Here is a 57,671-nt window from a genome sequence, read left to right on the forward strand (position 1 = left end):
CGCCTATGACCGAAGAACGTAAATAAGCTATCTGTTCATTGACGTCTGTTACAATCCGGCAAACTTCTTCAATGCGTTTTCTTCTTTTCTCATCAAAGAACTGCATATACAGTCCTTTGGTTTCATCATGTGTCAGCAGTTTTAATTTATGTGCGTCTTCTATGTCCATCATCTGATAACAAATATCATCTGCGGCTTCTACCAGGTAGACCAACGGATGGCGTGCGTAGCGTAAAGGCTCATCCGGTTTGCTGAGCCGGATAATCCCTAATTCTCCGGCTATTTTCTGATAATCAGCCTCTTCGCTTAAGAAGAAGCCGAATTTTGATTTCTTTCCTGCCAATTGTGAGGAAAAAGGGTATTTTACGATGGATGCCAGTGTGGAGTAGGTCATCACGAACCCTCCTTTCCGTCTTCCTTCAAACTGGTGGGTGAGGATGCGGAATGCATTGGCATTTCCTTCGAAGTGGGTTAAATCATCCCATTCCATCGGTGAAAGTTCTTTTTTCAATGCCATTCCTTGTCCTTCCGAGAAGTAAGTTGAAATGGCTTTTTCTCCCGAATGACCGAAAGGAGGATTTCCCAGATCGTGTGCCAGACATGCGGCTGAAACGATGGAACCTATTTCCGATATATGGGAGTCGGCCAAGGCTGGGTGCTTCTTCAGAAGCTGGCTGGCGACATCGTTTCCTAAAGAACGCCCCACACAAGAGACCTCAAGGCTGTGAGTCAACCGGTTGTGTACAAATACGCTACCCGGTAAAGGAAATACTTGAGTTTTGTTTTGCAAACGACGGAAAGGTGCTGAGAAGATGAGACGGTCATAATCGCGTTGGAATTCGGTACGGTCATCTTTACGGGCCTCGTGTAGTTCTTCCATGCCGAAGCGTTTATTTGATATTAATTGTTTCCAGTTCATAATTCAGGCTTTATCTGTTTGCAAAAGTAAGAAACTTCCGTTTAAAAAACTGTAAACGCTTAGATAAATCCATCTAAATGTGTAAATTCGCACCTTATTAATCATGTGGCAATGTGTTGATTCGTCAATATGCCAATGGGCTGTATCATGTCTGGACTGTGTTTGTTGTCTGCAAATTATTAGCACATTGCCATATAAGCATATTGATAAATTATTAAAATTATGAAAATACAGGTAATCAATAAATCAAAACATGCTTTACCCGAGTATGCTACCGGGCAATCGGCAGGGATGGATATCCGTGCTAATCTTGACGAACCGATTGTGCTGAAACCCTTGCAACGTTGTTTGGTTCCTACGGGACTTTATATCGCATTGCCTGAAGGTTTTGAAGCGCAAATCCGTCCACGTAGCGGGCTGGCTATTAAGAAAGGCATCGGAGTCCTGAATTCTCCGGGCACAATTGATGCCGATTATCGTGGTGAAATTTGTATTATCCTGGTCAATTTGTCATCTGAGGATTTTATGATAGAAGATGGGGAGCGCATTGCGCAAATGGTTGTAGCCCGTCACGAACATGCCGAATGGCAGGAAGTGGAGGTGCTGGACGAAACGGAACGTGGTGCAGGTGGCTTTGGACATACCGGAAAAAAGTAAAAGGAAACAATGAATAGAAGATTGAAATATGTGCCCATGCTATGTGTATGTCTGATAGGCATGCTTGTTTCATGCGGTACGGTGAAGAGAGCTTCCGGCTTGTCCGGAAATAAAGCTGTTGTGGAGGAAAAGGATCCGCTTACTCCGGAGCAGCGCCGTAAATACGACTATTTCTTTTTGGAAGCGCTTCGGATGAAGGAAAAAGGTGACTTGGATGCGGCTTTCGAAATGTATAGTCACTGTTTGGACATTTATCCGCAAGGAGCCGCTACTTTGTTCGAAATTTCCCGCTTCCATATGTTTCTCAATCAGCCGGAAAAAGGGGAGGAAGCTTTGAAGAAGGCAGTGGATGCCGATCCTAAGAGTTTTTGGTATAAGCAAACTTTGGCAGCCTATTATCAAGGTAAGGGAAATTACCCGAAAGCCATTTATGTTTATGAGGATATGGCGAGCCAGTTCCCCTCACGTCTGGAACCGTTGATGGCTTTGATTGATCTCTATACCCGTACCAAGGACTATCAGCAGGTAGTTAATACATTGAACCGCCTTGAAGCCTTGGATGGGAAGTCTGAACAAATCAGCATGGAAAAATTCCGTATGTATCTGGCCATGAACAATGACCAGCAGGCATTTACGGAGATTGAGAATTTGGCAAAAGAATATCCATATGACATGCGTTATCTTACCATTTTGGGAGATGTCTATCTGAACAACGGTAAGGAAGAAGAAGCATACGAAACTTATCAGAAAGTATTGAAGGAAGAACCGGGCTATGCGCCGGCGTTGCTTTCCATGGCTTCTTATTACGAGAAAAAAGGGCAGGATAGTTTGTATCAGGTACAGTTGGATACTATTTTGCTGAATGATAATGTGGATAGCGATACAAAGATGAACATTATGCGCCAGCTTATTCTGCGTTCCGAGCAAACGAACAAGGACAGTACGAAAATAGCAGGCCTGTTTACTTCTATATTGAAGGAAAAACAAGAGAATGCAGATATTGCTATGTTGGCGGCCCAATATCTTCTGACGAAAAAGATGGATAAAGAGGCAACCCCTGTTTTGCACCAAGTGCTTGAAATTGATCCGGAAAATACGCCGGCACGCTTGCAGCTATTGAGTTTTGCCATTCGTGAGCAGAATATGGATGAAGTAATCAAATTGTGTGCTCCTGCTTTAGAATATACTCCGGATGTATTGGAATTCTATTATTATATGGGATTGGCCTATCATCAGAAAGAGAAAACAGACGAGGCATTGGAGGTTTTTAAAAAAGGAGTGAATCAAGTAACAGATAAAAGCAATAAGGATATCGTTTCTGATTTCTATGCCATTATGGGGGATCTTTATCATATAAAGAAGATGAATGTGGAGGCATATGCCGCATACGATTCCGCTTTGGTTTATAAGGAAAACAATATAGGGGCCTTGAATAATTATGCCTATTACCTGTCTGTAGAGCGTAAAAACCTGGATAAAGCGGAAGAAATGAGTTACCGTACCGTAAAGGCCGAACCTACCAATGGTACGTATCTGGATACCTATGCCTGGATACTTTTTGAGAAAGGTAAATATGTAGAAGCAAAAATTTACATTGACCAGGCTATGCAGAATGATGGAAGTAAAAGTTCCGTTGTTGTAGAGCATTGTGGAGATATTTACTATATGAATGGAGATCGTGAAAAGGCTTTGGAATATTGGCAACAAGCGGAAAAATTATCCAAGGAGCCTCCTCAAGAAGGTAGTGAAGAACGTAGTGAGAAGGAATTGAACTTATTGAGAAAGAAAATTGTACAAAAGAAATACTTTGCAGAATGATGAAACGTGTCTGTTTTTATTTGTTTAGCGCTTTGCTGATTATATTTATTTCTTCATGTTCATCTACCCGGAGTATGAAGAAAGGGGTATCTATTGGCAATTTATCCGAGTCGGAATATATGGAAGAGCTGATTAGCCGTTCTCCGGGATGGGATGCAATTACTGCGAAAATGTCATTGGCCGTTGACTTGAACGGTAAAGGACCGACTAAAGTAAATGGTACGTTGCGCATGAAACGTGATGAAGTAATCCAGCTTTCTATCGCTCCATTTTTGGGTATTGAAGTGGCACGTGCTGAAATATCTCCGGACGGAGTTTTAGTGATGGATCGCATGAACAAACGTTATGTACAAGTTCCTTTTGATGAATTGAAGAATCTGGCAAAGGCTGATTTGGATTTTCATACTTTGCAGGCCTTGTTTATGAATGAAATTTTTCTTCCGGGAAAAAAGGTGCTGACTGTCCGTGATATTTCGTCCTTTGCTGTGCGTCCTGAAAACGAAAATGCATTAATAGAAGTTAAGAACGGCAAACATTTCGCCTACCGTTTTCGTACCAATACAAATGATGGGCTGCTGAAAGAAAGTCATATCGGCTTGTCCGGTACCCGGTACGGGATAAATTGGCGTTATGATAAGTTTCGTCCGTTGGAGCAGAAACAGTTTCCGGGAACTATGACGGTTTCTTTTGAAGGGGCTGCCAAACCGGTTACGGCTGTATTTGAACTTTCCCGCCTTTCTACCAATAAGGATTGGGAAGCCCATACCGAAGTGCCCGGAAAATACGAAAGAATAGAATTGCAAGATTTGCTAAAACAGCTTATTAAATAATGAAACGTATCTTCTTACTACTCATAGCCTGCTGCTTTTTAAGTACTATTTCAGCGCAAAGTACTCGGAAAATAAGGGAGCTTGAAGCCAAACGGAAGGAACTTCACCAGCAGATTGCCGAGTCTGAAACTTTGTTGCAATCTACCAAAAAGGATGTGAAAAGCCAGTTGGACAACCTTGCTTTGCTGACAGGTCAGATTGAGGAGAGAAGAAAATATATCAGTACCATAGAGAGTGATGTTCATACATTGACAAGTGAGATCGCTTCTTTACAGAAACAACTGAATAAACTTCAGCGTGATTTGAAAGACAAGAAGCGGAAGTATGAAACTTCGGTGCAATACATGTATCGTAACAAGTCTGTTCAAGAGAAATTAATGTTTATTTTTTCTGCCGAGAATTTGAGTCAGACTTACCGTCGTATGCGTTATGTGCAGGAATATGCAAACTTCCAGCGCCTTCAAGGAATGGAGATAGAACGTAAGCAGAAGCAAATTGCCGCTAAAAAAAGAGAAGTGGAACAAACTAAGCATGCCAAACAGAATCTTTTAAAACAGGGTGAGGTCGAAAAGGCCAAACTGGAGATTCAGGAAAAGGAGCGCCAGACTCTTTTGGCGAATTTGCAAAAGAAGCAGAAAGGTATACAAAGCGAGATAAGGAAGAAAAAACGTTCGGCTGAGCAATTGAATGCCCAGATTGACCGTTTGATTGAAATTGAAATAGAGAAAGCTAGAAAGCGTGCAGAGGAGGAAGCTCGTAGGAAAGCCGCTGCTGAGGCTGCCGCAAAGGCGGCAGCAGCTAAGAAAGCGGAGCGTGAAACTACGGGAGGGGCGTCCCGTTCTAAATCTACGGAAAAAAATGAGTCTACAAAGAAGGTCGCTCCGGTGGAGAAGTTCAGTCTGAATAATGAGGACCGCCAGCTGTCGGGCAGTTTTGAACGTAACCGGGGTATTTTGCCGGTTCCCATTACCGGTCCATACGTGATTGTCAGCCATTACGGACAGTATGCCGTAGATGGTTTGCGTAATGTGAAACTGGATAATAAAGGGATTGATATCAAGGGCAAACCGGGAGCGCAGGCACGTGCCGTTTTCAATGGAGAAGTTTCGGCTATTTTCCAGTATAATGGTTTGAACAATATACTGGTGCGTCATGGTAATTACATCTCTGTCTATTGCAACCTTTCTTCCGTATCGGTTTCTAAAGGCAGCAAAGTCAATACACGTACCGTTCTTGGTACTATCCATACAGATAGTTCGGGTAATACGGTCTTGCATTTTCAACTTCGTAAGGAAACGGCTAAACTTAATCCGGAATTATGGTTGGGAAGATGAAAAAGATAAGTTCTCTTTCTGTATTTTATTACTTTGCGGTTTCTCGCAGCTTGTTTGGAAACTGAAGAATTTTCTGTAGTTCCTGTTTCTGAAATTTCTTCCATAATAATTCCTTCTACGGAAAGTATCTGGCCTGTTGCTATAAAGAATGCTGATCTGGCTGGAGATTGGTTATCTTTTTGATATGTAGTACAGGATAACTTTCTGTATAATAGCTTTTAAAGTATAAATATGTATTTGAGAAACAGTTATTTCCGTTCTAAAACTTGTCTGTTCTTTCAAAGAGAACGAAAAAACATTTATTATTAAAAATAAATCTCCAATTAGTTTTGAGTTCAAGTCTAATTGCGTACATTTGTCCCCTGCATTAAGTATCCTCATAGAAGTACATTAATACTTTTCCAACTTATTCTTTAGTGATGATGGTAGAATCGTTTGTCTCTCTGTAAGATTCCTAATAGCAAAACGCACTTATTTTTTTATTAAAACATTTATTTTAAAATGAACATTTTTATTGCAGGGCTTAACTATAATATGAGTGAAGCCGAACTTGGAGAATTATTTGCAGAGTATGGTGAAGTTGTTTCTGTTAAGATTATAATGGACAGAGAGACCGGTCGTTCTAAGGGATATGGTTTTGTTGAAATGGCTGATGATGAAGCTGGAGATAAAGCGATTGCAGCTCTTAATGAAGTTGATATGGATGGAAAAACTCTTTCTGTGTCAGTAGCTCGTCCTAGAGAAGAACGTCCGCGTCGTAGCTATGGCAACAATGGCGGTGGTGGTTATCGTGGCGGTAACAACAGTCGTGGTGGTGGCTATGGTGGTAGTCGCGGAGATAATGGCTATGGCGGTGGCAGAAACAGATATTGATCTGTATCTCTATAAAATATAAGGGAACCTGTCTTGGACATTTGAAATGCTGAGGCAGGTTTTTAAGTGCCTGTTCAGGATATCTTCAAAAGACTTTGGCTGTCGGTTATTTCTTTTATTTATGGCAAACAGAAGATGTTCCATTGAGGGTAAAAACGGTTAATTTATTAAGCATGGTCAATAATTTCTACATAAATTCCAGGTACTTCTCTCTTTTATAGAAAGGCTATAAGTATTATGCGTGTTATATTCAACTTCATTCTGGATTATTCCAACAAGAAAGAAGATGATTTAGTATGGAGAGATGCTTGTTTTCTAGAAAATAGATTCCTGTGTCTGTGTTGTCAATAGTTCCAGCGCCTTGATTCCCATAACGGAATTTCCTTTTGGATTCAATCTCGGGCTCCACACTGCAACTGAATATCGTAGTGGGTAAACTGCGGCTATACCGCCTCCCACACCACTTTTCCCCGGAAGACCTACCAAATAAGAAAATTCTCCTGCTTCGTCATAGAATCCACATGTTTGCATGATGGCATTGATACGTTTCACTTGAGAGGCGGTCAGCGTGATTCCTTCGAATGTAAAAGCCTGTTTATGGTTGGCAAACGGCAAAAAGGCTTTGGATAAATCATAACAACTCATTTCTATGGAGCATTGCAGGAAATAGAAATGAAGTACACGTTCTATGTCATTGTCGATGTTATGATAATATTTCAACAGGTTGGTGATTGCCGCATTCAGATAACCGTTTTCACGTTCGGACAGGGCAACTTCTTCATTATAATGAATTTGGTTATTTCCGCTGATTGAGCGGACGAAACGAAGATATTCTTCTTCGGGGTGTTTCAGATGGTTCAGCAGGATATCTGTCATTACAATGGCTCCGGCGTTAATAAAGGGATTCCGAGGAATTCCTTTTTCTACCTCCAGTTGTACTAGTGAGTTGAAAGCTGTTCCCGAAGGTTCTTTACCTACTCTTTTCCATAGATTATCTCCTTCAAGACTCAAACACATGGCAAGTGAAAAAACTTTCGAAATACTTTGGATGGAGAAGCCGGTGGTGGCTTCTCCATGCATGAAAGTTTTGTTTTGTATCGTATGGATACACATTCCGAATTGATCTGGGTTGATTTTGGCAAGTGCCGGAATGTAATCAGCCTGTTTGCCAATAGAGGCGTAGGGCTGGATTTCTTGATAGATGTCTTTTAGAATCTGTTGATAATCCATAATTTGGACGTTTTTATTTTTCTGTATAGTCACCATTGGCTTTGATGAGCTCGATCAACTTCTCAACAGCCTGATCTTCGGGAATGTTTTTTTCTATGCATTCTTTCTTTTTATAGAGGCTGATTTTTCCACGACCGGCACCTACATAGCCATAGTCGGCATCCGCCATTTCGCCGGGACCATTGACAATACAGCCCATAATGCCGATCTTCAGACCTTTCAAGTGCGAGGTAGCTGTTTTGATACGGGCGATGGTAGACTCCAAATCATATAAGGTACGACCACATCCCGGACATGAAATGTATTCCGTTTTGCTGGTTCGGATTCTGCCGGCTTGCAGGATACCAAATGCAGTGGTATCTACCACTATATGACTCAAGGGGCCTTGGTTGTACAAGAAGATTCCGTCACAGAGTCCGTCAAAAATTAGTGCACCCATATCAGCTGCCGCTTTGATTTGCAGGTCTTCAGCTTTCGTTTCCTGATAGTATTGGAAGAATACGACCGGATTCTCTAACCCTTCATTCATCAGTTCGTGTGTCATGGCACGATATTCGCCGAGGCGGTTGGGATGATTGCTTTGGGCGATGATTACCACTTCGGGATGTAGTTTAAGGGCTGCGATTACTTCGTCATTCATAGCCATATAGGGCAGAAACAGGAATTTCAGATCGGAAACCGTGTGATGTAATTCTATCATCTGCTGGTAGTTAAATGCCGGATAGACATTTTTTTCTTCTGGATTCCATGCATTGGCATCTACTAGATAGGCTATATTGTTATCTCGTGATTGGGGCACACTTCCACCGCAATAAATATAGTCAGGTTTGAACTGAGGATTAGTTTCGAAAGACCCTTTCAGACGTTCGGCTATTACTACGGGAAGATTATCTCCTCCAATGTTTCGGACAGCCTTAGTCTTCCGGCGCCCCGGAGATAGGTAGTTGAACTGCGGAGCTTCTTTTCCAGGAATAAAAGGATGTCCTTCCCGAGTTAGTATATAATCAACCAGTTTGCGGGCTACCGGAATTTCGTTTTCAGGAGCCTCGCTCAATGAAACACGAATGGTATCTCCCAAGCCATCTGCAAGGAGTGCGCCTATTCCTAATGCGGATTTTATTCTTCCGTCCTCGCCGTCCCCTGCTTCGGTAACCCCCAAATGAAGCGGGAAAGCCATGCCTTCCTTTTCCATTTCCTTTACCAGCAGACGGACCGTCCTGACCATTACTACGGTATTGGATGCTTTGATGGAAATAACCACATCGTTGAAATGTTCCGCAACACAGATACGCAGAAATTCCATGCACGATTCCACCATACCTTCAGGGGTGTCACCATAATGAGACATGATGCGGTCTGACAGAGAACCGTGGTTTACCCCGATGCGGATGGCGGTGTGGTTTTCCTTGCAGATATTTAGAAAAGGAATGAAGCGGGCACGTATCTTTTCTATTTCTTGCGCATATTCTTCGTCAGTGTATTCCAGTTTCCGGAAAGTACGTCCCGGGTCTACGTAATTTCCCGGATTGATGCGTACCTTTTCTGCATATTGTGCCGCTACATCGGCTACTTTGGGGTTAAAATGTACATCGGCCACCAATGGAGTATCATATCCTTGAGAGCGTAATCCGATATTGATATTCTTCAAGTTTTCGGCTTCACGGACACCTTGTGTGGTGAGGCGAACGTATTCACCGCCGGCATCTATAATGCGTTTGGCTTGTTCCACACAGGCTTCGGTATCCATAGTGACGGTATTTGTCATGCTCTGAATACGGATGGGGTTGTTGCCACCCAAGGGAGTGGCTCCGATATTCACTTCGGAAGATTCGCGGCGGGAGTAATTGAATAAATCCATAGTTAGTGATTAGTGGTGAGTGGTTAGTGATTAGTGGGCTGCGCTGAAATATTAACCACTTACCACTAATCACTAACCACTAGTTAATTTGTTTTATATTCAAACTTGACTTCTTTCAGTTCTTCGTTGGCTTTCACGATTTTCTTTTTCAAGCCGGTCTTGTAGTCTGCAAACTTGGTGGCTAGTTCTGTATCACTCAATGCTAGCATTTGTACGGCCAGAATAGCTGCATTCATGGCTCCATTGATTGCTACAGTAGCTACAGGAATTCCGGGAGGCATTTGGATGATAGAATAAAGTGCGTCTACGCCATCAAGAACAGAACCTTTAACGGGGACACCGATAACAGGCAATGTGGTATTTGCAGCAATGACACCGGGAAGTGCGGCAGCCATGCCGGCAGCGGCAATGATGACTTTAATTCCACGGCCTGCAGCATTTTTCGCAAATTCCTCCACAGCTTCGGGAGTGCGGTGTGCCGAAAGGGCGTTCATTTCGAAAGGTACGTGCATCTCGTCCAGTAATTTGGCAGCTTTTTCCATTACGGGAAGATCGGAAGTGCTACCCATGATAATGCTTACGATAGGTTTCATTGTTTTTTGTTATTGTTTGGTTTATATATTTACTTCAAGCACGGGTTATACGGATGAACGCGGATAGAAAAATCCGTGAGGTCCGCGTAATCCGCGCTTGAACAATTCCTAATGGGAATCTATATTATTCGTTGACTAATGCTTTATATCCTTCAGCATCCAGCAAATCGTTAACGTCATTAGAGTCATTGGGCTTAATCTTAATCAGCCACCCTTTACCATACGGGTCTTGGTTTACTAATTCGGGATTGTCGGCCAATGCTTCATTCTGTTCCAAAACTTCTCCTGAAACGGGAAGGAACAAGTCCGAAATCGTTTTTACTACTTCAATAGTACCGAAAACTTCATCTTTTTCTAAAGTTTCTCCTTCAGTTGTGATATCTACGAATACGATGTCACCCAGTTGCTCTTGTGCATAATCAGTGATGCCTACATAAGCTATATCACCTTCTACTCGTATCCATTCGTGTTCTTTGGTATACTTTACATTGCTTGGAAATTCCATAATGCTTTCAATTTATAAGGTTAATACTAATTTTTTTCAAATAAACAAAATTCCAATGACACCACAAAACAATCCGACAATAAATCCGGCTAAAACTTCTAATAAGGTATGCTGTTTTACAATGATACGGGCTGTGCCAAGCATCCCGGATAGCAAAATGAAAAAACAGAGCCACCATACAGGATTGAAATTGAATATAAAGCTGTAGGATAATAATCCGCCTACCATCATGCCGCTGCTTGCCACGTGTGTGCTGATTTTCCACTTGAAATTGATCAGCGTGCAAAGGATCATGCAGATGAGGGCGGCTACGATAATACCTGACATATAGCGGGGCAGGTGTATCTTATACATGGTGATGAGACAAGTGACATAGCTGATGATAGTCAACGCATATGGTACGAAACGTTTTTCGCGGTGTCCCAATTCATGAATACCCCAACCGTTTATTTTTTGGAACAGGTAGATGGCGAGCATCGGCATCAGAATGGTGAAACAGTAGACTATGCCCAATACTATCAGTTTGTACTGGATGGGCATGATACGAAGATAAGTGAAGAAAAAAAGCAGGAAAAATGCCACAAAAGGAATCATAAAAGGCGTGAATATGCCTGATATGATACGTGAACTGACTTCAAGCGGACTGTTTTTCTTGCCTACTGCTATTGTTTCGGTTGTTTCGTTAGCTTCCATATAATTTATATTACCTTCTTAATCGTGCGACGGGTATGTTAAGCTGTTGGCGGTATTTGGCTACAGTACGGCGGGCTATGGGGTAGCCTTTCGTTTTTAGTGTTTCGGCCAGTTCATCATCAGTGTACGGTTTTTCCTTGTCTTCGGTGTCTACACATTCTTTCAGAATACGCTTGATTTCGCGGACAGAGAGTTCTTCACCGTCTTCGGTAGTGTAACCGTCGCTGAAAAAGAATTTCAATGAATAGATACCATAGTTTGTTTGTACATATTTGCTGTTGCTTACCCGTGATATGGTGGAAATATCCAATCCCGAGCGTTCGGCTACATCTTTTAGGATCATGGGCTTTAGCAGGGATTCGTCTCCTTCCAAAAAGAAGGGGCGCTGAATATCTATAATGGCTTGCATGGTGGTGAGCAACGTATGTTGTCGCTGTTTTACGGCGTTGATAAAACCTTGTGCGGCATCTACTTTTTGTTTTAGGAACATCAGTGCGTCCTTTGAGGCTTTGCTCTGATTATCTTTGTTGCGGGTGTGTTCATCCAGTAGTTCGGTGAACTGGCGGCTCAGACGCAACTCAGGAACATTACGATTGTTTAAACTTAGAGTAATGGTGTCATCCTCATACGTTTCTACAATGAAGTCGGGAATGATCTGCTGCATATTTTTGCCCATTGCTTCACCCAGTGAACTGCCCGGACGAGGATTCAGTTTGGTGAGATCGCTCACCGCCTCATTATATTGTTCTTCGGTAATACCTAGTTTTTGGATAATCCTTTCTTTGTTTTTGCGGGTAAACTCATCACAGCATTTACCGATGATGTCCAGTTCTATTTGTTTTAACGGTGAATCGGCTTTTCTTTGTATTTGTAGCAGAAGACATTCTTGTAAACTGCGGGCACCGATACCTGCCGGATCAAAGTCTTGGATTATTTCCAAGATTTTATTTAATTCCTCCTCAGTGGTATAGATGCCTCGATAGATGGCAAGTTCATCCATGATAGACTCCATATTTTTGCGTAACAGGCCGTCATCGTCCAATGAACCGATCAAGTATTCTGCTATATCTCGTTGTTCTGGGGTAAGTTCCTGCATCTGCAACTGGTCTTTCAATATTTCATAAAAAGATACGGCATCCGAGAAAGGGATTTCTTCGGCTACTCCTTCTTTGGAACGATTATGTTCCTGTAGTTTATAATCGGGAATATCATCTTCGTTGCTGTAATCGCCTAATGAAAAATCTTCGTTCGAGTCTGTATTTCCGTCTTCGTTCTCAACGTATTCTGTGTTGTCATCTTCATTTTCGGGCATTTCTTTCCCTTCCTCCAGGGCCGGATTATCCAGTATTTCGGAATGGATACGTTCTTCCAGCTCCACAGTGGGCAGTTCCAGCAATTTCACTACCAGTATCTGTTGTGGAGATAAGGTTTGTATTTGTTGCTGGGCTTGTGTTTGTACTTGACGTGAGCCTTGTGCCATAATATTTTTATTTCCTTGTTTATTGCGACAAAAATAGGAAATTGTATTGTAATAATCTTCCTTTTTGGGGGGATTATTTTAAGGGGATGGCTATCTTTACCTGTCATCTATATAAAAAACATAAGATTATGTTTGCAAAAGAAACTTATACAACCCGTCGTAACAGTTTGAAAAAACGTGGGGATAGGTTTCTTGCTATTTTAGATAACGGGGAGAGTGGCGACTATGCGGATAATACTTATCATTTCCGCCAAGGTTCTACTTCTCTTTATTTTTGGGACTTGCCCTATGCCGGATTGGCGATATGGATATCATATTGTATGGATGGGATCCAGCCTGCCTTGTGTGAGAAAGCGTAGAGGGTGGGAGTGACAGAAACTGGTTCTGCCGCGGATTTGAAGAAGTGTTTGGAAAAAGCAGTTGCTAAAAGACAGGTGATTCATTAGAAAAGTACTTAGGTCAGCCGTAAATTATTAAGGCTGGCCGGATCTTTGGAACCGGAATTTGAACTTACTATAGAACCGGGTATCTATATTAATAGATTGTTGGAAAGCGGAGAAATGCTTTAAGGATTTTATCGATTATGATAAGTTGGAGAGTTATCGTGAGTTTACAGAGTTGCGTAATGAGGAAGATTATTTGATAACGGAGGACGGGACACGTTTTTGGGGTACGAAGGTCCTTTTACTACAGAACGATGATATATAATTATCCACCTATGGTTGCTTTTAAACCGTAATCAGTCAAGATTTGTATGCACTGCTGTTGTACTTCCTCGGATGGCGTTTGCATTTTATATCCTTTAGGGTTATAGATACTGCCTAGCTTTGCATGCTTTCCCTTTCCTATATCATGGTAAGGTAATAGGTTAATTATCTCAGGATGCCGTGGAAGACTGGCCAAAAATTCGGCAGACAGTTTTATGTTCTTTTCATCTGCATTCACTCCTTCAATCAATGGAATACGGATATAATAAGGGAAGTCAGCTTCTGCTACTCTGCGGATGTTCTCCAAAATTAATTCATTGGGAACATCACAGAATGTCTGGTGTACGGTACTGTCCATTGATTTTAAGTCGATAAGCAATAGTTCACAATTCCGCATCACTTCATCCACTGTTTCTTTGCGGGCAAGCAGGGTGGTATCTACCGCCCGATGAATTCCCTGTTGTCCGCAACGTTTCAGTATATCAATCAAGAATTCGGGATGAAGCAACGGTTCTCCACCACAAAAAGTAACTCCACCGCCCGATTGATCCATAAATGGAATTTCCTTTTCTATTTCATGCATCAGGTATTCGGCGGTATATTCCGTTCCTGATATCTCGATAGCCATTGCCGGACATTCTTCGGCACAGCGTCCGCATAACACGCATTTTTGTTTGTCGGTGATAATACCCTCGGGAGCCAGTGTCAGTGCCCCGTTGGGACATACTTTCAGACAAGTTCCACAGCCGAGGCATTTCTTGGCTGTGTATAGTTTGTCTTTTCCGTTACGAATGCCTTCGGGATTATGGCACCATATGCACGAGAGCGGGCATCCTTTCATGAAAAGTGTGATGCGGATGCCCGGTCCGTCATTGATGGCATAGCGTTTGATGTCGAAAATCAGACTCATCTTGTCAGAAGGTTTCTTGTGCCGTGCGGGCTATTACGTCATATTGTAAATCTGTATTCATGTCATTGAAGTAATCACTGTATCCAGCTACGCGTACCAATAGGTCCCGGTATTCTTCCGGATGTTTTTGGGCGGCATGCAGGGTAGCGGTATCTACTATGTTGAACTGAATGTGATGTCCTCCTAAAGCAAAATAGCTGCGGATGAGGCTTGCCAGTTTGGCTATGTCTTCATCGTGTTTAAGAAGTGAAGGCAGGAAGCGCTGATTCAATAGAGTGCCTCCGCTTTTCACCTGGTCCAGTTTTCCTAATGATTTTATAACGGCGGATGGCCCGTGGGTATCTGCTCCGTGTGAGGGTGAGGTACCGTCACTGATGGCACGTCCGGCCAGACGGCCGTTGGGGGTGGCATTCATCATTTTGCCGAAGTAAACGTGACAGGTGGTAGACAACATGTTCAGATGGAAACATTCGCCTTTGGTGTTCGGCTTTCCCTCGATGGCATCGTAAAGGTCATTAAAAATCTGGATGGCGATGCGGTCTGCATATTCGTCATCGTTACCGAAGAAAGGGGTACGGTTCAGTATGAACTGTCTCATGGCTTCCTGTCCTTCGAAGTTGGTATCGGTAGCATGGATGATTTGCTCCATATTGAATTTACGTTCTTCGAATACATGTTTTTTCAGAACGGAGAGGCTGTCGGTAATAGTACCCAAACCGGTGCATTGAATATAGCTTGTGTTATAACGCGGTCCGCAGTTATAATAATCTTTTCCTTTGGCGATACAGTCATCAATGAACAAAGACAGGAAAGTGGCGGGAGCGTATTTGGCGAACATACGGTCAATGTAGTTGCTGACGCGTACTTTCATATCTACAAAATAATGGATTTGTTTAAGAAATGCGTCATAAAGTTCTTCATAACTCCGGAAGGTGCAGGGATCTCCTGTTACCAAGCCTACTTTCTTGCCTGATACAGGATCTGTTCCGTTGTGCAAGGTGACTTCCAATATCTTGGGTACGTTAAGGTAACCGGTCAGTATGTAAGCTTCTTTTCCGAAAGCGCCTACTTCTATGCATCCGCTACATCCGCCTTCACGAGCGTCCTCCGGTGTTTTTCCCTGTCGCATCAGTTCCATGACGTATGTGTCGGGATTGAATACAGATGGGTAGCCATAGCCCTTACGGATTACTTTGCAGCCTTCGCGCAGGAAACGCTCCGGGGTGCATACACTGATGTGCAGGGCGCTTCCGGGTTGTAACAGGTGAAGATCATCTACTGTTTCGAGCATGATATAGGATACTTCGCTGACTCCGTTGCTACCATCACGTTTGATGCCACCGATATTCAGATTGGTAAAGTCATTGTAGGTACCGCTTTCTTTGGCGGTGATGCCAACTTTGGGTGGGGCTGTCTGATTATTTACTTTGATAAAGAAACATGACATCAGTTCTTTGGCTTCTGCACGGGTCAGTATTCCTTCTTCCAGGTCTTTTTCATAGAAAGGAGCGAGGTGCTGGTCAAAATGTCCTGGATTCATGGCGTCCCATCCGTTCAGCTCTGTAATGGTGCCGAGATGGACAAACCAGTACATTTGTATGGCCTCCCAATAAGTACGGGGGGCATGTGCAGGAACCCATCGGCAGATTTCCGCTATTTTTTTCAGTTCCTCTTTGCGTTTCGGATCGGTTTCTTGTCCAGCCATCTTTTCGGCCAGTTCGGCATGGCGTTCGGCAAAAATGATAGCGGCATCACAGGAGATGGACATGGCGGTCAGTTCTTCTTGTTTGTCGGTTGCTTCTGGATCATTCATAAAATCCAGATTTTTCAACTCATGTGCAATACGTTCTTTCAAATCCAGCATGCCATGTTGATAAACCTTTCCGTCCAGAGAAGTATGGCCGGGGGCTCGTTGTTCCATGAATTCAGTGAACATTCCTACTTCGTAAGCTTCTTTCCATTCTTTGGGAACATGATTGAAGATGCGTTCGCGTTGGGTGCGCCCTTTCCAATAAGGAATTACCTCGCGCTCATAGGTGTCTATATCTTCCTGGCTGATGGTGTAACGCTGCAATTCGCGGGTGTTCAATACATGAAGGTCTTCCACGCTGTGACAGGTCAGTTCAGGGAAAGTCGATACGGCTTTGGGGCGTGGTCCACGTTCACCTACAATCAGTTCGTCTTCACCTATGTATATAGTTTTCCGTTTACAGATTTCAAGGAAGTTCAGTGCTCTTAGAATAGGAATTGGATACTTTCCTTCGTTTTCTTTGTAAAATTCGGTTTCTATCAGAGCACGTTCTATGGACAAAGAAGGTTGTGTATCAAAAGATTCTTGACGTAGGCGTCGGATACGGTCTGTCATACCGTTGATTGTTGTTTTCATAAGAGTTATAATAAGGTCTACTGGTTCATAAATAGAGATTTCCATAAGGGCGGATTAATGGATCCGACCAATTGATGTGCAAGAGAATAAGATATCAAATAGAAAGAAACGTATGCCAAAAGTAAGATACGCTGTCATTTAATCCATCTTTATGGTGGTGTAATGTACAGTCTGCTGGCTTTTGGCATACCCTCCTGAAGAAGAAATGTTCTTAGTAGTAGAACATCAGGCAGTTGAACAGTTTTCTATAGCCTTTGGAGTGCATTCACTTATACTTGTTTAATAATGGCCGAAATTACTGTTTGTTTTGCACATAAACAAAACTTATATACTGTTTAATAACAGGTTAATACCGGAAACTGCTTCCTCCTAAAAACTCTCTCAGTAAAGAAGTGGGAGGCAATTCTTTATCTTGTACCGAAGCGAAATATTCCAAGAATTTGCGTAAACGGTATGCTTCTGAATATTCCGGTTTGTTATTGGGAACATTCCTTAGAATAGGAATGGCATAATCCTTCATAATGGCTAGTTCAAACAACAGGGCAGAATTGAACATGGCATCTGCATTTTCCTGATATGGGAAGATCCATTTTTCTTCTCCGGCGCGTACACTGGGCCATCTTCTGATTGTTTCCTCTGCGGAATAGCCACGGTATTTGTAATCGCGGATAATACGGCGCAACAAACGGTTGTCGGTAGTCGGAATATAATTATGATTGTCCAGCAGAATAGTGGTTAATGCCGATACATATATTTTATATTTATTCTCGGCGGGAATATGAGGGGTTAATTCGGGGTTAAGTGCATGAATCCCTTCGAGAATCAATATCATGTTATCGTCAATCTTAAGTTTGTCACCTTTAAATTCCCTTCTTCCTGTGGTGAAGTTGAAACGTGGTAACTCTACTTCCTTTCCATGAAGCAGATCTTGTAATTGCTTGTTGAAGAACTCCAAATCCAATGCATACAATGATTCGTAATCATAATCACCTTTTTCATCTTTTGGTGTCTTTTCTCGGTCAACAAAGTAATTGTCCAGGGAGATGGGGTAAGGTTTCAGCCCGTTTGCCATCAACTGGATACTGAGTCGTTTGCTGAAAGTCGTTTTACCAGAAGAGGATGGACCGGAGATAAGAACCAGTTTTACTCTTTGACCGTTTTTTCCTCTGTGGTATATCTCATCAGCAATATTGGAAATTTTTTTTTCCTGCAAGGCTTCAGACACATTAATCAGATCGGTGGCATAACCTTCATTACAGGCCACATTGAAATCTCCTACAGTACCCACACCTAAAATCTGATTCCAGCGTCGGTGCTCTTTGAATACTTCCAGCATTTTTTCTTGTTTTACTACTTCCTCCAATATTTCCGGATTCTGACGGTTGGGGACTCGCAGCAACAAGCCGTCATAGTATTTAACAATGTCGAATTTGCGGATATATCCGGTGCTGGGCAACAGACTGCCATAGTAGTAGTCAATGGTATCTTCTAAAGTATAATAATAGGAGTAAAGTTCCCCTGAAGTTTCAAGCAGTCTAACTTTGTCCATCATTCCTTTCCGGCGGAATAGTTCTACTACTTCAGTTGTGTGACATTCAAAACGGTGGAAAGGGATGTTGGCTTCCACAATCTCTTTCATTCGCTGCTTAATACGGGAAACATCATCCAGCCCGGTTTCGCGTCCTATCTGCAAGGCGCAATAATATCCTTTGGATACGGGATGTTCAAGCATGATTTTTCCATCAGGGTATAAGTCCTCCACCGCTTTGCACAAGATGAAGCAGAGCGAACGGACATAGGTACGCATTCCTGAAGGATTCAGTATGTTCAGGAACTCTACATCCTTATTATTATAGGCCCGGTAATTGAGTCCTTCTACTTTGTTATTGACTTTGGCACTGACCGGCCCGTATGGGATATCTAGATTAAAACCATTATAAATATCCAAAAGTGAGCTTCCGATTGGGAAGTTCTTTGAAATATTGTTATTTTTGCAACAGATTTGTAACATAATCGTAATAATTATTACTAACGTAGTGAAACGGCTTGAAATTTACTGAATAAAAGGGAGATTAGCCAATTCCTACCAAATTAATTAAAGATGGAGTATTCTTTTTATGATTTCTTAAAGCTGCTAGGTTCACTGGCGCTATTCCTTTATGGAATGAAAATCATGAGTGAGGGGCTGCAAAAGTTTGCTGGTGACAGACTGCGTAAAATCCTCACAGCGATGACCACCAACCGGGTAACCGGAGTGCTAACCGGTGTTCTTATCACTGCGTTAATTCAATCCTCTTCTGCTACTACTGTTATGGTAGTAAGTTTCGTTAATGCCGGACTCCTTACACTTTCACAATCAATTGGAGTCATTATGGGGGCAAATATCGGTACCACTGTCACTGCATGGATTATATCTGCGTTAGGGTTTAAAGTAGATATTGCTGCTATGGCACTTCCGTTATTGGCTGTTGGCGTACCCTTATTATTTTCAGGAAAGAGTAACCGTAAATCCATTGGAGAATTTATATTCGGTTTCTCTTTTTTGTTTATGGGCCTCTCTCTCTTGAAGACGAATGCTCCTGACTTAAGTAGAAACCCCGAAATGTTGTCTTTTGTTCAGAACTATACTGATATGGGATTTGGTTCTGTTATCTTATTTGTTGTCATCGGTACAGTTCTTACCATGATTGTACAGGCATCGGCTGCAACGATGGCTATTACTTTGATTATGTGTGCCAATGGTTGGATTAGTTTTGAGCTGGGGGCTGCGTTGGTACTTGGCGAGAATATTGGTACCACTATAACCGCTAACCTTGCCGCACTGACTGCCAATACGCAGGCCAGGAGGGCTGCGCTGGCTCATTTGGTGTTCAATGTTTTTGGGGTTATTTGGGTGTTATGCCTTTTCAAGCCTGTAACTATGGGGGTTTCATGGTTTGTAGAAGATATAATGAGAACAGCAGATCCGGCTGTTGCCGTATCTTTTAAACTGTCTGCTTTTCATACTACTTTTAATATATGCAATGTGTTGATTCTTATTTGGTTTGTCAAGTTGATAGAGAAAACTGTCTGTAAAATCATTCCTCAGAGAGAGCAGGATGAGGAATATCGTTTGCGCTTTATTACAGGTGGTATGCTTTCTACGGCAGAGCTTTCTATATTGCAGGCACGCAAGGAAATCAATCTCTTTGCAGAGCGTACTCATCGTATGTTTGGCATGGTGCGGGATCTGCTTCACACCACTAATGACAATGACTTTAACAAATTGTTCAGTCGTATTGAGAAATATGAGAATATAAGCGATAACATGGAGGTGGAGATCGCTAATTATCTGAATCAGGTATCCGACGGGCGTTTGAGTTCTGAAAGTAAGTTGCAAATTCGTGCTATGCTTCGTGAAGTGACTGAAATAGAAAGTATCGGGGACAGCTGTTATAATTTGGCACGTACTATCAATCGTAAACATCGCAGTGATATGGATTTTACTCCGAAACAGTATGATCATATTCATCAGATGTTCCAGTTGACTGATGATGCTTTGTCTCAGATGATTTCGTTGGTGGAAGATGAGCATCATGTGGTAGATGTGAATAAATCGTTTAATATAGAGAATGAAATAAATAACTATCGTAATCAGCTAAAGAACCAAAATGTGCTGGATGTGAATAATAAGGAGTATGATTATCAGATGGGGGTGCACTATATGGATATTATTGGAGAATGTGAAAAACTGGGCGATTATGTAGTAAATGTGGTGGAAGCCAGTAGCAATGTGAAGGAAAAGAAATCCTGACCTGAAAGGGCTATGGTGAACAGAATAGGTGCAGAGGTGCAAGGTTTAACCTATGATGGGTTAAATACTTTGTGCCTCTGTGTTTTTTAATAAAGTGTAAGAAAGAAGAGAGTCTAAATAAAAGAGAATCTACATGTCAATATTTGTTTTTTTTGAAACTGATAGGCTCACTGGTACTTCTGATATATGGTATGAAAACCGTGAGTGAGGCTTTGCAAAAACTGACAGGTGGGCATTTGCGCCATATTTTGGGTGCTATGACCACGAATCGCTTCACCGGATTGTTGACAGGTGCATCGTACAGCCTTCCACTGCAACAAATAGTATCTTTGGAAGAAGACGAATATCATTTGGTTGATCCTAACAAATCATTTAATATAGAGAATGAGAGAAACAATTACCGCAACCAGTTGAAGGATCAGAATGTATTGGATGTGAATAATAAGGAATATAATTATCAGACGGGGGATCATTATATGGATATTATCAGCGAATGCGAAAAATTAGGCGATTATGTAGTAAATGTTGTTGAGGCACGTACAGATATAAAGGAAAAGAAAATTTGATTTGTAGAAGGACAAGTTAAAAGAAAAGCGTGAGACACGAATGTTCCACGCTTTTTTGTAAATCGTATTAAAATGAGGTTATTTTTCGATTCCAACCAGTTCTACTTCGAAAATCAAAGTAGAGAAAGGTTTAATCTGACCGGCTTCACGTGCACCATAAGCCAAGTCTTGAGGGATGTAAAGTTCCCATTTAGAACCTACTGGCATCATTGTCAGTGCTTCAGTCCATCCTTTGATTACTTGATTAGCACGGAAAGTAGTCGGTTCTTTACGATCATATGAACTGTCGAACTGAGTTCCGTCAATCAAAGTACCTTTATAGTTTACTTTTACTTTAGAAGAATCGGTAGGAACAGCGCCGTTACCTTCTTTAATTATCTTATATTGCAATCCGCTTGATGTAGTTTTAACACCCTCTTTCTTTGCATTTTCAGCTAGGAATTTTTCACCGGCAGCCTTATTTTCAGCGAATTGGGCTTCAGTAGCTTTTGTTTTGATTGCTTCTGCTTTAGACTGAACGTAGGCGTTGGCTTCTTCCATAGTAACATTCATGCCTTTTTTCTGCAAAGCAGCCATGAAACCTGCCAGGAAGTTTTCTTTACTTAAACTTTGAGTAGAGTCATTTCCGAAAATACGTTGGCTCATCATATCGAACATACGTCCACCAACTTGTTGACCAATCTGAAGACCTGCCATATAAGCAACATCTTTAGGACTTGTCTTGCTGGTACCTTCTTTAACACCTCTGATGAAGTCGGCCATATAGGCTGTGTCAACGCCCAGTTGTTGGCTCATATACATATCCAGACCTTGCGTGTTGGTGATACCCATCATGTAAGAAAGTGAGTCTACGTCATTCTTCATGTTTGCTTTCGGTGCTTGGGCTGTACAAGAAGCCAAGCTGGCTGCAGCAGCGATTGCTACAAAAAAACTAATTTTTTTCATTTGCCTTAAATGCTTTAATAATTATAATACTTCGATTAATTCTACTTCAAAAATCAATGTGCTGTGAGGAGGAATCATTTCTCCTGCCTGTTGTGCTCCATAGGCTAGTTCTGAAGGAATGAAAAGTTTCCATTTAGCACCTTCAGTCATCAGTTGGAGTGCTTCCACCCATCCTTTGATTACTTGGTTCACACCAAAGATAGCCGGTTCGCCGCGTTTGATAGAGCTGTCAAACAAAGTCCCATCAATCAAGGTACCTTCATAATGGCATTTTACACGGTCGGTTGCACTCGGTTTTTTTCCGTTACCTTCTGTGATAACTTCGTACTGTAAGCCGCTGGGAAGTGTCACGACCCCCGGTCTTTTTGCGTTTTCCTCCAAAAATGATTTTCCCTTTTCAATATTCTCTGCATTCAATTTGGTTTCCAGCTCTTCAAAGTACTTGTTTACGATTTCACGTGCTTCGTTGTGGCTGATAGCCGTTTCTTTTCTATCTAATACGTCTTTGATTGCTTGAGCAAAGTCTTCAACATTAATACTTTGAGCACCCATGCTCAATAAATTCTGGCCAATACCAAGGCCGATGGCGTAACTGAATTTATCCATAACTATTTATTTTATAAGATGTTTTATACAAAACGCACAAAGGTAGGTGTTTTATTTGAATGAATCTGTTTTTAACAATTTAATTTTTCTTATTTTTGTGTGTTTAGTTAAAAGAGGAGGACTAGAAATGAAGAATTTAGTAGTTTTAACAGGTGCTGGAATGAGTGCAGAAAGCGGTATCAGTACATTTCGTGATGCAGGTGGTTTATGGGATCAGTATCCGGTGGAACAAGTGGCTACTCCGGAAGGGTATGCGGCAAACCCTAAATTGGTGATTGATTTTTATAATGAGCGTCGTAAACAGTTGCTTGCTGTAAAGCCTAACCGGGGGCATGAACTGGTTTCTGAGATGGAAAAGTTCTTTAATGTGACTGTTATCACTCAAAATATTGATAATTTGCATGAGCGTGCCGGAAGTTCGCATATTATTCATTTACATGGCGAACTGACCAAGGTGACATCTAGTTGGCAACCTAATAATCCAGCTTATATTAAAGAATTAAAGCCGGAAGAATATGAGATACATTTGGGAGACTTGGCCGGAGACGGTTCCCAGTTTCGTCCGTTCATTGTATGGTTCGGTGAATCTGTTCCTATGATTGAAACTGCAATTGAATATGCTGAAACAGCTGATATCTTTTTAATTATAGGAACTTCGCTTAATGTATATCCTGCTGCCGGTTTGTTGAATTATGTGCCTGCCCGCACTCCTGTTTATTTAATAGATCCTAAGCAGGTGCCCATTGCATCGGGACGTAAAGTGTATGTAATTCAGAAAGGTGCGTCCGAAGGAATGGAAGAGCTTAAAAAAATATTAGTGGGATAGTTTGCAAGTAAACAATTTCCTTGTATATTTGTTATGTATTTAAAGAATATTTAAAACATAAAACAGAGACAATTATGAAAAAGTACGTTTGCACAGTATGTGGTTGGGTTTATGACCCGGCAGAAGGAGATCCTGAAGGTGGAATCGCTCCGGGAACAGCATTTGAAGATATTCCAGATGATTGGGTTTGCCCTCTTTGCGGAGTAGGTAAAGATGATTTCGAAGTTCAAGAAGATTGATCCTACCTTATAACCGGATATCATATAAAGCGGAGGAATTTCTTTTGTATGATATATCAGATAGCGCGACTAATTATTATTTAGTTGCGCTTTTTAATTTTACATTATTATTAATGGCTTGCCTTAAAAAAAAGAGCGTAACCTATAACAGGTTGCGCTCTTTATGGTATAAAAAAGAATGTTCTTATTTCTTTTCTTGCTTTTCAGGACGAGGCAGTAATACTTTGTGAGAGAGCTTGAATTTACCTGTCTTGGGATCAATATCAAGTAACTTCACTTCTATTTCATCCCCTTCTTTTAAACCGGCCTCTTCTATTGTTTCAAGACGTTTCCAGTCAATTTCAGAGATGTGTAACAATCCGTCTTTACCAGGCAAGAATTCTACGAACACGCCATATGGCATTACTGAACGGACTTTACCTACATAGACTTCACCGACTTCGGGAACGGCAACGATACCCTTGATAATGCGCATAGCGTCGTCAATACATTTCTTGTTTGTTCCCGCAATCTCAATGCGACCTACTCCATCAGTTTCTTCAATCGTGATGGTTGCTCCGGTTTCTTCCTGCATACCTTGGATAATCTTTCCGCCCGGACCGATGATAGCCCCAATGAACTCTTTAGGAATAGTCATCGTTTCAATACGAGGAGCATGCGGTTTCAAATCTTTACGAGGTTCGGCTATACATTCGGTTAACTTGTTAAGAATATGTTCGCGACCTTCTTTTGCTTGCAGTAACGCTTTTTCCAAGATTTCGAATGATAGACCATCTACCTTGATGTCCATCTGTGTAGCAGTGATACCATCACGAGTACCTGTAACCTTGAAGTCCATATCACCCAAGTGATCCTCATCTCCAAGAATATCAGACAATACGGCATATTTTTCTTCACCTGCATTCTTAATCAAGCCCATGGCAATACCTGAAACTGGTTTTTTCATGGCAACACCGGCATCCATTAATGCAAGCGTTCCTGCACAGACAGTAGCCATTGAAGAAGAACCATTTGATTCCATGATATCAGATACTACACGTACTGTGTATGGGTAGCCTGCAGGAATTTGTCCTTTCAAAGCACGCCATGCCAAGTGCCCGTGACCGATTTCACGACGACCTACACCACGTTGTGCTTTTGCTTCACCGGTAGAATAAGGGGGGAAGTTGTAGTGTAACAAGAATCGTTCTCTGTGTTGATCCAGAACATCGTCTACGATTTTCTCATCTAGCTTGGTGCCTAATGTGACAGAAGTTAAAGACTGAGTTTCACCACGGGTGAAAATGGCAGAACCGTGAGGGCCGGGCAGATAACCTACTTCGCACCAGATAGGGCGAATTTCAGTTGTCTTACGTCCGTCCAGACGCTTGCCTTCATCAAGAATACAACGACGCATGGCTTCCTTTTCCACATCGTGGTAGTAACGGTCGATTAATGCACCTTTTTCTTCCAGTTCTTCTTCTGTATATTGAGTTTTGAATTCATCGCGGATGGCATCAAAAGCATCTTGACGTTCATGCTTGTTTCTGTTTCCTGAAGCAGCGATGGCGTATGCTTTATCATAACAAGCTTCGCGTACAGCTTTGCGTAAATCTTCATCGTTTTCTTCGTGGCAGTATTCACGTTTTACTGTAGAACCGACTTCTTCCATCAGTTCCATCTGCGCTTTACAATGAACTTTGATTGCTTCGTGAGCAGCCTTCATGGCAGCCAGCAAGTCTTGTTCGCTGACTTCCTGCATTTCGCCTTCTACCATCATGATGTTGTCATATGTGGCTGCAACCATCAGATCCATATCAGCTTTCTCAAGTTGTTCGAAAGTGGGGTTGATAACGAACTGGCCATCGATACGTGCTACGCGTACTTCAGAAATCGGTCCGCCGAAAGGAATGTCGGAAACGGCTAATGCTGCTGAAGCGGCCAATCCTGCCAATGCATCAGGCATATCTATTCCATCAGCTGAGAAAAGAACAATGTTTACGTAAACCTCTGCATGGAAATTATCGGGGAATAAAGGACGCAATGCGCGGTCTACCAGTCGGCAAGTCAGGATTTCATAATCTGAAGCTTTGCCTTCTCTTTTGGTAAAGCCACCGGGAAAACGTCCGAATGCTGAATATTTTTCTTTGTACTCTACCTGAAGGGGCATAAAATCTGTACCGGGAACTGCATCTTTTGCTGCACAAACAGTAGCTAGCAACATGGTGTTACCCATGCGGAGCATTACAGAACCGTCTGCCTGTTTTGCCAGCTTTCCCGTTTCGAGTGTGATGGTTCTACCATCAGGAAGCTCGATCGTCTTAACAATTGGATTGATCATAAAAAATGTTTTAATATATTTTTCGTCTAAAATTCGTGCAAAGATAGGCATTTATTCTTCTAATTTGGTGAGAATGAGATAAAAAGTTACTATGATTACTGTTTTTTTTCATTTTAATGTGTAAGAAGGTGGATAAATGCTTTGACAAACCACGAAAAGACGTATCTTTGCATCCAAAATTATTAAGAGAACACACATTTATATTAATTTTAGCGATGAAAAAGAATGTATATTTTTTGCTCGCACTTCTGTTGATAGGGTTGAGCGCCTGCGACAATGCACCGAAGTTCAAAGTTCAAGGTGAAATTAATGGTGCTGAAGATAAGATGCTTTATTTGGAAGCGTCGGGATTGGATGGCATAGTAGCGCTTGATTCGGCAAAATTGGGCAGTAGCGGAAGTTTTAGTTTTGCACAGAAGCGCCCGGAATCTCCTGAATTCTATCGTTTGCGTTTAGATAATAAAGTGATAAACTTTGCTGTAGACTCTACGGAAACAGTATCAGTTAAGGCTGAGATAAATGATTTTGCGACTGCCTATCGTATTGAAGGTTCGGAAAACAATTTGAAAATTAAGGAATTGGTGTTGTTGCAAGCTGATTTGCAGAAGAATGTGGACAAACTCGGTCAGAACCGTAATATCCCTGCGGGCATCGCACAAGACAGCCTTTTGGCTATGGTAAACAATTACAAGAATAAAGTGAAACGAGAATATATTTTTGCGGCTCCAAATATGCCATATGCTTATTTCGCTTTATTCCAGTCGTTGAATGGGTATATGATTTTTGATCCTTTGACAAATAAGGAGGATGTGAAGTGTTTCGCTGCGGTGGCTACGAGTCTGAATAATGCTTATCCACATGCCGACCGTTCACGCAACTTGTACAATATGGTTATAAAAGGAATGAAGAATACCCGTACTCCCCGTCAGCAGACCATGGAAATTCCTGAAGATAAAATCAAGGAAGCCAGCATTATTGATATTCAGCTGAAAGACTTGAAAGGCAATACACGCAGTCTGACCGATTTGAAGGGTAAAGTGGTGCTGATCGATTTTACTGTATATAACAATGCAATGTCTGCTGCACATAATTTGGCGTTACGTGAACTTTATAATAAGTATGCTTCTCAAGGGTTCGAGATTTACCAGATTTCACTGGATGGTGATGAACACTTTTGGAAAACATCTGCAGATAATCTGCCTTGGGTCTGTGTACGTGACGCTAATGGCGCTTATTCTTCATACATTTCATTATATAATGTAACTAATCTGCCTTCGGTATTTTTGGTAAATCGTAATAATGAATTAAGTGCCCGTGGTGAGAATATTAAAGATTTGGATGAAGCCATTAAAAAACTCTTGTAAAAAGCTAATTATGAGTTGAATTTGTTTAAACATGTTACATAGCATCCTTATAAACTTGACTCGTATTAGATAAAAGTCTATCTTTGCAAGACTTGAAATACCAAAGAGGGTTCCGACATTTCCATGTCGGAATTCTTTTTGTTTTTATAGGCATAACTGGAACAATGAATAATTATATAATTTAAAAGGAGGAAAACATTATGGCTTATATGTCAGAAGAAGGTTACAAGCAACTGATTGAGGAACTGAAATATCTGGAATCAGTAGAACGTCCTAAAATTGTGTCGGCTATTGCCGAAGCGCGTGATAAGGGAGACTTGTCAGAAAATGCCGAATATGATGCTGCCAAAGAGGCGCAAGGTCTATTGGAGATGAAGATCAGCCAGCTGAAATCAACTATTGGTGATGCTAAAATTATTGATACTTCAAAAATGAATGCAGATACAGTGCAAATTTTGACGAAAGTAGAATTGAAGAATGCCAAGACCGGAATGAAGATGGTTTATACTATCGTAGCCGAAAGCGAAGCGAATTTAAAATTGGGCAAGATTTCGGTAAACACTCCGATAGCACAGGGTTTGTTAGGAAAAAAAGTGGGTGATGTGGCTGAAATCACTATTCCGCAAGGTAAAATCAGCTTAGAAGTTGTGAATATTTCATTTTAATATATAAGGCAGGTCCGCTATGCGGGGCTGCCTTATTTAATACTTATAGATATGGCAACAATATTTAGTAGAATTATTACAGGTGAGATTCCTAGCTATAAAGTGGCTGAAAATGACCAGTTCTATGCTTTTCTGGATATCAATCCGTTAGCCAAAGGGCATACGTTGGTTGTTCCGAAATGTGAGGTGGACTATATCTTTGATTTGGAGGATAATGAACTGGCTGCTATGCATGTTTTTGCAAAGAGTGTGGCGCTTGCTATTCAAAAGGTTTTTCCGTGCAAGAAAGTAGGTGAGGCAGTGATCGGATTAGAGGTTCCTCATGCACATATTCATCTGATTCCTATTCAGAAAGAGTCGGATATGATTTTTTCTAATCCGAAGTTGAAACTGACAAATGAAGAATTTGTGGAGGTGGCAACAGCAATCAATCAAGCCTGGGAAGGTGGTGACAAGTAATCTTTTTCTTTCTTAGTAAATATAAAGAGCGGGAAACGGATATTCTGTTTCCCGCTTTCCTTTATGATTAAACTCCGGTTACCTGTTTTTATACAAACTGATCTCCTAGTTTGATTTGTACGTCATTTACGAATTTTCGGATAGCGCTTTCGTCATCTTTTTTGCATATGAGTAATACATTGTCTCTTGCGGCTACTAAATAACCTTCTAGATCCTGTATTACGGCTAATTTCCCTTCTGGCACTACTATTACATTATTATAGCTGTTATATAATAAGGAGTTTCCGTTTACTACGACGTTACCTTCTTGGTCCTTGGATGATATATCATACAAGGAGTCCCATGTACCTAAATCTGCCCATCCGAAGTCGCACAATTGGACGAAAACATTGTTGGCTTTCTCCATGATTCCATAGTCAATGGAGATATTGGGACAGGAGGCAAAATCTTCTTCTCCGTTAGTCAGTTTGGTACAAACTTCGGGCATAATCTCATTGAAGGCTTCTAAAATTGTATTGATATTCCATAAGAATATTCCTGAGTTCCAATAGAATTCTCCACTTTCTACGAATACTTTGGCAAATTCCAATTGGGGCTTTTCAATGAATGTTTTTACTTTAAAGAATTCTCCTTGTTTTTCTTCCTCAATCTGAATATAGCCATAGCCGGTTTCCGGTCTGTTAGGTTTGATACCTAATGTTAGTAATTGAGGAGAGTTTGAAACAAATTCCAGACCTTTCAAAATTGCAGCTTTGAACTCATCTTCTTTTAAAATCAGGTGGTCGGACGGTGCGACAATGACATTGGCATTTGGATTGAGTTTTTTTATATGATAGGAAGCCCAAGCTATACATGGAGCAGTGTTTCTGCGGGTGGGTTCCAATAAAATTTGTGATTTGTCCAATTCTGGGAGTTGTTCTTGGATCAGTTCTTTATACAATACATTGGTTGTAATAAAAATGTTTTCTATAGGGACTATTTTTTTATAACGATCAAACGTTTGCTGTATTAGAGAACGTCCGGTCCCGAAGAAATCAAGGAATTGTTTAGGAAGGTTTTTGCGGCTATATGGCCAGAACCGACTACCTATACCTCCCCCCATGATGACACAATAATTATTGCTGTTTGTCATGATATAAAATCGTTTTAAAGTTTCCGCTAATATAGGGCTTATTTTTAGAAAACCATTGTCCGTTATCCCATAAATCGTAGTATATTTATCTTTTTTTGAAAAAAAATGCCGAAAAGTTTGCAGGTATGAAAAAAAGTCGTACCTTTGCAACCGCAATCGAGAAACAAACAATGTTTCAAGAGATGCCCAGATGGCGGAATCGGTAGACGCGCTGGTCTCAAACACCAGTGGATTCACTTCCATCCCGGTTCGACCCCGGGTCTGGGTACGAAGATAGAGGCTAAGTAATTGATAATTCAATACTTAGCTTTTTCTTTTGCTTGAATTTTCCCCACATTTTCCCCACACGTGCAAAAAATATAGCAGTAAGTCATTATTTCTTTTGGTTGAACGTAGTAAATAAGTTACCTTTGAAAAGAAATAAAGCCTATTAAATAAAAGTAATGGAACAAGGTGTTTGGCAAGAAATAGAACTGTTGTACCAGAAGTTTCAAAAACTTGGTATCAGTGAAGCGGTGGACTATGATAAGTACTACCTTTATTCTCTCATTACCCATTCCACAGCCATAGAAGGCTCCACATTGACCGAACTTGATACACAGCTTCTCTTTGACGAGGGAGTAACAGCGAAAGGGAAACCGCTTGTGCATCATCTGATGAATGAAGATTTGAAGCAAGCGTACGAACTTGCCAAAGTTGAATCAGACAGCCTTGTACCTATAACTCCTGCTTTTCTGAAAAGGATGAATGCAATGCTGATGCGTACTACTGGCAGCGTTCACAGTGTGATGGGTGGCTCTTTTGATTCTTCTAAAGGAGAGTTCCGTCTATGTGGTGTTACGGCTGGTGTTGGCGGACATTCTTATATGAACTATTTGAAAGTTCCTGCTAAGGTGGATGAACTTTGTGCGATTCTTCAAGAGAAGCAAAAGAAAATGGGAACATTTCGGGAACAATACGAGTTGAGCTTTAATGCCCACCTTAATTTAGTAACTATTCATCCGTGGGTGGATGGCAACGGAAGAACGGCTCGATTACTGATGAACTACATCCAGTTTTGTTATCACCTTTTTCCTACTAAGATATTCAAAGAGGATAGGGAAGAATATATCCTTTCTCTACGCCAATGTCAGGACGAAGAAACCAACCAGCCGTTTTTGTCGTTTATGGCAGGGCAGTTGAAGAAATCGCTTTCTTTGGAGATTGAAAGGTTTAAAGCTTCGCAAAAGAAAGGATTCTGTTTTATGTTCTGATATTATATTAAGCAAAGAATTACTATTTACGAATTTGGGTAACTTTGTGTAGAATTAAAAAAAGTTTAATATGGACTTGGCGGGAATTTATCATAAAGCAAATATTTTGATTGCTCAGACTTACGGTATAACAGGTGTACCGGAAAAAGGATATGTTATCGTTACTGTTAATAATGTTAGATATATTGTATATTTCTACAAAATAGAAAGTGGCTGGAATATTGAGAAAGTAGAAGAATGCTTATAACTGAATTCTGCCTCGAGTGGTGAACTATGTTCACCGCCCCGGCTTTTCAAATTCATTTCTTCTTCGTGCAGTGCTCTGTTTCAAACTTTCGCAATGTGGTTACGCTGAATCTTTTCTTAATGAACTTTTGGACATCGGATGCTTTGTAATACACTTCACTCCCGACAAATGCGTTCTCTAATTTTTCCCCATGCAGGTGTATTCGACAAGCAGCTATCTTGTATCGTATAATACATCTCCCGAAAGCGTGACATTGGTATAGTAAAACTTAATATATTCTCATGGATATAGCGACGCACGGAGGGGTCAAACAGTCCAATAAATGTACGTTTCCCATTTTTGCTGTTTTCCAATGTTGCTTCTGAAAAAATAGAAGAACATCCCGAACCAAATTTTGCAGTAATTGCATCATCCGAATTGTTATCGTAAAATGTCCATGAAGCAAGTCCTGAAAGCATATCAGGGGTAGCCAAAAAGAAAATCCCCACTACATTATTAAAGTTTTCAAGTTCAGTAATGGGTGAAATATTCAAATACTGCCTTGTCGTAATCTGCACATTTGCCTTTTCTACGAAATCAAGAACCAATTCTGAAGATTTCTTATATTTTTCTTTGCTTGAAACAAACATAGGCATTTTTTCATTCATGGTCGAAAAACCAGTATAGAATTTACCACCCATACACCCGATTCTATCGGCACTCAAAGAGATTGGTTCACCACCAATCAGCTTTTCAAACTCCTTAAAAAAACAACCGTTGATTTTTTTCAAATCATCATTAATCTGTTTATCAGAATACCAAAAAGCAAAGGGTAATTATACCTTTTCTCCGAAAGCCTTTTGGATATTTTCTATAAAAACACTTACTTCCATTTGGTTACTCATTACATTATTTCTATATTTGTCATGACAAATATAGTCATTTGTTTGATATGACAAATATGTTTTTCAGCTTTTAACAAACTAAATAATATGGATATAGATAAAATGGTAAATCATAAAATAGCCAAACTTTCGGGTATAATCAAACGTCAAATATATCAAATTATATCAGAAGAGGGGCTGGACATAACGCCGGAACAGTGGGTTCTTTTAGTCAATTTATGGGAAAACGATGGTCAGACTATTGGTGATTTAGTTACACAGTCGCAAAAAGACTTTGCCAATGTTACGAGAATAGTTGAAAAATTATCCAAAAACGGATATATCATCAAGCGGAAAAATCATAAAGATGGACGGAGTGTTCTTTTATACTGCACCGATAAGGTAAAAACAATTATGCCGCATATAAATAAATGTCAAATGCTATCTCTAAACATCTCATTAAAAGGTATATCACAAGAAGAACAAGATACATTTCTTCATATCTTGGACAAGATTGAAAAGAACTGCATCAATTATCTGAATTCAACCAAGTAAAATTATCGTGTCAATTGACGGAAAATTTGATTGATTAATCAATTAAAATTTGAGGAAAATTGTAATTATACTTGTTGTGCAGTATGTAGTTTAGTTTATCCTTTTGTTTATACATCCAAAACGGACTAAACTTATTCTTGTTGACAGCAAATTATATGTGGCTGGCGAAAAGAAAAATAGTTTTCTTCTTTTCGCCAGCATTACTTTTATGATAGGTTAGTAATTTGAGGAAGCAATGAACTCCTTTATTTCTTCCTCGCTTGGAAGTTCTATCATGTACTTCTGTACGAAGATATTCGGATTTAATCCGGCAGTGGCATATTTCACTAATGTATCACCCTTTTCAGTACAAAGCAGAATACCGATAGGCGGATTATCATCCGGCTGCATCACTTCTGCTTTGAAATAGTTCAGATACATATTCAGTTGCGAAGCATACTCATGGCGGAACTTGTCTATCTTCAATTCCACAATAACATGACATTTCAAGATGCGGTGATAGAATACGAGGTCGGTAAAGAAATAATCCTCATCAATCAAGATACGTTTTTGTCGGGTTTCAAAGCAGAATCCATGCCCCATTTCCAGCAGGAAGTGTTGCAGGTTGTCAAGAATGGATTGCTCCAAGTCGTTTTCTGTTACTAAGGCATGCTCGTTTAATCCTAAGAACTCTAAAGTAACAGGGGTGTTGATAACATCTTTAGGCTGTAATAAGGTCGCTTGTTGCTGGACTAAAGCGGAGAGGGCTTCTTTGTTTTTGGAGAGTCCACTACGTTCATAATATAAAGATGCTATTTGTCGTTCTAACTCCTTATATGACCAACAGCCACGAATGGTTTCCATTTCATAAAAAGCTCGTTTTACAGGGTTGTCAATAGCGGAGATGAGCATTAAATTAGAATATGTGAGTTTATTAAAGAGTCTATCTGCCGGAATTATCCATTCTTTTGCAGTTCCCAATTCGGCGGACGGTATCCGCCGAATGTTCATTGCAGATTCGGCGGATGGCAACCGCCGAATTGGTTCTATGAATTCGGCACTCAATGTGTGCCGAATTTGGATTTGTGATGCAATGTATTGTGTGATAGGTTCTTTCAGTTGTGGATAAACAAGGTACAGCCGTCTAACCTCTCGGAATCTTCGTTCATTCAGGCTTTTGTTTTCAGTCTTTGTTCCAGCTTCTTCAACAATTGTTCACCGTATGCGGCACGGTCTTCTCCGTTCTGTTCGAACTCCACGATATAGCAACCCATAAGCCAGTTACGGGAAGTAAGGGCAAGGTTTACAGCGTGTGCGGCTTGTGCCTGCAACGTGTTCTGTATCGTGCTGATATGTTTTACTAATGCTTCAAAGTTCATAGTTACAAAGATAAGTCTTTTGTGGTTAAAACTTTAATTCGGGTAAGCTGTTTATTGCTTCCTCTTTCAATTTATCCACCGCACGGGTGTATTTCTCCGTATGCTTCAATCCGCTATGCCCTAAAAGGCTGGCTACGGTTTTGATATTTGCCCCATTGTTCAAAATGTTCACGGCAAACGAATGCCGAGCAAGGTGCCAGCTTATATGTTTGTCTATCCCAGCTCTCTTTACCCAACGCTTTACTGATTTATAGCAACTTTCGTATGTAGACAAATCGAATATTAAACAGTTCTTATCTGTCGGAGCTTCACCAATGATAGACAATAGACCGTCATTCAAAGGAATAACCACACCACTACTGGCAGAATGTTCCTTGGCCTTGCTTTGCTCGAATTTTAATAATCGGTTAGCATAATCCACATTTTTAAAAGTAAGATCTTTTACATTGCAGAAGCGCAGACCGCAATATAGGCAAAAGATAAACGCTTGTCTGACTGTAGGGTTTTCGTTGTCATAATGACAAGCCATCAGCTTTTGTACTTCTTCGGGCGAAAGCACATCTTTCCGAAGCATCTGACTATCCACTTTGCAGGTAATATCTTTACAAGGGTCTTTCGATTCTTCCAAAGGAGAATTTCGCTTATGTGGTGTTACGGCTGATGTTGGCGGACATTCTTACATGAACTATCTGAAAGTTCCTGCTAAGGTGGATGAACTTTGTGCGATTCTGCAAGAGAAGCAAAAGACCGTGGGAGCATTTCGGGAACAATATGAATTGAGTTTTAATGCCCACCTTAATTTAGTAACCATACATCCGTGGGTGGATGGCAACGGCAGAACAGTTCGATTACTGATGAACTACATTCAGTTTTGTTATCACCTTTTTCCTACTAAGATATTCAAAGAGGATAGGGAAGAATATATCCTTTCTCTGCACCAATGTCAAGACGAAGAAACCAACCAGCCGTTTTTGTCGTTTATGGCAGGACAGTTGAAGAAATTGCTTTCTTTGGAGATTGAAAGGTTTAAAGCTTCGCAAAAGAAAGTGTTCAGTTTTATGTTTTAGGGGTATGAGAACTATAAATGCTGAGAATCGGTAAATTTTAAAATAAACACCCAACTTTACATTATGGGTGTAAAACTTGGTATTTTTCTTTTTGGATGAGATTCATCCTTTATTCTTAAGTCGTTATTTTGCTTTTTTAGCAATATGAAAGCCCCACTGGTAAATAGCAGGGCTTTCGTCATATGCTGGGATTAATATCCCGGATTTTGTATCATTTGTGGATTTAAATCCATTTCACTGCTGGGGATAGGCCATAAAAGCTGATAAAGGTTGTCATGGCTTAGTCCCATAAAGGATTCACCCAATCCGTTTCTTCTGATGAAATTCATATAGCTGGGTGAGTTTATCTGGTAATGCAGTGAAGCAATGGCTTTCAGAACATCTGATTGGTCAACTGTGAGATTCTTATGCTCGCATACTTGATTGATGTATTCTTTAGCCTTAGGAGTGTTTCCTGTATGATATAGACATTCAGCAGCTGTTAGGATCACATCTTTGTAATCAAGGCAAGGATGGCATGCCTCTCCGCTTCTTGCCTGTATGTGATAGCCCCAAATACATTCTGCATTGTTCTTATATTCTGTTGCTTTCGTGTATTCCAAATGGTAGTCATCTCTTCGGATGACTTCTTCCAAGAGCGGCAATGCTTTATCGAACTTCTTTTGATTGCAATAGACAAAGGCAAGCAATGTTCTGGCTGCATCTTTAGAAACGAAAAGCATCTCGTTGGCATCTTGGAAAGCGTCATAGCGATGTTCGTCTAAATCTTCCATCGCATCGAACAGCATATTCTCCACTCTTGAAAGAACTTCCGCTTCATCTGTACGTGGTAGGGAAATGTGGGCATCATTTGGACGCTGCATAATAAAAGGTATGCCACCCCAACGAGAAGACAGCTGATAGTATGCCAGTGCAAGGTGGGTGTCAATAAATGACTGGTAGCAATTCAACTGGTTTGCATCTATGTCTTTAATCATAAGCCACCGATTGATTGCTGCATAGTAATATTTCCATGTATTTCCTATCTTACCATCATATGGTTGGAAAGGAATTGGGGTTTTAAAGTCTTCTTGATGAATATAGTTGGTTTGTAAGTACTGTTGCATTGATATAGCATCTCTCATGGTGCTCATTATGCTTAATACAGCTTGTTTCCCTTGGTCTCCCAATCTGACAGGGTCATGCTTAACCCAATAATTCTTGTCTCCGGATTGTTTGATTGTTACCGTGGCAGCCACTTTACCTCTTGCGTTATATACCGTAAAGGTAGTGGACAGATCTTCTTTAAATAAAGCTGGTTCTATTATTACAGTAATGACATTGTTTTCAATGGCTTTGTTGTACTTGATTGAAGGAGTTGGGAGATTTGCACTTGGCTCATATAGTCCTCCAAAGTAATTTTCTTCTGTAACATTGTCTTGGGGTAATTCTTGAAGACCAGAATCAGAGTCAGAATCAAAAGATGGCGGATTCAAATAATAAGGCTTGTCAGAAACAATGGAAATGGTATATTCCCCGCCTTCTTTTGGAACATTTACTTCCGTTGTACTAAGTGTAACAGATTCTGATTCATCCAGTTCATTTCCTGCTATTCCATCATTATCCCAGTCGAAATAATAAGCCAAGTCCTTGACTTTGACTTCCAATCCTAATTCCTTGTAGCGGCTTTTTATGTTTTCGGAAATTCTATCCAGTCTTGTATTCAGGTAGTTCTTGCCAGACTGTATCTTTTTCTTTGTCTCTTGGCTAAAAGCGCCTTCCGTTCCAAACTCATTGCTTAGAATAGATAGATATTCAACGATTTCCGCATCGGATCTGTCTGTCAGTACCAATGATGATATGGCTATCAAAGCGCCGGAAGCATCATCGCCAGAAGTAAGTGAAAATTGGCTTGCATCTTTAGAGGCGTATTGCTGTAATCCGAATTGGGTAAGCAACTCCTTTTGGGCTTGTGCGTTAGCTTCTTTGAATGTCATGCCTTGGGTAGTAACCAAATGATGGATGCGCTTACTTTTCAAGTGAGTTAATACATTGACATTGATAGTACTGTTGTCTTTTAAGTCCACAATAGCATCTAGCTTGATAGTACCTTCTGACAATTCACCGTCCACTTCATTAAAAAAATAGCCGTCTGCCGTTAATTGGGCATACGGGCTGTTAATCTTGAGTGTGCCATAATTGAAATCACCCAAGTTGTTGTCGATGGTAGCAGAATAAAAGCTTCCAGTAGGGGTCATGTACTCGTCCAAAGTTCGCATATCCACATGAGAGCCACGAATCATCGGACCTTTTTCAACTTTACCCATTACGTTGAAGATAGTAGGCGTAAAATCGCCTCCAGTTTCATCGTTATCGCTGCAAGAGCAAAGAGCAAAAGCAAGTGCAGCAGATAAATAAAAGTACTTATTGAATTTCATAGATGTATATATTTGATTGATGATTAACGATTTATATCATACTGAAAACTACAAACAATTTCAATATACCCCAAATTGCCAGAAGGATAATAGGGATAATGATGTCCGCATAGTGGAAATCTATAAAGTTGGGAATGTGAGCTACGATAATCCACAGAAGCCAAATAATAAGAAACGCCCACCAATATTCTTCTCCAAATTCAATGTACGAATAAGCTAGTTCTTTCATACGATTTTCTCTTATGGTTCCCGTTCCTGAACCAAGTTTAATTAAACCACGAAGCGTGGAACTGCAATGTCACGTCTTAATTTTGAAGGTCGTAGGAAACCCGAATGTACAGATATAACAATAGCAGCCCACGCTATAGCGTGAGAACCACTATGCCATCCTTGTACATTCTTTTGAAAATTTCCTACGTTCTCAAAATTACAAGATGCGCATAACGCTTCTTTCTAAATCTAATATGTCTTGAATAGAGTTCTCTCCATCCGCTTGCAAAGATACGCAAATTTATTGAAATCCAATCGAATACTATCAGATTACATTCTGAATCCTCTGCTTCTTTTCTCTGTCTGTACAGAGTTATATAAGCCTTGCTTTAATTTTTCCCATTACTCCTTGAACCATTCGCCTATTGGCTGTCTGTTTATGGTCAGTACCAATTTATTATTATCAACTGAACTTTGTTCAATTTTGAAAGTTGCATTCTTAACTTCAAATCTTTGTCTATGCTCTTCGGAATAGATTTTCTCATTGCATTTGATAGCTTCCCTTTTGTTCAAAAGGCTGTTTACCATATCTTTGGTGAATCCGATGGCATAGCATAGTCTTTCCATTCTCAACATCTCTTTGAGTAATGGAAAACAGTTGAACGCTTTTTCGAGAATGGTATTCAGTCGTGATATTTCCTTGTCTTTGGCTTCAAGTTCTTGATTATGTATTCCTTGGAGATTTCGAATTTGTTTACCGTGTTGTTCCTGCATATGTTGCATCTGAGCCTTTAAATCATCAATGCTTTTGCTGTACTTAATAATTTCATGACGCAAATTCTCGTTGGTTTGTTCCAAATCTTTTAATTTATCGCTTCCGAAAAGAGAATCGACACCGATTGCTATGGCGGTAGTTGCATTGGTGGCTGCGCTTTTGAGTTTGTTTGGAGAAAGTTGGAAAACTCTCTCCGCTTTTCTTTTCTACTCCTCATAACTCATTGGCTTACTGATATGTTAAATCAAGCATTTTGTCTCTTCTATCAATACCGTACAACACAGATGAAGCGACAAGGATTTTTGCATTTGAAGTGCGATTTAGCGTTGCGCTTACTGCATAGGCCCGTTAGAATCCGTGCGCGAGGGTGACTGAATTCGATATTTCACTTGGGTGAAAAGGGCTTTTCATCTGTGTGAATAGCCGTTGTCACTAAAGTGGAATCACTGCTTCACATAGGTGAGGCAACAGTATATATCGGAAGTTAACACAATGACATCCTATTAAATTAAATGAAAGCACGGCATGTCCTGTCAGATCCAATCTGATATCTGCGGCTCTTATACAAATAATGGGCGAATGTTTCCATCTCCATTGCCTACATACCGGTTCAGGGATATTATGGATGTTTTTACACGGTAAATTGCTGGTAATGAGAGGAATGGTGTGACAGAAGAATTTTATGTTTTACATAAGACGAAATCACCTTTTCCTTTGGTTCTTATCCGGATTACTCTTGTTGGGCTCTTTCAGCCGCTTGGCTTCACTTCTATAAAGTAATACTAAATCAAAATCGAGCATTACTTTCTGAAACCAACAGCTTCTCCTGATGTAGTAACGTTTTACGTTCTTGCCTTGAATACAGGACTTGCTTTTTGTATCTCCGACTCAAAGCCGAACCAGTAGCCATGTTCCCCCTTTTCATCGGCAGGAAGGAAACACAGACGAAGGCTTTCTTTGTATTCTCCATAAATGATATTCCAAGTGGCAGGAGGGATTTGTCGTTTGGTCCATACTTTCTCGGCAGGGAGTTTTTTCAGTGACATGCCTGCTTCTATCCAGGCAATAGTAGCCTGTATCTGGTATTCGGGGTAGTTTTGTTTGCAGAACTCATACAGTATCAAGCCTCGTTTCTCCAGACTCATGGGCTGGTCTATCAGATTGGCTTTTGTTAAATATGCAAGAAAACGATGGAGGAATTGTTCGTCATTCAAAATGAGTTCACGTGTCAGTGTCTGCCATGCCGGTGTGTTGTAAAATCCGTCCAACAAGCGTGAAAGTTGGCGGGCTGTCTGCAATTCACTGACACTGATCTCGTGGGTTTGTAGCACTTCGTATGGCGGCAGAGGGGAATATTTGATTCCTAACTCTTCCGCCCTCCGGCGCATTTCGGTTCCGGGAAGCAGCTTGAGTGACTCCAGTTGGATTTCTCCCGCAGCATATCCGGCAAGGGTACGGACATCTTCAAATATCTCATGAAGGTGATAAAGAGGCAGTCCGGCAATAAGGTCGGCGTGGGTTTCCATGTTGGGCAAGGCGCATAGGAATCTCAGACCATCCAGTGCATCAGATAGTTTGCCCATCCGGCGGCTTTTCTCAAGTACAGGTTCGCGCAGGCTCTGGATGCCGGCTTCCAGATGAAGCAGTCCTTTGGGCAGCAGGCTGAGTTCTTCTTTCAGCTCTTCTGACAACAGGGCGGGATGTATTTCCAGATGGAAGCGGATATCGGGATGGAATTCCAGAAAGAGCCGGAGTAGTTCTTTGGCTCTTCGAGGGTTGTAATTAAAAGTACGGTCTAATACGCGTACATTTTTGATGCCATGTGCATGGATGAGTTGTAGCCTTTCGCGGATGCTTTCGATGGAAAGGGTGCGTACCGGTTTTTCACCGCCGCTGACACAGAAGGCGCAGGTGTTGAAACATCCGCGTGTTGTTTCCAGTTGGACAAAGGGCTTGCTCCAGTTAAAGAAACGGCTTTGTTCTGGCGGGACGAGTCCGGCGAAATTCAGTACGCGGGCTATACCGTTGTCTTTATATTCTTTGTTAGGAGTGAGGTAACAGAGTCCGGGCACGGTGTGCCATTGTTCCGGATGGTTCCAGCAGGTCAACCATTGTGGAAAGACTTCTTCTCCTTCTCCTCTGAAAACACAATCCACAAATGGATTTTTGCGGAGGAACTCTTCATTGTTTCCCAGAAATTCCGGACCGCCCAGCACCAGGCAGGCTTCGGGGAGCAATGCTTTTACTCTGGAAGCGACATGCATCAGTTGCTCATGGTTGAAAAGCCAGGTGGTTGCGGCAAGGATGTCGGGTCGGTGGCGGTAGATCTCATCGACAATCATTCCTGTATTTTCGTTGATGGTGGCAGATACGATTTCCCATTCTATAGAAGGGTCTGTCATGATTTGTGCATGTAGGGCTGGCAGTGCCAATGAGGAATGGGCATATGAACTGTTCAGGTCTATCCAGAGAATCTTCATGTTTCTTTTTCTTGTTTATTCGGTCGGCAAAGATAACTCTTTTTCGGTTAATGTCCGCTGGTAAGCGATGCGGGATGTGCCGTTGTGGGTATAAATGATGCCACAACGCCGGAAACCGTACTTTTTCAGGATATTCTGCATTACAAGGTTGTCGTGGTGGGTATCTACCCGGATATTGTTGCAATGTTCGAAACACCATTTGAGGCAGGCGTCAGCTACTCCCTTCTGTTTGCCGTTGGTAGCCATGCGGTGAATGACGTAATATGGTTCGTTGTTCAGCCAGTTGCCGTCATCAATGCGGGCATACGTGGGGTCCTCTCCGGGAATAAAACAGAATGTGCCTATTATTTCTCCGTTTTCATTTTCGCAAACATAGTTGGTTCCGTTGGTTATTTCTCGCAGAATCAATTCAGCGGAAGGATAACCGTTTATCCATTGGTTGGGGTTGCCATGCTCTTTCATGAACTGACGGGCATAGTGGAATATTTCTATAATTGCATCCAAATCTTTGGGCAATGAATGTCTGATTGTTATCATATTGAAATAGGAATGGGTTATTCTAAATTCATTCTGTACACATTGGTCTGCTTTTGTTCGAAGCCTAATTTTTGATATAGCTTGTTGGCTGCTATCCGTGTGGGGTTTGAGGTAAGCATAATAAGAGGTATGCCTTGTTCCTTCACAAACCGGACAGCGTGGGTGACCAGCTGTTTGCTGAGTCCTTGTCCCCGGTATTTTTCATCCACTACCACATCTTCAATCCACGCTTTGCCGCCTGTGGGGCTGTGATAGATGCCTACAGTCAGCATTCCCGCAATTTCCTGATCAGCCAGTAAGAAAAACAGATGGGTGTTTTCTTGGGATATGATCTTTCTGAGGGTTGTCCCGGTCAGTTTTACCGGGCGGTTTGTGAGCTGCTCCAGCAGTTTTTGTACTGCATCGGTGTAGGCTGGGATAAAGTCTTTTACTTCTACTATTTCTGTCATTTTTATAGCTGAAATTAGAATCGGCTGTAAATATAGTGATTATTCTCCAGATAACTGATTATTTTTTTATATCTTGCTTACGTTTTAATAATAGATATGACATTATGATTAGACGAGTGGAACTTCAGGATGCCAAAGCCATCACAACGATATACAATGAATATGTCGGGCACAGTGTGGCTACATTTGAAACGGAACCTTTGAGAGAGGAGGATATGCGTAACCGTATTGCCGGAATTGCCGTCCGTTTTCCCTATTTTGTGTATGAGGAAGAAGGGAAAGTAGTAGGTTATTGTTATGCCCATTTGTGGAAGGAGAGGGCTGCTTACAGGCATACGTTGGAAACAACGGTCTATTTAGCTCCCGGATACGAGGGGAAGGGCATAGGCAGGGAGTTGATGGAAAGATTGATTGAAGAATGTCGTAGGGACGGGTATCGTGCACTGATAGCCTGTGTCACAGAGGGAAATGTTGTCAGTGATGCTTTGCATTTGAGGCTGGGATTTAAAAAAGTTTCCCATTTTAAGAAGGTAGGACTGAAATTCGGACGATGGTTGGATGTAGTGGATTACGAGTTGCTGTTATCCTGAAACCACTGTCCGGAATGAACTTTTTAGGGTTATATGGAGTTATAAGCTTGTACCTAAATTAAAATAACCAACTATGACTCAAGTAAACATCAAGAGGGTTTATGATGAACCTTCTGAACAAGACGGCTATCGTGTTTTGGTAGACCGCCTGTGGCCCCGTGGCATGAAGCGGGAATATTTGAAATACGATTATTGGGCAAAAGAGGTCACTCCATCCAATGATTTAAGGAAATGGTTTCATGCGGATATAGAAAAAAGATGGGGGACTTTTGCAGATATGTATCAAAAAGAATTGAATGAATCGGATGCCGCTAAAGCGTTCATTGATAAGATAAAAGCTTATTCGAAAGTAACATTACTTTACGCTTCGAAAGAACAGGAGCGAAATCATGCCAATGTATTGAAACATTATTTAGACACACATTTGTAGTTTTTGTGCAAAAAACAAGTATCTTTGCAGCCAATTATGGCTCCCACTTCTAAAAAACAGGGAGTTTTCGTTAAATAATCAATACTAATGAGAGATGCCACCCATGTAAGATGTGTTCATGTATAATGAATGCATCTGTAATTTTGTGTGACATTTCGGGTAAAAAGAGAAAGATTATGATACAAAAGGTTCTAATTGCCAACCGTGGCGAGATAGCCGTGCGCGTTATGCGCTCTTGCAAAGAGATGGGTATCCGCACTGTGGCTGTTTTCTCGGAAGCCGACCGTACGGCGCGTCATGTGATGTATGCAGACGAAGCCTGTCTGATAGGGCCTGCCGCTTCCAAAGAAAGTTATCTGAATATAGATAATATCATTAAAGCTGCAAGGCAACATCATGCCGATGCCATTCATCCTGGTTATGGTTTTTTGTCCGAGAATGCTGATTTTGCCCGCCGGTGCAAAGAGGAGGGGATCATCTTTATCGGTCCTGCCGCCGAGACGATGGAAGCGATGGGTGACAAGATTGCCGCCCGTAAGCGTATGATTGCCGCAGGTGTTCCCGTAGTCCCCGGTACGGAACAGCCGTTGCAAAGTGCCGAAGAGGCGGTACGTATCTGTAATGAAATAGGCTATCCTGTCATGTTGAAGGCTTCTATGGGAGGCGGCGGTAAAGGGATGAGGCTGATACACAGTGAAGATGAAGTGGTGGAGGCATATAACACCGCCCGTTCCGAGTCCATGTCTTCTTTCGGGGATGATACGGTTTATTTGGAAAAATTTGTGGAGGAACCCCATCATATAGAATTTCAAATACTGGGTGACAATCATGGCAATGTAATCCATCTGTTTGACCGCGAGTGTTCTGTTCAGCGTCGCAACCAAAAGATTGTAGAGGAGAGCCCGTCTCCGTTCCTTACTCCGGAACTCCGTCAGGAGATGGGGGAAAAGGCGGTAGCTGCTGCCAGGGCAGTGAACTATTCGGGAGCCGGGACTATCGAGTTTCTGGTGGACAAGAACCGCAATTTCTATTTTCTGGAGATGAATACCCGTCTCCAGGTGGAGCATCCCATTACCGAAGAAGTAGTGGGCGTGGACTTGGTGAAAGAGCAGATCCGCATTGCCAATGATGAAGTGCTGCATTTGAAACAGGAAGAGCTGTATCAGCGCGGTCATGCCATCGAATGTCGTATCTGTGCGGAAGACACGGAGAACAACTTCATGCCTTCGCCGGGTATTATCAAACAGCTGACGGAGCCTAACGGCATCGGCGTACGCATTGACAGCTACGTGTACGAAGGGTACGAGATTCCTGTCTTTTACGACCCGATGATAGGCAAGTTGATCGTGTGGGCCACAACCCGCCAGTATGCCATAGAGCGTATGCGCCGTGTGCTTTACGAGTACAAGATTACGGGCTTGAAGACCAACCTCAGTTATCTGAAACGCATCATGCATACCCCCGACTTTGTGAAGGGTGAGTATAATACCTTATTTATAGAGAAGAACTCCCGTATGCTGCTCCGTGGCAACGGCAACAATGAGGAGATTGAAAACATGGCCATGATCGCCTCTTATATTGACTATCTGATGAATCTGGAAGAGAACAAGAGTCCCCAGCTGTCTGATGCCCGTCCCATCAGCCGTTGGCGTGAGTTCGGCTTGCAGAAAGGAGTGTTGAGAATCTGATTCTTCATTTAATTAAGCAAAAGTATGGAAATACATATTGGAGACCGCGTAGCCGATGTGACGTTGGTGAGCAAGGAAGGAAACAAGGTACAGTTTATGATTGACGGAAAACCGTATGATGTGGATATCGTTATGGCCGAGAACGGAAGCTGTTCCATCCTGCACGATGGCAATTCCTTCAATGCCGAACTGATCCGTGGGGAGGGTGGAAAGAGTTATGATGTGAATATGTTCTACCGTTCCTATCATGTGGACATAGTGGACACCCAGACCAAGTATCTGCGTATGAAAAAGGGCGGCGAGGAGAGACAGGATGACAAGATTGTGGCTCCCATGCCCGGAAAGGTTGTGAAAATTCCCGTCCGGAAAGGTGACCGTCTGTCATCCGGGGATATTGTGGTAGTGCTGGAGGCCATGAAGATGCAGAGCAACTACAAAGTGACCTCGGACTGTACGGTAAGGGATATCCTGGTCAATGAGGGGGATTCCGTCAATGCTAACCAGGTATTAATAGTATTGGATATAATAAAAGAAGATTGATCATGACAAGAGAAGAAATATACAGCCGGTTTGAAGAGCTGGACAAACGCGCGTCGCTGGGCGGCGGTGTGGACAAGATCGAGAAACAACACGCCCAAGGGAAGATGACCGCTCGCGAGCGTATCGGAATGTTGCTGGACAAAGGTACGTTCAATGAACTGGACAAGCTGGTGAATCACCGTTGTACCAACTTCGGCATGGAGAAGAAGCAGATTGCCGGAGATGGTATGGTCACCGGTTACGGAAAGATAGACGGCCGTCCGGTGTTTGTCTATGCATACGATTTCACCGCGCACGGCGGTTCGCTGAGCGAAACCAATGCGGCCAAGATTGTAAAGGTTCAGCAACTGGCTTTGAAGACGGGAGCTCCCGTTATCGCTTTGAACGATTCGGGGGGTGCACGCATACAGGAAGGGGTGAACAGCTTGGCCGGATATGCCTCCATCTTTTATCAGAATACCATTGCATCAGGTGTTATCCCCCAGATTTCCGCTATTCTGGGACCTTGTGCCGGAGGCGCCTGCTATTCCCCGGCACTGACCGACTTTATCTTTATGGTGAAGGAGCAGAGCCACATGTTTATCACGGGTCCGGATGTGGTGAAGACCGTGACTAACGAGGAGGTGGGCAAGGAGGAACTGGGTGGTGCCCAGACTCACAGCGGCAAAAGCGGTGTGACCCATTTTATGTGCGATAATGAGGAGGAAACGCTGATGAGTATCCGCGAATTGCTGAGTTTCCTGCCTTCCAACAATATGGAGGATGCGCCGCTGGTTCCCTGCAACGATGACATCCATCGTCAGGTGGAGGCGTTGCAGACTGTCATTCCCGAAGATCCGAACATGCCTTATGATATAAAGGATATCATCGAACCGGTGCTGGATAACCAGTATTTCTTCGAGGTGATGCCTCACTTTGCTAAAAATGTGGTGGTGGGGTTTGGTCGCCTGGGAGGTCGTTCCGTAGGTATTGTTGCCAATCAGCCCGCCTGGCTGGCCGGCGTCCTTGACATTGACGCCAGCGACAAGGCTGCCCGTTTTATCCGTTTCTGTGACTGCTTTAATATTCCTCTGATCACTTTCGAGGATGTTCCCGGCTTCCTGCCCGGAACGGTACAGGAACACAACGGCATCATCCGCCACGGTGCGAAGATAGTCTATGCATACGCTGAAGCTACAGTGCCCAAGGTTACTTTAATTACCCGTAAAGCTTATGGAGGTGCCTACATTGTCATGTCCAGCAAGCCGACGGGAGCCGATGTGAACCTGGCTTACCCACAGGCGGAAATAGCCGTCATGGGTGCAGAAGGGGCAGTGAATATCCTTTACCGCAAGTCTGCTCCGGAAGAGAAAGCTGAGATCATCAAGGAATACGAAGATAAATTCTCCAATCCTTATCGTGCGGCAGAACGTGGTCTGATTGATGAGGTGATTATGCCCCGTGACACTCGTTACAAACTTATTCAAGCTTTGGAAATGTGTCACAATAAAAACCAAAGCAATCCGCCTAAGAAACATGGCAATATGCCTTTATGATAAAATCAAGATTCCGTCACAGATTGCTCAGATTGACATCGGTCCAATTTAAACAGTGGGTCCTCAATGGAAATAACCGGTGACAATCTGCGTAACCTGTGGCGGAAAAGCTTTTTATCTCGTCTCTTTGCTATTCTTTATTCAGCCATGCATTGATTTGTGTCTTGATTTCTTCTTGTGTGTCGGTGTCAAAGCTGCCGATACGGGTGGTATGGCTGCCGCCGGATAACACATAAACTTTTATGTTTTTCTTGTTCTTCAGCCAAGTGACACCCGAAGCTGTCCAAGGATCATCGCCGCCATAAATATAGATCATTTCGGGATCATTCTCTTTCAGGAATTTTACCACCTTATTATATAGTGTCTTGTCAAATTTGAGATTTGACAGTTCGGGCGGTAACATTACCTTATGAAGATAGTCACGGCTGCTCTTTATCGTCAGATACTTTTTGAAAGGTTTGATGTCATATCCGTAATACCCCAGTTCTTTGGCCGCTTGCACATTAAAGGAAGGGTAGGGAGATTGTTCGGAGAAATAATCCGGTTCACAAATAGCCATGAAATGCTTGAATAGCGTGTGGTCATCGGCATTTGTTTCCGGAATCTTATTTACAGGAGTTCCCCATTGCCATAGGGCAAATGAGTATTCCAATACATTGAAGTCGTATACTTCGGCTATAGGAATGCGGAAGGTATATCCTTTATCCGAGCAATATTTTTCGAACATCGGCAGCAGCCGGCTCTTGCGTTTAAGTACTTCCAGTTGAAAGTTTTCAACTCGTTTACGGTTTTCGGGAGTCGAAACTTTATTGGCAATGAACGGTTCGTGACGGCCGTCCTCCAATGATTGGTTGAGGGGGGCTACGTAAGGTACGGAGATATCCACATCATCGGGAAAGTAAGTGCGGTAGAACATCGTAGTCTGTCCGCCTTTGCTGATTCCGGTAGCTATCCATTTCTCATCGTATAGTTGTTTCAAGGTCGTGGTTACATGATGCAAATCATACAGTGAATTTTCAACCGTGAGATAATCCCAGTTGCAGGGCTTCGGCATGGACTCACCAAAATAACGGTATTCCACGAATACCAGATTGGCGTTGAATAATTTGGATAACTCTTCTTGATAACGCGGATGGGTGGCATAATGGGCGGCATAGCCTTCGGTAACCAGTACGGTAGGGCGGTCAAAACCTACATGCGAGAGAATAACCCTTTGCTTGAAATTCCCTGCTTCGGGGTGATGCGGATCCAATAGTTGATTAATGAAGAATACATATTTCTCCGGATAGGCATCACTTTGCATTGGTTTAATGTCACTGATGTCCGGAAGATTTTGAAGTCTTTTCTGTAATTCAGTGGGAGGAGCTGCGGCCTGGGCCATTTGTAAAGGCAATAAGATAGCCAGTATTGCCCATACCATAAAAGAGAGTGTGTGTTTCATCGTTTATAAATGGTTTAATAACTAATGGGCAACAAAAATAGTATTTTATTTCGATATTGTCGGGTAATCTTTTATCTTTGTGTTACTTAATAAAGCTGAGAAATATGTTTTTTCTTCATCGTATATGGAATTGGTGCAGTCGCTTCCGTCACCGTTGTGGTTACGGAGTACACTCTCCGTCTGATTTTTTTCTGATTACTTCTATTGTTTATGAAAAATATCACTACTATGCTTATCGGGTATTGAAGGAAAGGGGATTTCCTGCTTATTTGCCACATTATCGAAGGAAAGTGAACCGTTTGCTATTCCGGTTGGTTAATTATTTCAGACCAAAGTCGTTGATTGAAGTGGGGATTGGTAATGGGGCATCCATAGGATATATGCGGGCTGCGTGTCATACTATGGACTCCGTCACCTTGAAAGGCAGGGATTGGGCAAAGACTTCCCGACAACTGGAGGAGAAACTGGCGGAGGTGCATACATTAGATTGTCTGCATATAGGGCATACTCCTTTTTATAAAGAAGTTTTTGAACTGGTACTTCCTTATGCCGGACCTCGTAGTTGCTTTATTGTCGGAGGAATTCATGAATCGAGGGAAAAACGGAAATGGTGGGAGCAAATTGTAGCCAGTGAGTCGACGGGTATCACTTTTGATTTGTATGACATAGGGTTGGTCTTTTTTGATAAAGCGAGATATAAACAGCATTATATTGTAAATTTTTTATAACCGGAACCATGAAGAAAAGCATGATATACACCAAAACAGGTGATAAGGGAACCACATCATTGGTAGGTGGTACCCGGGTGCCGAAAACGCATATACGGCTTGAAGCCTATGGCACAGTGGATGAATTGAACTCCTATTTGGGATTGTTGCAAACGTATTTGACGGATGAGGAGGATAAACAAATCATTTTTCGTATACAAAATAAATTATTCTCTGTCGGTTCGTATCTGGCAACGGATCAGACACAGACCAAGTTGCGTATGGAAAGTCGTATAGAGGATGAAGACATCCGGATGTTGGAGCAGGCAATTGACGTAATTGACAATGAACTTCCTCCTTTGAATGCTTTTATTCTGCCGGGGGGTGACCGTGGAGCAGCCGTTGGGCACATTTGCCGGACGGTGTGTCGCCGTGCCGAGCGACGTATTCTTGCATTGGCTGAAGAATGTGACATAGATGCCCGTGTAACAGCATTTGTCAACCGTTTATCTGATTATTTATTCATTTTGACCCGAAAGTTAAATCATTTAACTAAAACGGATGAAATTTTTTGGGATAAAAGTTGCAAATGAAATAATTTATTATACTTTTGCGGCTAATTAGAGAACGAAAGAAAAGTATTTACTTAAAAAATAAGAAAACTATGTACTGGACATTAGAATTGGCCTCGAAGTTAGAGGATGCTCCCTGGCCTGCTACAAAGGATGAGTTGATTGACTATGCAATGCGTTCGGGCGCTCCGTTGGAAGTAATCGAAAACTTGCAAGAGATGGAAGATGAAGGCGAAATCTATGAAAGTATAGAAGATATTTGGCCGGATTATCCGAGCAAAGAGGATTTCTTTTTTAATGAGGAAGAATATTAGAAAGAGAACATGGCGGACAGAATAAAAAATTCTGTCCGTTTTTTGTTTGATATTTCTTCTTGGAAGGGGGGATTGGAAAGCGTAATGTAACTTTCCTGGGAGATTGAACATTATACATGGAAAAAGTGTTTATCTTTGTGGCGTAAACTAAAAATAGACAAACATGAAAAAGATTATTAGTGTATTAATGGTAGCTGTATGTTTGATGATGGCTGCTCCTGCTCAGGCTCAGTTGCACTTTGGAGTAAAAGGTGGTTTGAATATTTCAAAATTGAGTTTTTCAAAGGATGCTTTTAAAGGGGATAATAAGACTGGTTTTTTTGTGGGTCCGATGGCTGAATTCACCCTGCCTATTATCGGGATAGGGGCAGATGTTGCCGCTTTATATTCTCAGACAGACTTAGGGGTCGATGGAGAGAAAACAATGAAGTTAAAGACATTTGCAGTTCCTGTGAATTTGAAATGGTCCTTTGGCCTTGGTAGCATGTTGGGTGCTTATATTGCTGCAGGTCCCCAGTTTGATTTTAATATTGGCAATAAAATATGGACGCGTGAATTGTCATTGAAAAAATCTACAACCAGTTTCAATGTAGGAGCAGGTCTTAAATTGATACGTCATTTACAGTTAGGGGTTAATTATAATTTTGCTCTGAGCAAGACTGGTACTTATGAATATTATACAGAGGGTGGATCGGGTGATGGACACCATTCTGTTAATATAAAGAACAACACTTGGCAAGTTTCTTTGGCATACTTGTTCTAGACAACCTTATTTAATAAAAGATAAAAAGGAGGCATTCAGTGAAGAATGCCTCCTTTTTTGTAATTTTGCACCATGAAAAAATTCGTAGATGTCATAGTTCCATTACCTATTGCCAACCAATACACTTATTCCCTTCCTCAGGAGATGGAAGAGATGGTACAGATTGGTTGTCGGGTGGTTGTTCCGTTTGGAAAGAAAAAGTTCTATACGGCAATAGTGACAAATGTACATTATGCGGCCCCGGAGGGGTATGAAACGAAGGATATAGCTGAAGTGCTGGATTCATCTCCGGTACTGTTACCGAAACAATATGAGTTCTGGCAATGGCTGGCGGAATATTATCTTTGTACATTAGGAGATGTGTACAAGGCGGCTATCCCTTCGGGTATGAAACTGGAAAGCGAAACGTTGGTGGAATATAATCCCGATTTTGAAGCTACTGCACCCTTACCGGAGAAAGAGCAGAAAATTCTGGATTTGTTGAGCCGGGATACAGAACAGTGTGTAACCCAGTTGGAAAAAAACAGCGGACTGAAAAATGTGTTGACTGTCATCAAGTCTTTGTTGGACAAAGAGGCCATCTTTGTCAAGGAGGAACTGAAACGTAATTACAAACCGCGTACTGAGGCAAGGGTGAGATTGGTGAACGGAGAAGCGGATGAGGCTTACTTACAACGGCTGTTCAATGAATTGTCACGTGCTCCTAAACAATTGATGATATTAATGAAGTATGTGGAATTGTCCGGTTGGGTAGCCAGAGGGTATGCTTTAAAGGAAGTAACAAAGAAAGAGCTGCTTGAAAAGTCTGGAGGGTCTGCGGCCGTTTTTAACGGATTGGTCGAAAAGAAAGTCTTTGAGGTCTATCATCAGGAGATAGGACGTTTGGATAAAGGAATTTCGGATACCGGTGATATTAATCCGCTGAATATTGCGCAGCAACAGGCTTATGGCAACATTCTTCAATGCTTCAGAGAGAAAAATGTATGTCTTCTGCATGGCGTTACATCCAGTGGCAAGACGGAAATTTATATCCACCTCATTCAGGAGGTGCTGAAAACAGGAAAGCAGGTCTTATATTTGCTTCCGGAAATTGCACTGACCACTCAGATAACTGAGCGTTTGAAAAGGGTGTTCGGACATCGGCTGGGTATTTATCATTCCAAGTTTCCGGACGCTGAACGGGTGGAGATATGGCAGAAACAGTTGGGAGAGAAGAGCTATGACGTGATTCTCGGAGTCCGTTCCTCTATTTTTCTGCCTTTTCGTAACTTGGGGCTGGTCATCATAGATGAGGAACACGAGAATACGTATAAACAGCAAGACCCCGCCCCACGTTACCATGCCCGTAGCTCAGCCATCATGCTGGCCTCTATGTTCAAGGCGAAAGTGCTGCTGGGGACGGCTACTCCTGGTGTGGAAACTTACTTTAATGCTACCTCGGGAAAGTATGGCTTGGTAGAATTGAAAGAAAGATATAAAGATATCCGGCTTCCTCATATAGAACTGGTTGACATCAAGGAACTGGCGCATCAGAAGCGGATGCAGGGCCCTTTCTCACCGGCGCTGGTCAAGCAGATAAAAGAGGCATTGGAGTGTAAGGAGCAGGTTATCCTGTTTCAGAACCGTCGCGGTTTCGCTCCGATGATAGAATGTCATACCTGCGGCTGGGTTCCTAAATGCAAGAACTGTGATGTGAGTCTGACGTATCATAAGGGGCTGAACCAGCTGACTTGCCATTACTGCGGATATACCTATCAAGTTCCCCGTTCCTGCCCGGCGTGTGGCGGAGTGGAATTGATGCATCGCGGTTTCGGTACAGAGCGTATAGAAGATGATATAAAACTGATATTCCCCGAGGCGAAAGTCGCCCGGATGGATTTGGATACCACTCGTACCCGTACCGCATACGAGAAAATTATCGCGGATTTTGAACAGGGCAAGACGGACATCCTGATTGGTACGCAGATGGTGTCCAAAGGATTGGACTTTGATCATGTCAGTGTGGTGGGGATTCTGAATGCGGATACGATGTTGAACTTCCCGGATTTCCGGAGCTATGAGCGTGCTTTCCAACTGATGGCCCAAGTAGCAGGACGTGCCGGGCGTAAAAATAAGCAAGGACTGGTTATCCTTCAGACCAAATCGCCCGATTTACCCGTTATTCATCAAGTGATGCATAATGACTATGAGCAGTTATATTATGACCAATTGGCAGAACGGCAGATGTTCAAATATCCTCCTTATTATCGTTTGATTTATGTATATCTGAAACACCGCAAAGAGGATATTCTGGATTTGGCGGCGGATACCATGGCGGCACAGCTCCGTTCCGGATTGGGCGACAGGGTATTGGGTCCGGACAAACCGCCGGTGGCCCGTATCCAGACCTTATTTATAAAAAAAATGATTGTGAAAGTGGAGCAGAATGCTTCTATAAAGAAAGTGCGTGATTATCTGCTTGCCGTACAACGTGCCATATTGGAAGATGAACGTTTCCGTTCGTTGTTAGTTTATTATGATGTAGATCCACAGTAACCGGTCCATGCACTGGACGATAATAGAAAAGATAAACGAAAATAAAGATGAAGATAGAATTAGACGTACATACCCATACCATTGCCAGCGGGCATGCATTCAGTACTTTACAAGAAATGGCGCAAGCTGCCGCCGATAAGGGATTGAAGGTTTTAGGGATAACGGAACATTCGCCCGGTGTTCCCGGTACTTGCCATCCTATTTATTTTAGAAACTTGCATGTGGTTCCCCGCCGGATGTATGGGGTGGAGCTGTTGTTGGGGGCTGAGATTAATATTCTGGATGGTAAAGGAAACCTCGATTTGGACGAGGATTATATGAAGATGCTTGATATCCGTATTGCGGGTATCCACTCTTTATGTTATGAATATGGAACGATAGAAGAAAACACCCATGGAATGGTACAGGTTATCAGCAATCCTTTTATTCATATTATCAGTCACCCCGGAGACGGTACGGCGGCGTTACATTTTGAACCGATGGTATTGGCAGCCAAAGAACACCATACTTTATTGGAAATAAATAACAGTTCTTTAAAACCCACCCGTAACAAACCCAATGCCCGTGAGAACAACCTCACCATTCTCCGTTTATGCAAGAAATATGAAGTTCCGGTCATTTTGGGAAGTGACGCGCATATTTCGTTTGATATAGCCCGTTACGATAATTTGTATGAATTGTTGCAGCTTACCGGGTTTCCTGAAGAGCTGATCATGAACCGTGATGTGAAATCATTTAAAGAATACCTTCATTTGTAGATTATATATGAAAAGAATACTTTTTGTCTGTCTCGGTAACATTTGCAGGTCTTCTTCGGCAGAAGAAGTGATGCGTACTCTCATAAAGAAAAAAGGACTGGAACACGAGATAGAGGTGGATTCTGCCGGAATCCTGAGTTATCATAGAGGGGAATTGCCCGACAGCCGTATGCGGATGCATGCTTCCCGCCGCGGTTACAATCTGACCCATCGTTCCCGTCCTGTCTGTACGGAGGATTTCTATCATTTTGATATGATCATCGGCATGGACGACCGTAATATAGAGGACCTGATGGAGCGTGCTCCCGATCTGGAAACGGAAAAGAAAATCCATCGCATGACGGATTATTGCCGCACCAAAGTGGCAGACTATGTTCCCGACCCTTACTATGGCGGTGCGCAAGGGTTCGAGAACGTGCTTGATATACTGGAAGATGCTTGTGCAGGATTGCTTACTTCCTTAGTTCCGGGTAACTGATTCGGGTGTGATACATCGTTTTCAGCTTTTCTTTAAACAGTGCTTTGACTGTTGCTATATCCTTGAACGTAATAGGGCATTCTTTGAAATACCCCTCAGATACCTGTGTGTCAATAATCTTATCTACCAGTGTGCTGATGCTTTCTTCCGTGTACTCCGGCAGGCTGCGTGAAGCCGCTTCTACAGAGTCGGCCATCATCAGGACGGCCTGTTCCTTGGTGAACGGGTTCGGACCGGGGTAGCGGAACTTTTCCTGATCCACTTCTTCGTCAGGATGTTCGTTTTTATATGAAATGTAGAAATACTTCGTCAGTCCCCGTCCATGATGGGTACTGATAAAGTCTTTGATCACTTTGGGCAGATTATGCTTTTCCGCCAGTTTCAGTCCGTCGGTGATATGACTGATGATAACCTGGGCGCTTTGTTCATAACTTAAACTCTTGTGCGGGTTGACTCCCGACTGGTTTTCTGTGAAAAAAGCCGGATTCACCATTTTACCGATGTCATGATATAATGCTCCCGTACGCACCAGCTGGCTTTTACCTCCAATCTTGTTTGCCGCCGCAGCAGCCAGGTTTGCCATCTGCAATGAGTGTTGGAAAGTGCCCGGAGCTACTTCGGACATTTCCCGAAGCAAGCTATTGTTGATATTTGACAGTTCCACCAAAGTCACATCTGAAGTAAAACCGAATATTTTCTCCAAAAGGAACAGTAACGGATAAGCGAACAGCAGTAAGATACCGTTGATCATAAAATAGATGTACATGCGCGTATTCAGCTTGGTCAAATCATCTTCATGAATCAGCTCGAAAGCAAAATATAATAAAGCGTAACTGATAAATACAACCAAAGCCGTCCGTAACAATTGCGACCGTTGGGACAATTCTCTCAAACTATAGATCGCCACCATTCCTGCCACTACCTGTAACAAGATAAACTCATGTGGAAAACGTAAAGTGATGGAGCAAAGCAAAATGATAGTGACATGTGCCATGAATGCCGTTCTTGAGTCAAGGAAAACACGGACTATAATCGGAATCATGGCAAATGGAACCACGTAAATACTTGACAAGTTCTGTTCCACCATAATGGAAGACAGGACGGGGAAGAACACAATCAGCGCAAATAGCAGGGTAAGTGTTCCTTTCCGTTCATAATAATCTGCCCGGAACAACTCCAGATAGGCCATGAAGCAGAACAGGAAGATTCCTACATATAATATTTGTCCGGCCAATGTCAGTCTTTTCTCTTGTACCGAGTCGCTACGTTTTTCCCATTCCTTGCGTAAGGATTCCAATATGTTGTAAGTTTGCTCATCAACAATTTCTCCACGGTCAATAATCTTTTGTCCGTTCAGCACAAAGCCGTTTGCCCATGAAATATTAGAGAGCAGGTCTTTTTGCGCCGCCTCGGACTTTTCTTCATCATAAACCAGATTAGGTGTAATGTAATCATTCAGATTACATTGTTGTAATATCTTCTTTTTGTAGTGGGTGGTATCCGCATTCAGCAAATATTCATAGGCTTCCTTCACGGTGTACAATTGGTCGATAAAACGGCTCGTAGCTACATTCTTGTCTACCAGCCGTATGGCAATGATACTGTCTTCCTCCATACGCTTCAAGTCATTTCCGGCAATGATTCCGTCCTCATACAGTGCCTTTAATGTGCGTTCAATATAACGTACATAGTCCGTGCCCGGCAGTGAATGGCGTAAGGTCTTGTTGTAATCCTCCCTTAATTTGGAAAGGACATTTTTTTCGGCTTCCTTGTCTATCTGGAAATAAGGTTGATAGTCTGCCAGGATGCTATCCTGTTCCTTTTGTACTTGTATGTCGTTTTTGTAAATCGGAAAATCAAATGATGCCTGTAACAGTCCGTATTTCCAAGGCTTGTTTATATCAAATTGATAGTTGAACTTTCCTTCATTGGGTAAAAAGTAGACTATCACTGATACTGTGGCAATGAAAATAAGGCTTTTATAAATCAAATTTTTATATGAAAACCGTTGGTTGGTCTTGAAACTTCTCATAATCGTATATTTTTGCGCGCAAAATACGAAAAAATCGGGAAATTTAGATTAATTTTGCGGCGTATTTTATATAAAACAACAATGTCAGAAAGAAAAGTAAGAGTTCGTTTTGCTCCGAGCCCGACGGGAGCGTTGCATATCGGCGGTGTGCGCACAGCCTTGTATAACTATCTGTTTGCTCGCCAGCATGGTGGAGATTTAATTTTCCGTATAGAAGATACCGACTCAAATCGCTTTGTTCCGGGTGCGGAAGAATATATCATTGAGTCGTTTAAGTGGTTGGGGATAAACTTCGACGAAGGAGTCAGCTTTGGTGGTAACTACGGCCCCTACCGTCAGTCTGAACGTCGTGATATTTATAAGAAATATGTACAGGTGTTGCTTGACAGCGGTAAGGCGTATATTGCTTTCGATACTCCGGCGGAGTTGGACGCCAAACGTCAGGAAATCTCTAATTTCCAGTACGATGCTTCTACCCGTATGTCTATGCGTAACTCTTTGACTCTGCCGAAAGAAGAAGTGGATGCACTGATTGCCGATGGGAAGCAATATGTGGTACGTTTCAAGATTGAACCGAATGAAGATGTACACGTACATGATATTATCCGTGGCGAGGTAGTGATCAATTCTTCCATTTTGGATGATAAAGTTTTATATAAATCGGCGGATGAACTGCCTACTTATCATTTGGCAAACATTGTGGACGACCATTTGATGGAAGTTTCCCATGTAATCCGTGGTGAGGAATGGTTGCCTTCCGCTCCGTTGCATGTCCTGCTGTACCGGGCTTTCGGCTGGGCGGATACCATGCCCGAGTTCGCACATCTTCCCTTGTTGTTGAAACCGGATGGTAACGGTAAACTGAGCAAGCGTGATGGTGACCGTCTTGGCTTCCCTGTTTTCCCGTTGGAATGGCACGATCCCAAGACCGGTGAGGTGTCTTCCGGTTATCGTGAGTCGGGTTACCTGCCCGAAGCTGTTATCAATTTCCTTGCCCTGTTGGGATGGAATCCGGGAAATGACCAGGAACTGATGTCCTTGGATGAACTGGTGAAGCTTTTTGACCTGCATCGTTGCAGCAAAGCTGGGGCAAAATTCGACTTTGAAAAAGGAAAATGGTTTAACCATGAATATATATTGAAGAAAAGCAATGAGGAAGTAGCCGGGCTTTTCATGCCGATCTTGAAAGAGCATGGCATTGAAGCTCCTATGGATAAAGTGGTGACCGTGGTAGGCTTGATGAAAGATCGTGTAAGTTTTATCAAGGATTTGTGGGAAACTTGCAAATTCTTCTTCGTCGCTCCTATGGAATATGATGAGAAGACCCGTAAAAAACGTTGGAAAGAGGACTCTCCCGAACGTATGCTGG

General features: G+C 42.0%; 51 protein-coding genes, 1 tRNA gene and 6 pseudogenes (2 of these 58 running past the window's edge). 32 read left to right on the forward strand and 26 right to left on the reverse strand.

Going from position 1 to position 57,671, the window contains the following annotated elements:
• Positions 1 to 919, reverse strand: partial view of a deoxyguanosinetriphosphate triphosphohydrolase gene (locus tag AB5062_RS03815; RefSeq protein WP_008781261.1) — the 5' portion only. Its footprint begins 413 nt before the window's first position; only the first 919 of its 1,332 coding nucleotides appear in the window; its start codon is at positions 917 to 919; the stop codon falls past the left edge of the window.
• Between the two features lie 222 nt (positions 920 to 1,141).
• On the opposite strand from AB5062_RS03815, the gene dut reads away from it, so the two are divergent.
• The 5 genes from dut to AB5062_RS03840 all read left to right on the forward strand — a co-directional run bounded on the left by dut (position 1,142) and on the right by AB5062_RS03840 (position 6,431).
• Positions 1,142 to 1,576 (forward strand): dUTP diphosphatase, encoded by a 435-nt coding sequence (dut, locus tag AB5062_RS03820; protein ID WP_005845350.1) that lies wholly within the window; start codon positions 1,142 to 1,144, stop codon positions 1,574 to 1,576.
• A 9-nt stretch (positions 1,577 to 1,585) separates the two neighbouring features.
• On the forward strand, positions 1,586 to 3,394 hold the full coding sequence (locus AB5062_RS03825; protein WP_005845352.1) for a tetratricopeptide repeat protein: 1,809 nt from the start codon (positions 1,586 to 1,588) through the stop codon (positions 3,392 to 3,394).
• Positions 3,391 to 4,224 (forward strand): DUF4292 domain-containing protein, encoded by an 834-nt coding sequence (locus tag AB5062_RS03830; protein WP_057279976.1) that lies wholly within the window; start codon positions 3,391 to 3,393, stop codon positions 4,222 to 4,224. The genes AB5062_RS03825 and AB5062_RS03830 overlap by 4 nt, the downstream gene beginning before the upstream one ends.
• Positions 4,224 to 5,558 carry a murein hydrolase activator EnvC gene (locus AB5062_RS03835; RefSeq protein WP_057279975.1) on the forward strand — a complete coding sequence of 445 codons (1,335 nt, stop codon included), beginning with the start codon at positions 4,224 to 4,226 and terminating at the stop codon, positions 5,556 to 5,558. The genes AB5062_RS03830 and AB5062_RS03835 overlap by 1 nt, the downstream gene beginning before the upstream one ends.
• Positions 5,559 to 6,059: 501 nt before the next feature.
• Complete coding sequence (locus tag AB5062_RS03840; protein ID WP_005845358.1) at positions 6,060 to 6,431, forward strand: RNA-binding protein; 372 nt, start codon at positions 6,060 to 6,062, stop codon at positions 6,429 to 6,431.
• 315 nt (positions 6,432 to 6,746) lie between these two features.
• Here AB5062_RS03840 and AB5062_RS03845 read toward each other — a convergent pair whose 3' ends face one another.
• The 6 genes from AB5062_RS03845 to rpoN form a co-directional block, all read right to left on the reverse strand.
• Positions 6,747 to 7,661: a glutaminase gene (locus tag AB5062_RS03845; RefSeq protein ID WP_016271914.1), complete on the reverse strand. Its 915-nt coding sequence runs from the start codon at positions 7,659 to 7,661 to the stop codon at positions 6,747 to 6,749.
• Positions 7,662 to 7,674: 13 nt separating this feature from the next.
• The gene (locus AB5062_RS03850) at positions 7,675 to 9,519 is read right to left on the reverse strand and encodes a 4-hydroxy-3-methylbut-2-en-1-yl diphosphate synthase (RefSeq protein WP_057279973.1); all 1,845 of its coding nucleotides are present in this window, start codon (positions 9,517 to 9,519) and stop codon (positions 7,675 to 7,677) included.
• A gap of 83 nt (positions 9,520 to 9,602) precedes the next feature.
• A complete protein-coding gene (gene purE, locus AB5062_RS03855; RefSeq protein ID WP_005845363.1) occupies positions 9,603 to 10,112 on the reverse strand; it encodes a 5-(carboxyamino)imidazole ribonucleotide mutase in 510 nt (169 codons plus the stop codon).
• Positions 10,113 to 10,236: 124 nt separating this feature from the next.
• On the reverse strand, positions 10,237 to 10,617 hold the full coding sequence (gcvH, locus tag AB5062_RS03860; protein ID WP_005845365.1) for a glycine cleavage system protein GcvH: 381 nt from the start codon (positions 10,615 to 10,617) through the stop codon (positions 10,237 to 10,239).
• A 36-nt stretch (positions 10,618 to 10,653) separates the two neighbouring features.
• A complete protein-coding gene (locus AB5062_RS03865) occupies positions 10,654 to 11,310 on the reverse strand; it encodes a phosphatase PAP2 family protein (RefSeq protein WP_005849586.1) in 657 nt (218 codons plus the stop codon).
• Between the two features lie 10 nt (positions 11,311 to 11,320).
• On the reverse strand, positions 11,321 to 12,790 hold the full coding sequence (gene rpoN, locus AB5062_RS03870; protein ID WP_005845369.1) for an RNA polymerase factor sigma-54: 1,470 nt from the start codon (positions 12,788 to 12,790) through the stop codon (positions 11,321 to 11,323).
• 128 nt (positions 12,791 to 12,918) lie between these two features.
• On the opposite strand from rpoN, the gene AB5062_RS03875 reads away from it, so the two are divergent.
• Together AB5062_RS03875 and AB5062_RS03880 are read left to right on the forward strand one after the other, a co-directional pair.
• Positions 12,919 to 13,149 (forward strand): hypothetical protein, encoded by a 231-nt coding sequence (locus tag AB5062_RS03875; protein WP_005845372.1) that lies wholly within the window; start codon positions 12,919 to 12,921, stop codon positions 13,147 to 13,149.
• Between the two features lie 87 nt (positions 13,150 to 13,236).
• Positions 13,237 to 13,498, forward strand: a pseudogene (locus AB5062_RS03880) (aminopeptidase P family protein); the annotation flags it as partial.
• On the opposite strand, the gene AB5062_RS03885 reads toward AB5062_RS03880, so the two are convergent.
• The 3 genes from AB5062_RS03885 to AB5062_RS03895 all read right to left on the reverse strand — a co-directional run bounded on the left by AB5062_RS03885 (position 13,499) and on the right by AB5062_RS03895 (position 18,813).
• Positions 13,499 to 14,407, reverse strand: a complete 909-nt coding sequence (locus AB5062_RS03885; protein WP_005849582.1) for a glycyl-radical enzyme activating protein — start codon at positions 14,405 to 14,407, stop codon at positions 13,499 to 13,501.
• A 4-nt stretch (positions 14,408 to 14,411) separates the two neighbouring features.
• On the reverse strand, positions 14,412 to 16,793 hold the full coding sequence (hypD, locus tag AB5062_RS03890; protein ID WP_050541155.1) for a trans-4-hydroxy-L-proline dehydratase: 2,382 nt from the start codon (positions 16,791 to 16,793) through the stop codon (positions 14,412 to 14,414).
• A gap of 346 nt (positions 16,794 to 17,139) precedes the next feature.
• On the reverse strand, positions 17,140 to 18,813 hold the full coding sequence (locus AB5062_RS03895) for a nucleoside kinase (RefSeq protein WP_085930160.1): 1,674 nt from the start codon (positions 18,811 to 18,813) through the stop codon (positions 17,140 to 17,142).
• Positions 18,814 to 18,894: 81 nt separating this feature from the next.
• Between AB5062_RS03895 and AB5062_RS03900 the strand changes: the two genes are divergently transcribed.
• Positions 18,895 to 20,586 (forward strand): Na/Pi cotransporter family protein, encoded by a 1,692-nt coding sequence (locus AB5062_RS03900; RefSeq protein ID WP_005845382.1) that lies wholly within the window; start codon positions 18,895 to 18,897, stop codon positions 20,584 to 20,586.
• Between the two features lie 71 nt (positions 20,587 to 20,657).
• Positions 20,658 to 21,152: a Na+-dependent phosphate transporter gene (locus AB5062_RS03905; protein ID WP_224205259.1), complete on the forward strand. Its 495-nt coding sequence runs from the start codon at positions 20,658 to 20,660 to the stop codon at positions 21,150 to 21,152.
• A 78-nt stretch (positions 21,153 to 21,230) separates the two neighbouring features.
• Here AB5062_RS03905 and AB5062_RS03910 read toward each other — a convergent pair whose 3' ends face one another.
• A complete protein-coding gene (locus AB5062_RS03910; protein ID WP_005845386.1) occupies positions 21,231 to 22,097 on the reverse strand; it encodes an FKBP-type peptidyl-prolyl cis-trans isomerase in 867 nt (288 codons plus the stop codon).
• 21 nt (positions 22,098 to 22,118) lie between these two features.
• Positions 22,119 to 22,703: an FKBP-type peptidyl-prolyl cis-trans isomerase gene (locus AB5062_RS03915; RefSeq protein WP_005845388.1), complete on the reverse strand. Its 585-nt coding sequence runs from the start codon at positions 22,701 to 22,703 to the stop codon at positions 22,119 to 22,121.
• Positions 22,704 to 22,830: 127 nt separating this feature from the next.
• Between AB5062_RS03915 and AB5062_RS03920 the strand changes: the two genes are divergently transcribed.
• A complete protein-coding gene (locus tag AB5062_RS03920) occupies positions 22,831 to 23,529 on the forward strand; it encodes an NAD-dependent deacylase (RefSeq protein ID WP_032952218.1) in 699 nt (232 codons plus the stop codon).
• A 74-nt stretch (positions 23,530 to 23,603) separates the two neighbouring features.
• A complete protein-coding gene (rd, locus tag AB5062_RS03925; RefSeq protein WP_005845392.1) occupies positions 23,604 to 23,768 on the forward strand; it encodes a rubredoxin in 165 nt (54 codons plus the stop codon).
• Between the two features lie 184 nt (positions 23,769 to 23,952).
• On the opposite strand, the gene pnp is transcribed toward rd, so the two are convergent.
• Positions 23,953 to 26,088, reverse strand: coding sequence for a polyribonucleotide nucleotidyltransferase (pnp, locus tag AB5062_RS03930; protein WP_011965175.1), 2,136 nt, complete (start codon positions 26,086 to 26,088; stop codon positions 23,953 to 23,955).
• Positions 26,089 to 26,303: 215 nt separating this feature from the next.
• On the opposite strand from pnp, the gene AB5062_RS03935 reads away from it, so the two are divergent.
• The 3 genes from AB5062_RS03935 to AB5062_RS03945 all read left to right on the forward strand — a co-directional run bounded on the left by AB5062_RS03935 (position 26,304) and on the right by AB5062_RS03945 (position 28,576).
• Entirely contained in the window at positions 26,304 to 27,452 is a 1,149-nt protein-coding gene (locus tag AB5062_RS03935; protein ID WP_005845396.1) for a thioredoxin-like domain-containing protein, read from the forward strand.
• Positions 27,453 to 27,652: 200 nt separating this feature from the next.
• Entirely contained in the window at positions 27,653 to 28,117 is a 465-nt protein-coding gene (gene greA, locus AB5062_RS03940; protein ID WP_005845398.1) for a transcription elongation factor GreA, read from the forward strand.
• Between the two features lie 51 nt (positions 28,118 to 28,168).
• Positions 28,169 to 28,576 carry an HIT family protein gene (locus AB5062_RS03945; protein WP_005845399.1) on the forward strand — a complete coding sequence of 136 codons (408 nt, stop codon included), beginning with the start codon at positions 28,169 to 28,171 and terminating at the stop codon, positions 28,574 to 28,576.
• An 88-nt stretch (positions 28,577 to 28,664) separates the two neighbouring features.
• On the opposite strand, the gene AB5062_RS03950 is transcribed toward AB5062_RS03945, so the two are convergent.
• A complete protein-coding gene (locus tag AB5062_RS03950) occupies positions 28,665 to 29,708 on the reverse strand; it encodes a mannose-1-phosphate guanylyltransferase (RefSeq protein WP_008668453.1) in 1,044 nt (347 codons plus the stop codon).
• Between the two features lie 184 nt (positions 29,709 to 29,892).
• Between AB5062_RS03950 and AB5062_RS03955 the strand changes: the two genes are divergently transcribed.
• From AB5062_RS03955 to AB5062_RS03965, 3 genes are all read left to right on the forward strand, one after another.
• Positions 29,893 to 29,976: transfer RNA gene (locus AB5062_RS03955), tRNA-Leu, on the forward strand.
• 175 nt (positions 29,977 to 30,151) lie between these two features.
• Positions 30,152 to 30,961 carry a Fic family protein gene (locus AB5062_RS03960; protein ID WP_057098935.1) on the forward strand — a complete coding sequence of 270 codons (810 nt, stop codon included), beginning with the start codon at positions 30,152 to 30,154 and terminating at the stop codon, positions 30,959 to 30,961.
• 70 nt (positions 30,962 to 31,031) lie between these two features.
• On the forward strand, positions 31,032 to 31,208 hold the full coding sequence (locus tag AB5062_RS03965; protein ID WP_171030640.1) for a hypothetical protein: 177 nt from the start codon (positions 31,032 to 31,034) through the stop codon (positions 31,206 to 31,208).
• 52 nt (positions 31,209 to 31,260) lie between these two features.
• Here AB5062_RS03965 and AB5062_RS03970 read toward each other — a convergent pair.
• Together AB5062_RS03970 and AB5062_RS03975 are read right to left on the reverse strand one after the other, a co-directional pair.
• Positions 31,261 to 31,365, reverse strand: a pseudogene (locus AB5062_RS03970) (DNA-binding protein); the annotation flags it as partial.
• Complete coding sequence (locus tag AB5062_RS03975; RefSeq protein WP_227238890.1) at positions 31,364 to 31,978, reverse strand: DUF169 domain-containing protein; 615 nt, start codon at positions 31,976 to 31,978, stop codon at positions 31,364 to 31,366. The pseudogene AB5062_RS03970 and the gene AB5062_RS03975, both read right to left, overlap by 2 nt.
• A 201-nt stretch (positions 31,979 to 32,179) precedes the next feature.
• Between AB5062_RS03975 and AB5062_RS03980 the strand changes: the two genes are divergently transcribed.
• Complete coding sequence (locus AB5062_RS03980; RefSeq protein WP_032952658.1) at positions 32,180 to 32,626, forward strand: MarR family winged helix-turn-helix transcriptional regulator; 447 nt, start codon at positions 32,180 to 32,182, stop codon at positions 32,624 to 32,626.
• A gap of 216 nt (positions 32,627 to 32,842) precedes the next feature.
• Here the strand turns inward: AB5062_RS03980 and AB5062_RS03985 are convergent.
• Together AB5062_RS03985 and AB5062_RS03990 are read right to left on the reverse strand one after the other, a co-directional pair.
• A pseudogene (locus AB5062_RS03985) lies at positions 32,843 to 33,984 on the reverse strand (YhcG family protein).
• A gap of 25 nt (positions 33,985 to 34,009) precedes the next feature.
• Positions 34,010 to 34,600, reverse strand: a pseudogene (locus AB5062_RS03990) (site-specific integrase); the annotation flags it as partial.
• On the opposite strand from AB5062_RS03990, the pseudogene AB5062_RS03995 reads away from it, so the two are divergent.
• Positions 34,593 to 35,051, forward strand: a pseudogene (locus AB5062_RS03995) (Fic family protein); the annotation flags it as partial. The pseudogenes AB5062_RS03990 and AB5062_RS03995 overlap by 8 nt on opposite strands.
• A 191-nt stretch (positions 35,052 to 35,242) precedes the next feature.
• Here the strand turns inward: AB5062_RS03995 and AB5062_RS04000 are convergent.
• The 6 genes and pseudogenes from AB5062_RS04000 to AB5062_RS04025 form a co-directional block, all read right to left on the reverse strand.
• Complete coding sequence (locus tag AB5062_RS04000) at positions 35,243 to 37,468, reverse strand: RagB/SusD family nutrient uptake outer membrane protein (protein ID WP_118292291.1); 2,226 nt, start codon at positions 37,466 to 37,468, stop codon at positions 35,243 to 35,245.
• A gap of 31 nt (positions 37,469 to 37,499) precedes the next feature.
• Positions 37,500 to 37,697 (reverse strand): hypothetical protein, encoded by a 198-nt coding sequence (locus AB5062_RS04005; RefSeq protein ID WP_032952657.1) that lies wholly within the window; start codon positions 37,695 to 37,697, stop codon positions 37,500 to 37,502.
• Between the two features lie 311 nt (positions 37,698 to 38,008).
• Positions 38,009 to 38,635: pseudogene (locus AB5062_RS04010) on the reverse strand (mobilization protein); the annotation flags it as partial.
• 660 nt (positions 38,636 to 39,295) lie between these two features.
• Complete coding sequence (locus tag AB5062_RS04015; RefSeq protein WP_032952656.1) at positions 39,296 to 40,933, reverse strand: B12-binding domain-containing radical SAM protein; 1,638 nt, start codon at positions 40,931 to 40,933, stop codon at positions 39,296 to 39,298.
• A 15-nt stretch (positions 40,934 to 40,948) separates the two neighbouring features.
• Positions 40,949 to 41,470, reverse strand: coding sequence for a GNAT family N-acetyltransferase (locus AB5062_RS04020; RefSeq protein ID WP_005845436.1), 522 nt, complete (start codon positions 41,468 to 41,470; stop codon positions 40,949 to 40,951).
• Positions 41,471 to 41,487: 17 nt separating this feature from the next.
• A complete protein-coding gene (locus AB5062_RS04025; protein ID WP_005845438.1) occupies positions 41,488 to 41,919 on the reverse strand; it encodes a GNAT family N-acetyltransferase in 432 nt (143 codons plus the stop codon).
• A gap of 104 nt (positions 41,920 to 42,023) precedes the next feature.
• On the opposite strand from AB5062_RS04025, the gene AB5062_RS04030 reads away from it, so the two are divergent.
• The 5 genes from AB5062_RS04030 (at position 42,024) to AB5062_RS04050 (ending at position 46,702) form a co-directional block, all read left to right on the forward strand.
• Positions 42,024 to 42,509 (forward strand): GNAT family N-acetyltransferase, encoded by a 486-nt coding sequence (locus AB5062_RS04030; RefSeq protein WP_005849540.1) that lies wholly within the window; start codon positions 42,024 to 42,026, stop codon positions 42,507 to 42,509.
• A 73-nt stretch (positions 42,510 to 42,582) separates the two neighbouring features.
• A complete protein-coding gene (locus tag AB5062_RS04035; protein WP_005849538.1) occupies positions 42,583 to 42,939 on the forward strand; it encodes a DUF488 domain-containing protein in 357 nt (118 codons plus the stop codon).
• 176 nt (positions 42,940 to 43,115) lie between these two features.
• Positions 43,116 to 44,627, forward strand: coding sequence for an acetyl-CoA carboxylase biotin carboxylase subunit (accC, locus tag AB5062_RS04040; protein WP_005849536.1), 1,512 nt, complete (start codon positions 43,116 to 43,118; stop codon positions 44,625 to 44,627).
• A 24-nt stretch (positions 44,628 to 44,651) separates the two neighbouring features.
• The gene (locus tag AB5062_RS04045; RefSeq protein ID WP_005845446.1) at positions 44,652 to 45,167 is read left to right on the forward strand and encodes an acetyl-CoA carboxylase biotin carboxyl carrier protein subunit; all 516 of its coding nucleotides are present in this window, start codon (positions 44,652 to 44,654) and stop codon (positions 45,165 to 45,167) included.
• Positions 45,168 to 45,169: 2 nt separating this feature from the next.
• Positions 45,170 to 46,702 carry an acyl-CoA carboxylase subunit beta gene (locus AB5062_RS04050; protein WP_005845448.1) on the forward strand — a complete coding sequence of 511 codons (1,533 nt, stop codon included), beginning with the start codon at positions 45,170 to 45,172 and terminating at the stop codon, positions 46,700 to 46,702.
• A 130-nt stretch (positions 46,703 to 46,832) separates the two neighbouring features.
• On the opposite strand, the gene AB5062_RS04055 is transcribed toward AB5062_RS04050, so the two are convergent.
• Complete coding sequence (locus tag AB5062_RS04055) at positions 46,833 to 48,143, reverse strand: S28 family serine protease (protein WP_032952655.1); 1,311 nt, start codon at positions 48,141 to 48,143, stop codon at positions 46,833 to 46,835.
• A gap of 104 nt (positions 48,144 to 48,247) precedes the next feature.
• Between AB5062_RS04055 and AB5062_RS04060 the strand changes: the two genes are divergently transcribed.
• The 7 genes from AB5062_RS04060 to AB5062_RS04090 all read left to right on the forward strand — a co-directional run bounded on the left by AB5062_RS04060 (position 48,248) and on the right by AB5062_RS04090 (position 54,270).
• Positions 48,248 to 48,871 (forward strand): hypothetical protein, encoded by a 624-nt coding sequence (locus tag AB5062_RS04060; RefSeq protein WP_005845451.1) that lies wholly within the window; start codon positions 48,248 to 48,250, stop codon positions 48,869 to 48,871.
• An 8-nt stretch (positions 48,872 to 48,879) separates the two neighbouring features.
• Positions 48,880 to 49,443, forward strand: a complete 564-nt coding sequence (locus tag AB5062_RS04065) for a cob(I)yrinic acid a,c-diamide adenosyltransferase (RefSeq protein ID WP_005845453.1) — start codon at positions 48,880 to 48,882, stop codon at positions 49,441 to 49,443.
• A 71-nt stretch (positions 49,444 to 49,514) separates the two neighbouring features.
• On the forward strand, positions 49,515 to 49,736 hold the full coding sequence (locus tag AB5062_RS04070; protein ID WP_002558131.1) for a DUF2795 domain-containing protein: 222 nt from the start codon (positions 49,515 to 49,517) through the stop codon (positions 49,734 to 49,736).
• A 163-nt stretch (positions 49,737 to 49,899) separates the two neighbouring features.
• Entirely contained in the window at positions 49,900 to 50,499 is a 600-nt protein-coding gene (locus AB5062_RS04075) for a porin family protein (protein WP_005845456.1), read from the forward strand.
• Positions 50,500 to 50,571: 72 nt separating this feature from the next.
• Positions 50,572 to 53,034, forward strand: a complete 2,463-nt coding sequence (priA, locus tag AB5062_RS04080) for a primosomal protein N' (RefSeq protein WP_005845458.1) — start codon at positions 50,572 to 50,574, stop codon at positions 53,032 to 53,034.
• A 47-nt stretch (positions 53,035 to 53,081) separates the two neighbouring features.
• A complete protein-coding gene (locus AB5062_RS04085) occupies positions 53,082 to 53,792 on the forward strand; it encodes a phosphatase (RefSeq protein WP_005845460.1) in 711 nt (236 codons plus the stop codon).
• A 7-nt stretch (positions 53,793 to 53,799) separates the two neighbouring features.
• Positions 53,800 to 54,270, forward strand: coding sequence for a low molecular weight protein-tyrosine-phosphatase (locus AB5062_RS04090; protein WP_005845462.1), 471 nt, complete (start codon positions 53,800 to 53,802; stop codon positions 54,268 to 54,270).
• Here the strand turns inward: AB5062_RS04090 and AB5062_RS04095 are convergent.
• Positions 54,245 to 56,302: an HD family phosphohydrolase gene (locus AB5062_RS04095; RefSeq protein WP_005845464.1), complete on the reverse strand. Its 2,058-nt coding sequence runs from the start codon at positions 56,300 to 56,302 to the stop codon at positions 54,245 to 54,247. The two genes, AB5062_RS04090 and AB5062_RS04095, sit on opposite strands and share 26 nt — an antisense overlap.
• Positions 56,303 to 56,383: 81 nt before the next feature.
• Between AB5062_RS04095 and gltX the strand changes: the two genes are divergently transcribed.
• On the forward strand, positions 56,384 to 57,671 hold the 5' portion of the coding sequence (gene gltX / locus AB5062_RS04100) for a glutamate--tRNA ligase (RefSeq protein ID WP_117695090.1). Its footprint extends 230 nt past the window's final position; 1,288 of the gene's 1,518 nt are visible here — the first part of the coding sequence; its start codon is at positions 56,384 to 56,386; the stop codon falls past the right edge of the window.

Origin of the sequence: Phocaeicola sp. RTP21359st1_B8_RTP21360_211022 (assembly GCF_040911965.1) — a bacterium.
Classification (GTDB): Bacteria; Bacteroidota; Bacteroidia; order Bacteroidales; family Bacteroidaceae; genus Phocaeicola; species Phocaeicola vulgatus.

Excerpts from the sequence above, each read along its gene's own strand:
- dut (WP_005845350.1), top strand. The coding sequence starts at position 1,142 with ATGAAAATACAGGTAATCAATAAATCAAAACATGCTTTACCCGAGTAT.
- AB5062_RS03825 (WP_005845352.1), top strand. The coding sequence starts at position 1,586 with ATGAATAGAAGATTGAAATATGTGCCCATGCTATGTGTATGTCTGATA.
- AB5062_RS03830 (WP_057279976.1), top strand. The coding sequence starts at position 3,391 with ATGATGAAACGTGTCTGTTTTTATTTGTTTAGCGCTTTGCTGATTATA.
- AB5062_RS03835 (WP_057279975.1), top strand. The coding sequence starts at position 4,224 with ATGAAACGTATCTTCTTACTACTCATAGCCTGCTGCTTTTTAAGTACT.
- AB5062_RS03840 (WP_005845358.1), top strand. The coding sequence starts at position 6,060 with ATGAACATTTTTATTGCAGGGCTTAACTATAATATGAGTGAAGCCGAA.
- AB5062_RS03845 (WP_016271914.1), bottom strand. The coding sequence starts at position 7,661 with ATGGATTATCAACAGATTCTAAAAGACATCTATCAAGAAATCCAGCCC.
- AB5062_RS03850 (WP_057279973.1), bottom strand. The coding sequence starts at position 9,519 with ATGGATTTATTCAATTACTCCCGCCGCGAATCTTCCGAAGTGAATATC.
- purE (WP_005845363.1), bottom strand. The coding sequence starts at position 10,112 with ATGAAACCTATCGTAAGCATTATCATGGGTAGCACTTCCGATCTTCCC.
- gcvH (WP_005845365.1), bottom strand. The coding sequence starts at position 10,617 with ATGGAATTTCCAAGCAATGTAAAGTATACCAAAGAACACGAATGGATA.
- AB5062_RS03865 (WP_005849586.1), bottom strand. The coding sequence starts at position 11,310 with ATGGAAGCTAACGAAACAACCGAAACAATAGCAGTAGGCAAGAAAAAC.
- rpoN (WP_005845369.1), bottom strand. The coding sequence starts at position 12,790 with ATGGCACAAGGCTCACGTCAAGTACAAACACAAGCCCAGCAACAAATA.
- AB5062_RS03875 (WP_005845372.1), top strand. The coding sequence starts at position 12,919 with ATGTTTGCAAAAGAAACTTATACAACCCGTCGTAACAGTTTGAAAAAA.
- AB5062_RS03885 (WP_005849582.1), bottom strand. The coding sequence starts at position 14,407 with ATGAGTCTGATTTTCGACATCAAACGCTATGCCATCAATGACGGACCG.
- hypD (WP_050541155.1), bottom strand. The coding sequence starts at position 16,793 with ATGAAAACAACAATCAACGGTATGACAGACCGTATCCGACGCCTACGT.
- AB5062_RS03900 (WP_005845382.1), top strand. The coding sequence starts at position 18,895 with ATGGAGTATTCTTTTTATGATTTCTTAAAGCTGCTAGGTTCACTGGCG.
- AB5062_RS03910 (WP_005845386.1), bottom strand. The coding sequence starts at position 22,097 with ATGAAAAAAATTAGTTTTTTTGTAGCAATCGCTGCTGCAGCCAGCTTG.
- AB5062_RS03915 (WP_005845388.1), bottom strand. The coding sequence starts at position 22,703 with ATGGATAAATTCAGTTACGCCATCGGCCTTGGTATTGGCCAGAATTTA.
- AB5062_RS03920 (WP_032952218.1), top strand. The coding sequence starts at position 22,831 with ATGAAGAATTTAGTAGTTTTAACAGGTGCTGGAATGAGTGCAGAAAGC.
- rd (WP_005845392.1), top strand. The coding sequence starts at position 23,604 with ATGAAAAAGTACGTTTGCACAGTATGTGGTTGGGTTTATGACCCGGCA.
- pnp (WP_011965175.1), bottom strand. The coding sequence starts at position 26,088 with ATGATCAATCCAATTGTTAAGACGATCGAGCTTCCTGATGGTAGAACC.
- AB5062_RS03935 (WP_005845396.1), top strand. The coding sequence starts at position 26,304 with ATGAAAAAGAATGTATATTTTTTGCTCGCACTTCTGTTGATAGGGTTG.
- greA (WP_005845398.1), top strand. The coding sequence starts at position 27,653 with ATGGCTTATATGTCAGAAGAAGGTTACAAGCAACTGATTGAGGAACTG.
- AB5062_RS03945 (WP_005845399.1), top strand. The coding sequence starts at position 28,169 with ATGGCAACAATATTTAGTAGAATTATTACAGGTGAGATTCCTAGCTAT.
- AB5062_RS03950 (WP_008668453.1), bottom strand. The coding sequence starts at position 29,708 with ATGACAAACAGCAATAATTATTGTGTCATCATGGGGGGAGGTATAGGT.
- AB5062_RS03960 (WP_057098935.1), top strand. The coding sequence starts at position 30,152 with ATGGAACAAGGTGTTTGGCAAGAAATAGAACTGTTGTACCAGAAGTTT.
- AB5062_RS03965 (WP_171030640.1), top strand. The coding sequence starts at position 31,032 with ATGGACTTGGCGGGAATTTATCATAAAGCAAATATTTTGATTGCTCAG.
- AB5062_RS03980 (WP_032952658.1), top strand. The coding sequence starts at position 32,180 with ATGGATATAGATAAAATGGTAAATCATAAAATAGCCAAACTTTCGGGT.
- AB5062_RS04000 (WP_118292291.1), bottom strand. The coding sequence starts at position 37,468 with ATGAAATTCAATAAGTACTTTTATTTATCTGCTGCACTTGCTTTTGCT.
- AB5062_RS04005 (WP_032952657.1), bottom strand. The coding sequence starts at position 37,697 with ATGAAAGAACTAGCTTATTCGTACATTGAATTTGGAGAAGAATATTGG.
- AB5062_RS04015 (WP_032952656.1), bottom strand. The coding sequence starts at position 40,933 with ATGAAGATTCTCTGGATAGACCTGAACAGTTCATATGCCCATTCCTCA.
- AB5062_RS04020 (WP_005845436.1), bottom strand. The coding sequence starts at position 41,470 with ATGATAACAATCAGACATTCATTGCCCAAAGATTTGGATGCAATTATA.
- AB5062_RS04025 (WP_005845438.1), bottom strand. The coding sequence starts at position 41,919 with ATGACAGAAATAGTAGAAGTAAAAGACTTTATCCCAGCCTACACCGAT.
- AB5062_RS04030 (WP_005849540.1), top strand. The coding sequence starts at position 42,024 with ATGATTAGACGAGTGGAACTTCAGGATGCCAAAGCCATCACAACGATA.
- AB5062_RS04035 (WP_005849538.1), top strand. The coding sequence starts at position 42,583 with ATGACTCAAGTAAACATCAAGAGGGTTTATGATGAACCTTCTGAACAA.
- accC (WP_005849536.1), top strand. The coding sequence starts at position 43,116 with ATGATACAAAAGGTTCTAATTGCCAACCGTGGCGAGATAGCCGTGCGC.
- AB5062_RS04045 (WP_005845446.1), top strand. The coding sequence starts at position 44,652 with ATGGAAATACATATTGGAGACCGCGTAGCCGATGTGACGTTGGTGAGC.
- AB5062_RS04050 (WP_005845448.1), top strand. The coding sequence starts at position 45,170 with ATGACAAGAGAAGAAATATACAGCCGGTTTGAAGAGCTGGACAAACGC.
- AB5062_RS04055 (WP_032952655.1), bottom strand. The coding sequence starts at position 48,143 with ATGAAACACACACTCTCTTTTATGGTATGGGCAATACTGGCTATCTTA.
- AB5062_RS04060 (WP_005845451.1), top strand. The coding sequence starts at position 48,248 with ATGTTTTTTCTTCATCGTATATGGAATTGGTGCAGTCGCTTCCGTCAC.
- AB5062_RS04065 (WP_005845453.1), top strand. The coding sequence starts at position 48,880 with ATGAAGAAAAGCATGATATACACCAAAACAGGTGATAAGGGAACCACA.
- AB5062_RS04070 (WP_002558131.1), top strand. The coding sequence starts at position 49,515 with ATGTACTGGACATTAGAATTGGCCTCGAAGTTAGAGGATGCTCCCTGG.
- AB5062_RS04075 (WP_005845456.1), top strand. The coding sequence starts at position 49,900 with ATGAAAAAGATTATTAGTGTATTAATGGTAGCTGTATGTTTGATGATG.
- priA (WP_005845458.1), top strand. The coding sequence starts at position 50,572 with ATGAAAAAATTCGTAGATGTCATAGTTCCATTACCTATTGCCAACCAA.
- AB5062_RS04085 (WP_005845460.1), top strand. The coding sequence starts at position 53,082 with ATGAAGATAGAATTAGACGTACATACCCATACCATTGCCAGCGGGCAT.
- AB5062_RS04090 (WP_005845462.1), top strand. The coding sequence starts at position 53,800 with ATGAAAAGAATACTTTTTGTCTGTCTCGGTAACATTTGCAGGTCTTCT.
- AB5062_RS04095 (WP_005845464.1), bottom strand. The coding sequence starts at position 56,302 with ATGAGAAGTTTCAAGACCAACCAACGGTTTTCATATAAAAATTTGATT.